Origin of the sequence: Actinoplanes sp. NPDC049668 (assembly GCF_044465445.1) — a bacterium.
Taxonomy (GTDB): domain Bacteria; phylum Actinomycetota; class Actinomycetes; order Mycobacteriales; family Micromonosporaceae; genus Actinoplanes.
In genome coordinates this window covers 276,834-332,952 of sequence record NZ_JBITLR010000006.1, presented here as the reverse complement: position 1 = coordinate 332,952, position 56,119 = coordinate 276,834, and the positions used below count along the sequence as shown (strand labels likewise).

Here is a 56,119-nt window from a genome sequence, read left to right as displayed (position 1 = left end):
AGCGTCTCGGCGATCTTCGGGTTGCGGGCCGCCTCGGCCATCAGGTCGGGGATGATCTGCGACGCGATGCGGTGCCCGAGCGCCTTGCTGACGATGAACATCAGCAGTTGCAGATCGCCCGCGAAGCTTCCGGTGTCGGGCATCGGTACGCTACGCTCCGCTACCGCGGAGACGATCTCGAGAACCATCTCGAGCTTGTTGCTCCATCGGCGGTAGATTGCCGTCTTGCCGACACCCGCGCGGCGGGCGACCGCCTCGATGGAGAGCCGCCCGTAGCCGACCTCGGCCAGCTCGTTCATGACGGCATTCCGAATGGCCGCGGTGATGTCCCCGCGGAGCACCGCCGCTCCGGCGGGTGCACGTTTCGCTGTTGCCACGGTCTCACTATACGCCAGGACGCAACGGTTGCGTTCCGGCGCTTGGTCGGATAGTTTCGGGCCAGCGTCGATACGTTCCCGTTCCATCGCGCACACTTGTACCTGTGTCCCCGGACGATTCAGCCAGGCCCTCGGCCCCCACCGGATCAACCAGATCGGAGCGCCACCCCATGCCCCCTACGGCGGTCGCCGATTCCGACACCGGCCTCACGCTCAAGGAGCTGGCCCACAGGCACGGCCTTGGCGCCGCCGGCAAGCTGCCAGGCCTGCCCGACTACTCACGGCAGCTCTGGTCATACCGGCACTTCATCGCGTCGTACGCGAACGCCAAGGTCTCCTCGACCCTGGGCCGCACCAAGCTCGGCGCCATCTGGCAGGTACTGACGCCGCTGATCAACGCGGCCGTCTACTACGTGATCTTCGGTGTGCTCCTGGACACCCAGCGAGGCGTCGACAACTTCGTCGCGTACCTCTGCATCGGTGTCTTCATGTTCGGGTTCACCCAGTCCGTGGTGCAGGCCGGCATCCAGTCGATCAGCTCCAACATGGGCCTGATCCGGGCGCTGCACTTCCCCCGGGCGAGCCTTCCGCTGGCCATCACCATGGTCGAGATTCGCAACATGGTGGCCTCGATGGCCGTGCTCCTGGTCATCGTGCTGGGCTTCGGCGAGCCGATCACCTGGGAGTGGCTGCTGATCGTCCCGGCCTTCCTGCTTCAGTCGATCTTCAACGCGGGCCTGGCCATGTTTACGGCCCGGCTGGGCTCCAAGGTCGCCGACTTCAAGCAGCTGGTGCCGTTCCTCATGCGGATCTGGCTGTACGGCTCGGCCGTGCTCTACCCGGTGCAGCAGTTCACCGATCACCTGAGCGGCTGGAAGCTGGCCCTGGTCCAGGCGAACCCGCTGCTGATCTTCATCGAGCTCATGCGGCACGCGCTGATGGAGGACGTCACGCTGGCGGCCCCGGCCCCGGTGCTCTGGCTCCAGGCGATCGGCTGGACCGTGCTGGTCGGACTCGGCGGCTACATCTACTTCTGGCGCGGAGAGAAGGGTTACGGCCGTGGCTGACGACTCCGGCACCGACCGGCGCGAACCGACGGTCATCGTCGACGACGCACACGTGGTCTACCGGGTGCACCAGGCCGCGACGGCCGGCACCGGCAGCCCGCTGGCGAGCTTCAAGCGGATCGTCACCGGCACCAAGCCGGCCACGCTGCGCGAGGTGCACGCGATCAAGGGCGTCAGCTTCGTCGCGTACAAGGGCGAGGCCATCGGCCTGATCGGCACCAACGGCTCCGGCAAGTCGACCCTGCTGCGCGCGATCGCCGGGCTGCTCCCGGTCGAGCGCGGCGCGATCTACGCGGCCGGGCAGCCGTCGCTGCTCGGCGTCAACGCGGCCCTGATGAACGACCTGCCCGGCGAGCGCAACGTCGTGCTCGGCTGCCTGGCGATGGGCATGTCACCGGCGGACGTGAAGTCCCAGGTGAAGGACATCATCGAGTTCTCCGGGATCAACGAGCGCGGCGACTTCAGCTCGCTGCCGATGCGCACCTACTCGTCTGGCATGTCGGCGCGGCTGCGGTTCTCGATCGCGGCGGCGAAGAAGCACGACGTGCTGCTGATCGACGAGGCGCTGGCCACCGGTGACGCGAAGTTCCGCCGGCGCAGCGAGCAGCGGGTCCGCGACCTGCGGGCCGAGGCCGGCACGGTCTTCCTGGTCAGCCACAGCGAGCAGTCGATCCGGGACACCTGCGAGCGCAGCATCTGGCTCGAGTCGGGGCTGATCCGGGCGGACGGCCCGACCGAGGACGTGCTGAAGGAGTACGAGGCCTACGTCAAGCGGTAGGCCCCGCACCCCTGCGGCCGGCTAGCGCATCGAGAGATGCACGTGGTTGGTGTGATCGCTCGAGGGGTCGCCGTTGCCCCTCGAGTACGCCTTCCAGCCGCTGCTGGGCAGCCAGATCCGCTTGAACCAGATCACGTAGAGCACGCCCAGCCCGCTGGCGTTGTCGATGAAGTAGTCCGCCAGCCGGTTGCCGTACGTCCTGCTGCTGCCCGTGGCGACGCCGCCGAAGCCGTTCTTGTCGGCGGCGTAGTCGCAGGCCCGGCCCTTCGGATGCTCGCCGCTGTTCTGCTGGCGGAAGCAGGCGACGAAGCGGGTGAAGCCGTCCTTCTTCGCCTCCTTCATCGCGTGCAGGGTGCGCGCCGTGATGCAGCCGGAGGTGGTCGGGTCGTTGACGCTGCAGGACTGGTTCGGCAGCGACCCGTCGGAGTTGCGCGGCGCGGCCGCGGCCCGCAGGTTGCTGCCGCCGCCGCTACTGCTCCCGCCGCTGCTGCTCCCGCCGCTGGATTCGGCGCCGCCGGACGACTCGTCGACGCCGTTCGCCGCGTTGGCCGCCTTGAGAGCGCCCTCCGCCTGCGCCTTGCGCTTGGCCATGATCTCGACCTGGCGCTGCTGATCGCGGATCTCGGCGTCGATCGCGGTCTTCGCCCGCTGCTGCCGGACCCTGGCGTCCTTGAGATCACGCACCGCGCGGTCCTGCTTGACGGCGACCGTCTCGAGGATCTCCGCGCGGTCCAGCATGCTGCCGGTGGAGTCGGCGCTGAGCAGGGCGGTCATCGGCCCGAGGCGCCCGACCCGGTACGACTGCTGGACTATGTCGTCCAGCGCCGCCTGCCGGGGGCCGAGCTCGGTGTCGATCTCCTTGAGCTTGGCGATCAACTGCTGCTGGCGCGCCTTGGAGCGGGCCAGGGCCTCCTTGGCCTCGACGAAGCCCTTGGACGCCGCCTCGAGCTGCTGGATCAGGGACTTGGAGCCACCCTCGCCGTCGTCGCCAGAGTCGCCCGGCGCGGCTAGCGGCCGGGGCACGGCGGAGGCGGGGGACGGGGCGGCCAGCGCCAGCCCCGAGGTGGCGACGAGCGCCGTCAGCACGGCCGCTAATCGTCGGCGGGCAGGTTTGAGCCTCAAGTGCTTTCCTTCCGTCGGCCGCCGACCGGGTTAGCTGACGGGTTCGGGACGGAAGCGATCCCTACCGGTCCGTGCCTGTGACGCGGACCCGATTCACCCCATTACTCGGTTGGTTCCCCGGCTCGTCTTGCGACGATTAGGCGGCGGTCTCCGCGGAGACCGTGACGAACACTACCCATCGATGCTAAGAATCGACAGGTGTCGCACTTAGGGCAACAATGCCGCCACTCGGGGTAATTTTTCCGCGAGAACAATGCAGTGACTCACACCGATGGCCGACCCGTCGTTAACGACCAGCGTCATTACATCGAAATGTAACGGAAAGTCGTTGCGGGGTAACGCTTTTATGGCCGTCGTGGACACTGGCAGACGGCCCGTTGTCGGGTAAGCTGGCCGCCGGTTACTGCCAAGGAAGGCACCGCCCCCAAGGTGCCGGCAGTCCACCGCCTAATCGCCGCGAGGCGAACCGGGGAACCACACGCAGTAGTGGGGTGAATCCACTTAACCGTGGTAGGGATTGCTTCCGTCCCGAACCCGTCAGCTAACCCGGTCGGCGGCCACGCGGAAGGATTCTGAATGACGGCAAGACCCCGCCGGTGGCTGGTACTCGCCCTGGCACCGCTCGTCGCGGTCACGATGCTTCTCGTGCCCGCCGCTCCGGCAAGCGCCGACCCGGACGACAAGAAGAAGACGACGACCGCCGACGACGGCGACGACGACCCACTCCTCAACGAAGTGCTCGACTCCACCGGACGCCGGTTCGTAGCGGCGAAGTCCGCGGTCAAGAAGTCGACCAAGACGCAGCTCGGCCTGGCGCTGCGGGTCAAGGAAGCCGAGGCCCGCCGGGACGCCATGCTTCCCGAGGTCGGCGCCGTCGCGGCACAGCAGTACCGCACCGGTGGCATCTCCACCATGGGCTTCCTGCTGAACACGGACGGCCCGGAGGGCTTCCTCAAGAAGGCGGTCTCCCTCGAGGAGATCAGCGCACTCAACGACGGCAAGCTGCACGCGCTCTACCAGGCCATCGACGCCGTCAACACGGCCAAGGCCCGCCTCGACCAGGAGGTCAAGGCCCAGCAGCAGAACCTCGCCGCGATGACCAAGCAGAAGCAGGCGGCGGAGAAGGCCCTGGCCAAGGTCGGCGGCAACACCGTGACCGGCGGTTTCGTGCTCGCCAATTCGCCGGTGGCCGCCGCGGCGCCGCGTAACTCCGACGGCGAGTTCAGCCCCGAGTCGTGCAGCGTGAACGACCCGACGACCAGCGGCTGCATCACCCCGCGGACCTTCCACATGTACAAGGAAGTAAAGAAGGCGAACTTCAAGCGGTTCGTCGGCTGCCACCGTAACGGCGGCCCGTTCGAGCACCCGAAGGGCCGGGCCTGCGACTGGTCGCTGCAGAAGAGCGGCTTCTCGCCCTGGCACAACCAGGACACCCGGGAGTACGGCAACAACCTGATGGCGTTCCTGGTGCGCAACGCCGACAAGCTAGGCATTCTGTACGTCATCTGGAACAGGCAGATCTGGTTCCCGGCGACGGGCTGGAAGTCATACTCCGGACCGAGCGATCACACGGACCACGTGCACGTGTCGATGCTCTGATCCCCGCGCGGAAGAAAGCCCCCGTCCTTTCGGACGGGGGCTTTCTCTTCTGCCGAGGCCGTCGGTCAGTTGCTGCCGCCGGTGGCCCGCCGGACCGGGGCACGACCGAACGGCTGGTTCGGCTGCGGGCCGGTCGGCGGCGCCGGCGGGATGGTCAGCACGACCGGCTTCACCTGGGTGATGGTGACCTCCTTGCCGTGGTGCAGGAGGTCCAGCCGGGCCGAGCCGCCGCCGTTGCGCAGCGAGTAGGTGACCTCATCGGCCGTCACCGCCACCCGCAGCCGCAGGCCGCGCCAGAGCAGCGAGAACTCCAGCGCGTTGATCCGGCTCGGCAGGCGCGGCGCGAACGACAGCTGCCCGCCCGAGTCCCGCATGCCGCCCAGTCCCGCCACCAGTGCGATCCAGGAGCCGGCGAGCGACGCCACGTGCACGCCGTCGCGGGCGTTCTGGTGCAGGTCGTGCAGGTCCATCAGGGCGGCCTCGCCCAGGTAGTCGTGTGCCAGCTCGAGGTGGCCCACCTCCGCGGCCATGACGGCCTGGATGCACGCCGACAGCGACGAGTCCCGCACGGTACGCGAGTCGTAGTAGGCGAAGTTGCGGGCCTTCTCCTCCGGCGTGAAGGCGTCACCCCGCACGTACATCGCCATGACCAGGTCGGCCTGCTTGACCACCTGCTTGCGGTACAGGTCGAAGTACGGGTAGTTCAGCAGCAGCGGGTACGCCTCCGGCGGGGTGTTCTCGAAGTCCCACTCCTGCAGCCGGGTGAAGCCCTCCGACTGCTGGTGCACCCCGAGCTCCCGGTCGTACGGGATGTGCACGGACGCCGCCGCGTCCCGCCAGGAGGCCGACTCCTCGCCGTCGACGCCCAGCCTGCGGGCCAGGTCGGGATGGCGCTTCACCGCGTCCGCCGCGGCGAACAGGTTCTGCTGCGCCATCAGGTTGGTGTAGATGTTGTCGTTGACCACGGCCGTGTACTCGTCCGGGCCGGTGACGCCGTCGATGTGGAAGCGACCGTGCCGGTCGTGGTGGCCCAGCGAACGCCACAGCCGGGCGGTCTCCACCAGCAGCTCGAGGCCGACCTCGCGCTCGAAGTCGAAGTCCCCGGTCGCCGAGACGTAGCGGCGCACGGCGTCGGCGATGTCCGCGCCGATGTGGAAGCCGGCCGTACCGGCCGGCCAGTACGCCGAGCACTCCTGCCCGCGGATGGTGCGCCACGGGAAGGCCGCGCCCTGCAGGCCGAGGGTCTGCGCGCGCTCCCGGGCGAGATCCAGCGTGGAGTGCCGCCAGCGCAGCACGTCCGCGGCCGCGGACGGCTGGGTGTAGGTCAGGGCCGGCAGCACGAACGTCTCGGCGTCCCAGAACGTGTGGCCGTCGTAGCCCGGGCCGGTGAGGCCCTTGGAGCCGATCGGCCGCTGCTCGGCGCGGGCGCCGGACTGCAGCATGTGGAAGAGGCCGAAGCGCACCGCCTGCTGCACCTCCGGGTCGCCCTCGACCTTGACGTCGGAGTGGTCCCAGAACGCGTCGAGGTAGTCGCGCTGCGCCTCGACCAGGCCCTCCCAGCCGTCCAGCCGGGCGCTGGCGAGGGCGGCGCCGACCTGGTCGCGCACCGCGGGCAGCGAGCGGTTGCTCGACCAGCCGTACGCGGCCAGCTTGACGACCCGCAGCTTCTGCCCCGGCTCGAGCTTGCAGGCCACCGTGGTGCGCAGCCAGTCCGGGTGCCCCTCGGTGGTGACGGCGTGCTTGCCCGGCGCCTCGACCAGGTGCTCCATCGCCGCGGCCATCCGCAGGTCGCTGGCCTTGGTCCGGTGCACGAGCAGGCCGCCGGTGCGCTGCTCCAGCAGCTCCTCGGCCTGCAGCGGGTGGTCCAGCACCGCGGCGACGCGGGGGTCCTTGCTGGTCGGCGGGAGCTGCTCGTTCGCCACCAGCTCGGACTGCAGGATCAGCCGGGCGGGCGAGTCGACCGCCTCGACCTCGTAGAGGAACGCGACGACGGCCCGCTGGGTGAACGACACCAGCCGCACCGTGCGCACCCGGATCGCCTGGCCGGAGGGGGATACCCACTCCACGATCCGCTCGAGCGTGCCCGCGCGCAGGTCAAGGGTGCGCTCGTGTGAGCGCAGCTCGCCGTACCGCACGTCGAACGGCTCGTCGTCGACGAGGAGCCGCATCAGCTTGGCGTTGGTGACGTTGACCATCGTCTGGCCCGACTCGGGGAACCCGTAGCCCGCCTCGGCGTACGGCAGCGGCCGCAGCTCGTAGAACGAGTTCAGATAGGTGCCGGGCAGGCCGTGCGGCTCGCCCTCATCCAGGTTCCCGCGGATGCCGATGTGGCCGTTGGACAGGGCGAAGACGGACTCGGACTGAGCCATCAGGTCCAGGTCCAGGCGGGTCTCCCGGATATGCCAGGGATCGACGGGGTAGGCCCGTTCACGGATCACGGTGGTGCCTTTCGCACTGAAAGGAGAACAGTCTGTGGGGGTTACTTCAGGAGTTCGGCGAGGTCCTGCACGACGATGTCGGCGCCGTGCTCGCGCAGCGCGTCGGCCTGGCCGACCCGGTCGACGCCGATCACGATGCCGAAACCGCCGGCCTTGCCCGCGGCCACGCCGGCCAGGGCGTCCTCGAACACCGCGCAGTTCGCCGGGTCAACGCCGAGCAGCTTGGCGCCGTACAGGAAGGTGTCCGGTGCCGGCTTGCCCGGCAGGTTCTCCGCGCGGGCGGTGACGCCGTCGACGCGAACCTCGAGCAGGTCCGCGATGCCGGCCGCCTTCAGCACGTCCGCGCAGTTGGCGCTGGCCGAGACGACGGCGCGGCGCAGGCCCGCGTCCCGGACGGCGTGCAGGTAGTCCACCGATCCGGCGTACACCTGTACCGCGCCTTCCGCGATCTTCTGCAGGACGAGCTCGTTCTTGCGGTTGCCGATGCCGTTGACGGTCTCCTCGTCGGGACCGTCGTCGGGCGTGCCTTCGGGCAGGGTGATGCCCCGCGAGGCTAGGAAGGTGCGAACCCCGTCGGCGCGCGGCCGGCCGTCGACGTACTTGTGGTAGTCGGCGCCGGAGTCGAACGGCACGAACGGCTGCTCATGCCGCTCCGACCACGCCTGGAGGAACGCGTCGAAGGTCTGTTTCCATGCCGCGTTGTGCACCAGCGCGGTCTGCGTGAGCACACCGTCGAGGTCGAAAAGGCAGGCCGTCACTTGGGGAGGTAGTCCGAGCACTGGACCAATGTAGTCGCACAGAGTGGCCAACACCGCTCCATGTGCGTGACGATATTTCCACGGCGTTTCATGCCGTGTTCAATCGCCGGCCTAGGCGCCGTTGACCAGGTCAGACAGGGTGATACGCCTGGGCAGGTCTATGCGCAGTCCGATAGTAGTCCCAATCGGACCGGTGGCCATCGTTACCTCGTCGCACAATTGGTGCGCCAGCCAGATGCCCCGGCCACCCACCTCGAATGCCTCCGGCGCCTCCGGCGGATGCCGGAGCCGCTCCGGTATCCCCGGCCCGGAGTCGGTCACCGTGCACCACAACGACCCCGCGGTGCCCCACAGCACGATCCGGCCGTGACCGCCGGCGTGCAGCACGGCATTGGTGATGATCTCGTTGATCGCCAGCACGAAGCCGTGCAGTCGATCGCCGAGCGCTCCCCGATCGAGCCGCGCCGTGACCTCGTGGCGCACCACGGTGATCTCGTCGCGGCCGAACGTGCGGTCCAGCAGGGTGAGACCCAGGCCGGATCGATCGGGATCTTTACGCACCGGCGCACCGTCCGGCGACTCCCTGCCCGGAGCCGGACGCAGCACATCGTGGTCGACAGTTTCCTCCACCGCCGAGCAGCCTACGCTCTGTACCGCCTCCGTGGCAGCCGAGAGATCCCGGGAACTTCAGAAGAGGTTGCCGGCGTCAGCGCCAGCCGACGTCGATGCGATCGCCGCGATCGTCGAAGAAGTGCAGGGCGTCCATCCGTACGCTGATCGCGAGCGGATGCCCCGGCGACACCGCCGGGTACGGCGCCAGCCGCACGGCCAGCTCGGCCGGGCGGCGCTGGTGCCGGCCGGGGTCGGTGAGCACCGAGGTCTTCTCCGGGTCGTCGCGCTCGAGGACCGCCTTGCCACCGCGGCCGGCGAGCCGCTGCAGCGCTCCCCCGATCCGCCGGAAGGCGCCGGAATCGGCGACGGAGTCGGCGGTCATCCCGGCGATCTCGTCGACCACGATGGCGGTCGCGCCGATGTCCAGGAAGGCGAGGGACTCGTGGCCGTGGTGCTCGAGGTGACGGATGCGCCCGTGCAGCACGTCGCCCGGGGTGTCCGGGGAGACCGGCGCCAGCGCCTCGGCCCGCATGCCGACCACGATGCGCTCGCCGTGGTAGTGCGCGATCACCCGCGACCGGATGTCGTTCCAGGGCAGGTAGAGCGCCTGCTCGCCGAGGTGGAGCGCGATGTATCGATCGAGGTGCACGTACACCGAGGCCTCGAGCAGGTTCATCCGGGGCGCGCCGAGGAACGCGGCGACGTAGAGGGTGGCCGGCCTGCCGTACACCTCGGTCGGGGTGCCGATGTCCTGGAGCACACCCTTGCGCATGATCGCCACCCGGTCGGCCATGGTCAGCGCCTCGGCCTGGTCGTGGGTGACGTACATGGTGGTGACGCCGAGTTCGCGGGTGAGCCCGGTGATCTCCGAACGCAGCTCGGCGCGCAGGCCGCTGTCGAGGTTCGACAGGGGCTCATCCATCAGGAACAGCCCCGGGCGGCGCACGATGGCCCGGCCCATCGCGACCCGCTGACGCTGACCGCCGGAGAGCTGCCCGGGCCGCCGGCCGAGCACGTCGCCGATGCCGAGCGCGCTCGCCACGTCGCCGATCCGCTCGCCGCGCGGCAGGGGCTCGACGCCGGAGAGCTTCAGCGGGAAGCCGATGTTCTCGCCGACCGTCATGTGCGGATAAAGGGCGAAGTCCTGGAAGACCATGGCGATCCGGCGATCGCGCGGCGCCAGGTCCATAACCGGTTCGCCGTTGAGCAGAATCGCGCCGGAGGTGGGGTCCTCCAGCCCGGCGATCATGCGCAAAATGGTCGACTTGCCGCACCCGGAGGGACCGAGCAGGACCAGGAACTCACCGTCCTGGACGTCGAGACTGACCCGGTCGACCGCGACGCTGCCGTGCGGCCACACCTTGGTGACGTCCTTGAGCGCGACGGTGGACACCGCCAACCTCCTGCGTTTGAGCTGCGACGATGGCTTAGCGTGACTACACGCATCAATGTCTGCCATCGGGTGAAAAGGCCATTTGCCCACAGTCACCGGCCGATTACCCATTTACCGACGTCACAAGATCAACTAACTGCACAGTCTATGCAGGTGGAGACCCGAACGGGCATTCGCGGGCCGCGAGCGGGCCCGGATTCGCAGTCGCGAAGAATTACGGCGCGGTCTCACCCAGCAGCACCCGGCGAACCACCCGCTCGGCGGCCCGGCCGTCGTCGAGGTAGCAGAACCGCTCCCGGAAGCGGGCCCGCCGGCCGGTTGCCTCGCCGCTCGCGTACCCGCCGTCGGCGAAGACGGCGACCAGCTCCGCGAAGGTCGTCGCGACGGCTCCCGGCGGCTGTTCCATCAGGTCGAAGTAGGTGCCGCGCAGCTCCCGGTACGCCTCCCAGTCGGGCGCGAAGATCACCAGCGGCCGGTCCAGCACGGCGAAGTCGAACATCGCCGACGAGTAGTCGGTGACCATCACGTCGGCGGCCAGATAGAGGTCCTCGACCACCGGGTACCCCGACACGTCCACGATCCGCCCCCGCCGCGACCGGGTCACCTCGTTTGGCGCGACGTGGAAGTAGTGCGCGCGGACCAGCAGCACGCTCCCCGGCCCCAGCGCCTCGGCGAACGCCTCCACGTCCAGCACCCGCTCGCCCAGGCGCAGCCACTCGCGGTGCGTCGGCGTGTAGAGGACCACCCTTTCGGACGGTGCGATGCCGAGCCTCGCCCGCACCTCCGCCGTGTCGGCCGGGGACGCGGTCGCCAGCCGGTCGTTGCGCGGATAGCCGACCTCGAGCGTCTCGTACCGGCAGGGGTAGGCCCGCTCCCAGGCGACCGTGGTGTGCGTGTTCGCCGAGATGCTGAAGTCCCAGCGGTCCGCGCGGCGCATCTGCGCGCGGAAGTCCGAGTCCTTGACCGCGGCCGGGTGGTCCACCTGGTCGAGGCCCATCATCTTCAGCGGCGTGCCGTGGTGGGTCATCAGATGCGTCGCGCCGGGCCGCTTGACCACCCAATTCGGCCAGTTCACGTTGTTGACCAGCCAGCGGGCGCGGGCCAGCGCCCGGTAGTACCGCAGCGAACCGGCGACCACGTAGTCGGTTCCCGGCGGGACGGAACCGGCGCGGGCCCGGCCGACGACCCAGACGTTGCGCACGTCCGGGGCCAGCTCGGCGGCCTTGCGCGAGATCGCCGCCGGGTTGCAGGTCACCCCGCGGTACCAGTACGCGGCGTACAGCGCGAGCCGGTCGTCCACCGGCAGGTGCAGGTGGAGCCGGTAGTAGCCGCGGTAGGCGGCCTGCCGCGCCCGCTTGGCGAACCCGCGCGCCTTCCGCAGCGGCACCCGCCGCCGCCGGTTCAGCGCCTTGACCGCGTTGACGACCCGGTTCAGCGCCCGGAACGGCAGGAAGGATCCCCGCTCGACGAGCCGCAGCCGCAGGCCCGCGGCCCCCGGTGGGAAGCGATAGCCCTGTGCCGGCCGGTACCGGTGGAAGTCCGCGGCGATCCGGTCGAAGAAGGCCCGGCGTGACTCCGGAGGTATCCGCTCGGGATTGCGCAGCACGATCACGTAGTGCCACATCATCCGCTGGAAGAGCGCCAGCCGCAGCTGCTCGGGCTGCTCCGCGTACTCCTCCACCAGCTCGAGCGCGCGCTCCCAGTGCGTGAAGATGTCGAAGTGCCGGTCACCGACCGTACGCGTGATCGCCCCGGTCCTGCGCTGCCGGTAGTGCACGCAGGTGCGGCCCAGCGCGCTGATCCGGCCGGCCGCCGCCAGGACCGGGAACGTGTAGGAGACGTCCTCGTACCAGCCCGACTCGAAGCGGAAGCCGAGTTTGATCAGCAGGTCCCGGCGCACGATCTTGTTCCAGGCCACGTGCAGCACGTCGAGCAGCGTCGGCCACTGCACGAGCGTGAACGTCCGCGGCGCGGTGGCGAGCAGCGCGCCGGCGCCGGCGACCCGAACCCGGCCGTCCCAGTACACCCGGTCGAAGCCGACGACCAGCACGTCCGCGTCGGTGTCGGCGAGCCGGCCGGCGACCGCGGAGAGCGCGCCCTGCGCCAGCCAGTCGTCGCTGTCGACGAACCAGACGTAGTCGCCGACCGCCTGATCGAGGCCGGCGTTGCGCGCCCCGCCCAGCCCCGCGTTCGTCTCCAGCGAGACGACCCGGACCCGTGGGTCACGCGCCGCGTACTCGGCGAGGATGGCGCCGCTGCCGTCCGGTGAGCAGTCGTCGACGGCGACCACCTCGAAGTCCGTGAAGGCCTGCTCGAGCAGTGAGTCCAGGCACTGGCGCAGGTAACCCCGCACGTTGTACACCGGCAGCACCACACTGAGCAGGGGCACTACGAACCTCCGGATCTCCAGTCTCCGACCGCCCCCGCCAGGAAGGAAGCGCCCACCACGACGGCGAGCAGCGACTCACCAATCGTGGCGCCCCCGCCCAGCGCGCACAACACAAGCAGTGCGACCCGGCCGTCCCAGCCGAGCCATGCCCTCGCCGCGGTGGCGCCGGGTGCACCCTTCTCCATCCGGGCGGTCAGGTCGTAGTGGCGAAGTGCCAGGACGAACAACAACAGGTAAACAACCGGTGGTGGCACCGAGCCGAACAACCCGACCGCGACCACGACCAGGTACTCGGCCGCCCGCAGGCCGGCGGGAATCAGCCAGTCGAGCGGCCCGTCGTGCCGGGCGCGAGCGGGCAGCCCGGCGCCGAGCACCAGCGCCGCGGCCGCCACGAGCCAGAGTGCGGCGGCCTCGGCGGCCCGGACGAACTCCACCTGGAGCCCGCCGTCCACCCACCGGCCGACCACGGCGCCGGTCGGCACCCAGCCCGCCAGCAGGCCCACCACCAGCACCAGCGCGGCGAGCGCGGCCACCACCGTCGCGGCCAGCGGCGCACCTGCCCGGGCCGCGCTCAGGACGTTGCGGACCAGCAGGCCGTCGTCGCGGTGCCGCGAGGTGTCGACGGTGTCGAGCACCCCGACGCGCATCGAGAGTGAGCGCAGCGAGCGCAGCCCCAACGTGTACGCGGCGGCGAGCAGCCCCCAGATCACCACCGCCGCCAGGGCGATCCGGCCGTTGCCGAACGCCGCGAGCACGGCGATGAGCGCCCACCGCTCGCCGATCGGGAAGACCACGATCCGCTTCAGCCAGTACGCCGCCGAGCCGGTGTCCGCCTGCACCCGGTTGGACGCCCGGCTGAGCCGTGCACCCACCCCGCCACCGGCGTCGGCGTTGCCCGCGGTGCCGACGGACTGCCGGGCGGCGGCCTCGTCGTGCAGCGCCCCGTACCAGGTGTCGGTCATGTGCCGGACGGTCTGCAGCAGGATCGCGGTGATCGCCAGCGGCCAGGCGTAGGGCAGGCCGGCCCGCTCGGCGCCGGCGGCCAGGCCGGCGTAGACCGCGTACTCCTTGGCCCGGTCGGCCATCGTGTCGAGCCAGCCGCCGAACGCGGAGAAGCTGCGGGTGTAGCGGGCCAGCTGACCGTCCACGCAGTCGAGCACGAAGCCCAGGTAGAGCAGGATCCCGCCGGCGATCATCGCGGGCCGCGAGGCCTGCCAGAAGGCGAGCGCGGCCGCCACCGCGAACAGGACGGACAGCGCGGTCACGCCGCTCGGGCTCAGGCCGAGCCGGGCACACCCCTTGGTGACCAGCGGCGACCAGGTGCTGACGGCGTAGGTGGTGAAGAAGTCGTCCTTCTCCTTGACCGCGAGCCGCAGCAGCGCGGAGTCCTCGTCGACGGCGGCGACCGCGGCGCGGGCGGCGGTCAGCTCGGCGGGGGCGTGCACCCGCTCGGCGTGCAGCAGCCGCACCCGGGTGGCGATGGGCACGAGGCCGCCCTCGATCAGCTCCGGCAGCAGCAGGTCGACCGCGTCCCGCCGGACGACGCCGACCTGGCCCGGCGCGGCCGGCACGTGATCGGCGGCGCGGGCCGCGGCCGCGGCCAGGATCGGCAGGTCGGCCGGGGCGATGCTGATCGCGCCGAGGAAGCGGGTGGTGCCGTCCGCGGCCGCGACCAGCCGGCCGCGCTCCTCGCGCAGGTCGCCGCCGTCCTCCGGGATCACCAGGGCGGTGCTGCGGCCGGCCGGCTCGGTGGCCAGGGTCCAGAGCAGGCTCGGGTGGGCGACGAGATTGTCGGCGCACAGCAGCAACGGTTCCGCCGCGTCCGCGGCGATCCTGGCGATCTCGCGCAGCTGCACCGCGACGTCGAGTCCCTCCACCGGCACGACCGCGGTGGCCCCGGCCGCGGCCAGGGCCGCGGTGAGCTCGTCGGCGAGCCGACGGGCCGCACCCGGGTCGAGGTCGTTGCCGGTGCTTCCGCACAGCACGGCGAGCGTCACCGAGACATCCCTCCCACACGCCGCCCATGGCGACGGCGTGTCCGGGGCGGGATCGCCCCGATGCTAACAGTGGTTTCACACGGGGTACGGGTAGCCCTTACGGGAACGCGAGGGCGCTTCTCCGCCTCGGGACCGAGGGCGGCCCGGCGCGGCGCCCATACCGTTGAACGTGGTTGCGACGCACGGTCGCAGCCGCCACAGAATGGAGTGGTTGACGTGACCCGCCGACTGTCCCGGCCCCGCGACGACCGATGGATCGCCGGCGTGTGTTCCGGCCTGGCACGCCGGTTCGGCCTGTCCTCCGGCGTCGTGCGACTGATCTTCGTCCTGTCCTGCCTGCTGCCCGGCCCGCAGTTCCTGATCTACCTGATCCTCTGGATCATGATGCCCAACGAGTGACACACGGCGCGGCGCCCCGGCCTGACGGGCCGGGGCGCCTTGTCGCTGCGGTCAGGGGCTGGCGAAGGTGACGGTCACCGAGGTGTAGCCCAGGCTCTTGAGCAGGCCCTCCAGCATCTTGGTGGTGTTGTCCCGGGCACGCTGGTCCAGCCCGCTGGCCCGGGCCGCCTCCGTGATGCGCTGCTGCGCCAGCTGATAGACCCGCTGCTGCTGGCCGGGATCGCTGCGGAACGCGTCCCCGATGCGGTTGAGCAGGCCGCGCTCCTCGGCGACGACGTAGCTGCGCTCCATGTCGAGGGCGGCCTGGCCCTGCTGCGGCGGGGGCAGCTCGATCGTGACCGACTTGTCGTTGTTGTCAACCTTGACCGCGCCATCGGCGAGCGCGCCGAAGTCGACATACTCCTCGACCGTGCCGGAGCCGACGAAGAGCGTGCGCTTGTTGAGCAGGAAGTCCGGGATGTTCTCCTTGTTCTCCTGCAGGTCGACGATGACCTGGAAGGTGCCGTCGGCCGCCACGTAGCGGCTCAGGTCGCGCATCGACTGCAGCAGCACCGGCTGGCTGCGGTCGGTGGTCTTGTCGGAGAACGGGTTGTCGAAGCCGGGCAGGACGTTGACCGCGCGCAGGCCGAGGCACATCGCCACGATCAGCGCGAAGACCACGCCGGTGAAGATCAGAACGCGGGCGAATCCGCCCATGCCGGTCCGGGGCTGTGGTTCCGGCGTGGGCTGGTCCTCGACCTCGGGATACTCCCGGGTGGGTTCGTCGATCTCGCTCGGTTTGGCCATCGGGGCTCACCCCCTCCTTCTACCGTCCACGGTACGGAAGGGGTGCGACAACCGCAGCGCGGTCAGCCGCCGAAGGCGTTGAGCCCGGTCAATCCCTGGCCAATCACCAGCTGATGAATCTCCGAGGTTCCCTCGTACGTGAGCACACTTTCGAGGTTGTTGGCGTGCCGGAGCACCGGGTACTCGCCGCTGATGCCGTTCGCGCCGAGGATCGTCCGGCACTCCCGGGCGATCTTGATGGCCTCGCGCACGTTGTTGAGCTTGCCGACGCTGACCTGCTCCGGGCGTAGCCCCGCCGAGTCCGCCCGGCGCCCGAGGTGCACCGCCAGCAGGTAGCCCTTCTGCAGCTCCAGCGCCATGTCCGCGAGCTTGGCCTGGGTCAGCTGGAAGCCGGCGATCGGGCGGCCGAACTGCTCGCGGCTGGTCGCGTACGCGATGGCGGTGTCCAGGCAGTCGCGGGCCGCGCCGAGCGCGCCCCAGACGATGCCGAACCGGGCCTCGGTCAGGCACGAGAGCGGCGCGCGCAGGCCGCGCGCCTCGGGCAGCCGGGCCGATTCGGGCACCCGGACGTCGTCGAGGGTGATCTCGCCGGTCGCCGAGGCGCGCAGCGAGAGCTTGAGCCGCACCTCGCGGGCGGTGAAGCCCGCGGTCGCGGTCGGCACGGCGAAGCCGACCACGCCCTCCTCGGCGCGGGCCCAGATCACGGCGACGTCGGCGACCGGGGCGTTCGTGATCCACATCTTGCCGCCGTTGAGGATCCAGTCGTCTCCGTCGCGGCGGGCCCGGGTCGCCATGTTCCCGGGGTCGGAGCCGTGGTCGGGCTCGGTCAGCCCGAAGCAGCCGATCAGCTCGCCCGCGGCCATGCCGGGCAGCCAGCGCTGCTTCTGCTCCTCGCTGCCGTACTTCCAGATGGCGTACATCGCCAGGGAGCCCTGCACGGAGACCAACGAGCGCACGCCGGAGTCGGCGGCCTCCAGCTCGAGGCAGGCCAGCCCGTACGCGACAGCGGACGCGCCGGCGCAGCCGTAGCCGGTCAGGTGCATGCCGAGCAGCCCGAGCTTGCCGAACTCGAGGGCCAGCTCGCGGACGGGTACCTCGCCGCGCTCGTACCACTCGGCGATGTAAGGGCGTACCCGGTCGTCGACGACGCGGCGGGCCAGCGCGCGGACCTCGCGCTCCTCCTCGCTCAGCAGGTCGTCGAGGTCCAGCAGGTCAAGGGCAGAGACGGCGGCCATGCCAACGACCCTAGCTCCTAGTCGATGACCAGGACCCGGGCGTGGATCTGGTTGCGCTGTTGCAGCGCGGCGCGCAGCGCGCGGTGCAGCCCGTCCTCCAGGTAGAGGCCACCGTGCCACTCCACCACATGCGGGAAGAGGTCGCCGTAGAACGTCGAGTCCTCGGCGAGCAGCTTGTCCAGCGCGAGCTCGCGTTTGGTGGTGATCAGATCGGCGAGCCGGATGGGGCGCGGAGGGATCTCCGCCCACTTCTTGAGCGTCGTGTGATGGTCGGGGTACGGTGCTCCGTCTCGTACCGCCTTGAAGATCACTACGGCACGCTCCCCTCGGTCCTCACGCACGTCATGCCCGCCGGGCAGGCCGACTCGCCTGCCAGCCTAGCGAGCCGCCGGCCGGCAGCCGCCGTCAGATGTCACTCGCGCGGGGCCGCTCGGTCGCGGCCCATCGGCCATGATGCACCACCTCGTCTACCGGGCGATGCCCGCGGCGCAGTGATGGTGACCTCTTATCTGCGGCGGGATAGCCGACCGTGAGGACCCCGACCGGAGTGAATTCCTCCGGAACGCCGAAAGCCTCCCGGAATGCACCGACCCGCGCGGCCGGTACCCCGAAGAACAGCGAGCCCAGCTCCTCGTTCACCGCGGTCAGGTGGATGAGCAGGGCGGCGAAGCCGGTGTCGATGTCCCAGTAGGGCACCGGCCAGCGCTTCTCGTCCCGGTCGGTCCAGCCCTTGTCCGCCTGGGCGTACCGGTCCAGGTATGCCGACTTGTTGGAGAGCGCCACGATGATCAGCGGCGCGGTGCGCATCCGGTCCAGCCACGAGCCGGCGGCCGAGTCGTCCTGCTCGGCCGTCACCGACCAGTAGAGGTCCCGGTCGGCCTGGTCCCGCAGCACCAGGAAGCCCCAGCCCTGCGAGAAGCCCGCCGAGGGCGCGCGCAGGGCGTGCTTGATCAGCTTGTCCACGATCTCGGGCGGCACCGGCCGGTCCGGGTCGTAGGTGCGGATCATCCGGCGCCGCCGCAGAACCTCGTCGAACTCCATGATCAGTCGACCGCCGGCCGGACGCCCCAGGAGGCGCGCCAGGTCTGCCCCGGCTCCAGCACGATCAGGTCCCGGCCCGAACGGTACGCGTCCGGCGGGCACGTCATCGGCTCGATCGCCACCGACCGGCGGAACCGCTCGCCGTGCAGGGTGTCGCCCGTGAAGATCTGCCACCAGCGGAAGTTCTCGTCGCCCCAGACCGTCACGGACGGCCCGCCCGCCGGCGCGGCGATCCGCACCGCGGAGCCGCCGTCGGCCGCGTAGGTCAGGTCGCCGAACGTCGTGTCGAGCACGGCCTCGCCGATGCGCCGCGGCTCGGTGTAGTCGTAGTCGCTGCCGGCGACCTTGACCGCGCCGATGGGCAGCAGCCGGGCGTCGGTCAGCACCCGGAGGCGGCCGGGCACCTGCAGCAGGATGTCCTCCACCGCGACACCCGGCAGCCGCAGGTACGGGTGCACGGAGAAGCCCCACGGCGCGTTGCCGTCGCTGGTGTTGACGGCCTCCTGATCGGAGCGCAGCCCGTCCGCGGAGACGCTCCACCGCGTACGCAGCGTCAGCGACCAGGGGTAGCCCATCTGCGGCGGCAGGTCGAGCTCCACCGTCACCGCGTCGTCGGCCTGGTCGACCAGCCGCCAGCGGGCCCAGTTCGCCAGCCCGTGGATCGCGTTGTTCCGAGCCGGCTCGGTCAGCGCCAGCTGGTGCGCCGTTCCCTCGAATGTGTAGTGCCCGTCGCGGATCCGGTTGGGCCACGGCGCCAGGATCTGGCCGGCCGAGGCGGGCGAGATCTCGTCCGGCCCGAAGCCGTCCACGACCTCCCGCTCGCCGGCGGAATAGCCGCGCAGCACGCCGCCGACCTCCGCGATCACCGCACGGTGCCCATCGGCCTCGATGGTCCACTGCAAACCGGACTTCGCCGCCACGACGTCTATCACGCCACCGCCTCGCTCTGCTTCCCGGCGCCGCGGCGCTCGGGAATACCGTCGGTCATCCCCCTGACATTATCGGGTGACCTCCGCGTCGACGGGAGGACGGTATCGAAGCAGGGCGGGGAACGCGGCGGCCAGCACGACCGCGACACCCGCGGCCGCGAACCCACCGCCCGCCCACGAGAAGGTCGGGCCGGCGATGTCGGCGGTCGCGCCGGCCCGCAGGTCGCCGAGGCGGGGGCCGCCGGCCACCACGACGGTGAAGACGCCCTGCAGCCGGCCGCGCATCCGGTCCGGCGCGAAGGTCTGCAGGATCGACTGCCGGTACACCGCGCTGACCAGGTCCGCGGCGCCGCCGACCGCGAGCAGCAGCACCATCAGCCACAGCGAGTGCGCGAGGCCGGCCAGGCCGACCGCGATGCCCCAGCCGACGACCGCGACCACCAGGGCGGCGCCCTGGCGCCGGACCCGGCCGATCCAGCCCGACGTCAGCCCGCCGACCAGCGAGCCGATCGCGATCGCGGAGAAGAGCCAGCCGACCGCCGAGCCGCCGCCGAAGCGGTCCTGCGCGATCTCCGGGAACAGCGCCCGGGGCATGGCCAGCACCATCGCCACGATGTCCACCGCGAACGACAGCAGCAGGACCGGCTGGGTGACCAGGAAGCGCAGCCCGTCGGCGATGCCGCGCAGGCCGGCCGTCGGCCGCGGCGCGGTGCCGTCGTCGTGCACGGGCGGGATCGGCGGCAGCCGGTAGGTCGCCCAGAACGAGACGGTGAAGAGCAGGACGTCCACCGCGTACGCGACCGTGACGCCGGCCCCTGTCGACCAGGCGCCGAAGATCAGGCCCGCGGCCAGCGGCCCGAGGACGCCGCCCGCCGTCGTCGTGGTGTACGCGAGCGTGTTCGCCGCCGGCACCAGGTCGCCCGGCACGATCCGCGGGATGATCGCCTGCCGGGCCGGCGAGCTCATCGCGAAGCCCGCCGACTGCACGGCGGTGAGCGCGAGCAGCACCGCCGGGCTGTTCAGCCCGAGGACGGCCTGCGCCAGCAGACCGACGGTCGACAGCCAGGCCAGCATCGAGCTGGCCAGCAGCAGCCGGCGCCGGTCGACGACGTCGGCCGCGGCGCCACCCCACAACCCGAAGATCAACAGGGGGACCAGGCTCGCGACGCCGAGCAGGCCGACCCAGGCCGACGAGTCCGTGATCGCGTACATCTCCACCGGCACGGCGACGGCGGTGAACTGGAAGCCGAAGAACCCGACGCCGTTGCCGATCCACATCCGCCGGTAGGCGGCGCCGCGCAGCGGCCGGACGTCGATGACCCAGCTCCGGCGCCGGCCGTCGGCCGCCTCCTCGGCGACCTTCGCGGCCGCCTCGACCGGCTCCTGACTCACGGCGCGAGCCGTTCCACCACGAAACCCTCGCCCGTACGCCGAAAGCGCAGCCGGTCGTGCAGCCGGCTGCCGCGGCCCTGCCAGAACTCGACCGTCTCCGGCACCACCCGCAGCCCGCCCCAGTGCGGCGGCGCGGGCACCTCGCCCTCGGTGCCGAAGCGCTCGATCGCCGCGGCCAGCCCGGCCTCGACCGCGGCCCGGTCCGGCAGCACCTGGCTCTGCGGGCTGGCCCACGCGCCGAGCTGCGAGCCGCGCGGCCGGGTGGCGAAGTACGCCTCGGTCTCGACCCGGTCCACCGGCACGACGGCGCCGGCGACCAGCACCTGCCGTTGCATCGCGAACCAGGGAAAGACCAGGCTGGCGACGGGGTTCGACAGCGCCTCGACGCCCTTGCGCGAGCGGTAGTTGGTGAAGAAGACGAAGCCGCGCTCGTCGTAACCCTTGAGCAGGACCGTGCGGGCGCTCGGCCGGGCGTCGGCGTCCGCGGTCGCGACGATCATCGCGTTGGGCTCGGGCAGGCCCGCGGCCTGCGCGTCGGCGAACCAGCGGGTGAACTGGCCGGTCCAGTCCGCGGCCAGGTCGCTCTCGAGCAGCGCGCCACGCTCGGTGTAGTCGCGCCGCATGCCGGCCGGCGAGGACGATTCGGGGGTCACACGCTCTCCTCCGCAAAGATTGACCCAGTGAACCTAAAGTCCCGGACGGCGGCGCGTCAGGTCAGCGAGGATGGGTGTCGCAGACAGCACATCTCCCCGGGTCGACCGCCGGTCACCCAACGGGCAAGATGAAACACCCACGGCTTTCGTCCGGCCGGGTCCTCTGGAGGCGTGACGTGTCCGATTTCAAGCCGGGCCTCGAGGGCGTCATCGCCTTCGAGACCGAGATCGCCGAGCCGGACAAGGCCGGCGGTTCGCTGCGCTACCGAGGCGTCGACATCGAGGACCTGATCGGCCACGTGTCCTTCGGCAACGTCTGGGCGCTGCTCGTCGACGGCCGGTTCGGGCCCGGGCTGCCGCCCGCCGAGCCGTTCCCGGTGCCGGTGCACTCCGGCGACATCCGCGTCGACGTGCAGTCGGCCGTCGCCATGCTGGCGCCGTACTGGGGGCTCAGCCAGCTGCTCGACATCGACGAGGAGCAGACCCGCGCCGACCTGGCCCGGGTCTCGGTGACCGCGCTGTCGTTCGTGGCGCAGGCGGCTCGCGGGCTGGGCCTGCCGGCCGTGCCGCAGCGGGACATCGACAAGGCGCAGACGATCGTCGAGCGGTTCATGAAGCGCTGGCGCGGCGAGCCCGACCCCCGGCACGTCAAGGCGGTCGACGCCTACTTCATCTCGGCGGCCGAGCACGGGCTGAACGCGTCCACGTTCACCGCCCGCATCGTCGCCTCCACCGGCGCGGACGCCGCGGCCTGCATCTCCTCCGGCATCGGCGCGCTCTCCGGCCCGCTGCACGGCGGCGCGCCGTCCCGGGTGCTGCACATGATCGAGGGCGTCGAGCGCAGCGGCGACGCGGAGGGCTACGTCAAGGGCGTGCTCGACCGCGGCGAGCGGCTGATGGGCTTCGGCCACCGCGTCTACCGCGCGGAAGACCCGCGCGCCCGCGTGCTGCGGCGCACGGCCAAGGAGCTCGGCGCGCCGCGCTTCGAGGTGGCCGAGGCGCTGGAGCGGGCCGCGCTCGCCGAGCTGCAGGCGCGCAAGCCCGACCGGGTGCTGATGACCAACGTCGAGTTCTGGTCCGCCGTCGTGCTCGACTTCGCCGAGGTGCCCGCGCACATGTTCACCTCGATGTTCACCTGCGCCAGGGTGGCGGGCTGGAGCGCGCACATCCTGGAGCAGAAGCGGCTCGGCCGCATCGTGCGCCCGAGCGCCCTCTACGTGGGACCGGAACCGCGCAAGCCGCAGGAAGTGGAGGGCTGGGACGCGGTCCCGCATAATCTGTAACGGCTGATCCACCCGTTGGAAGGACCCCCCGTGGCTGACCCGATCCGGATTCCCGACGACCTCAAGCCCGTCGACGGGAGGTTCGGCTCCGGCCCGAGCAAGGTCCGCCCTGAGGGCGTCGACGCGCTCGCCCGGGTGTCCCGGACCCTGCTGGGCACCTCGCACCGGCAGAAGACGGTCAAGGACCAGGTGGCCCGACTGCGCGCCGGCATCGCCGAGTTCTTCTCGGCGCCGGACGGCTACGAGGTGATCATCTCCAACGGTGGCACCAGCGCGTTCTGGGAGACGGCGGCCTTCGGGCTGATCCGCGACAAGGCGCAGTTCGCCGAGTTCGGCGAGTTCGGGGCCAAGTTCGTCAAGGCGGTCCGGGACGCGCCGTTCCTGGCCGAGCCGACCGTCCACCAGGCACCCGGCGGCGGCGCCGCCTACCTGACCGCCGAGCCGGGCGTCGACGCGTACGCGAGCGTGCACAACGAGACGTCGACCGGCGTCGCGGTGCCGGTGCGGCGGGTCGCGGGCGCCGACCCGGGCGCGCTGCTGCTGACCGACGCGACCTCGGGCGGCGGCAGCCTCGAGGTCGACCTGACCGAGACCGACGTCTACTACCTCGCCCCGCAGAAGGCGTTCGGCTCCGACGGCGGCCTGTGGATCGCGCTGATGTCGCCGGCCGCCATCGAGCGCGCGCACGAGATCAAGGGCTCGGGCCGATACATCCCGCAGTTCCTGGACCTCGTCACGGCGATCGAGCAGTCCCGCCTGGAGCAGACCTACAACACCCCGGCCCTGGCGACGGTCTTCCTCGCGGCCGAGCAGGTCGACTGGATGAACGCGCAGGGCGGCCTGGGCTGGGCGGCGAAGCGCAGCCGGGAGAGCGCCGAGGCGATCTACGGCTGGGCGGACCGCTCGGCGTTCGCCTCACCCTTCGTGACCGACCCGGCACTGCGTTCCAACGCGGTGGCGACGATCGACTTCGCCGAGAGCGTGGACGCGGCGGCGCTCGCCAAGGTGCTCCGCGCCAACGGCATCGTGGACACCGAGCCCTACCGCAAGCTGGGGCGCAACCAGCTGCGGATCGCGCTCTACCCGACCGTCGACCCGGCCGACGTCGAGGCGCTGACTCAGTGCATTGATTACGTCATCCATAAGTTCTGAACGATCCCGCGACGCCGCCCGTACAAGCGGGCGGCATTGTCGTAGGTCTCGGGAGGGCACGATGGCGCGGACGGGTATCGACACCTCGATCCTGCACAAGGGGGCACACAGTGCCTCTTACTTCGATCTCTCGCGAGCCTCGGCCGACGGCGCGGAGATCGTCGACTTCTGCATCCCGTGCAACCCGTACTTCCCCACCCCGGAGATGTTCGACGAGCTGTCGCGGGACCTCAAGAACATCCTGAAGTACTACCCGAGCGACTCGCACAGCATCACCAACAAGCTCGCCAGCGTGCTGGGCCTGCACCCGCAGACCGTGGCGATGGCGAACGGGTCGACCGAGCTGATCACCTGGATCGACCACCTCATGATCAAGGAGAGCCTGGCGATCCCGATCCCGACGTTCGGCCGCTGGACCGACCAGCCGCTGGAGACCGGCAAGCGGGTCGACATGTTCCCGCTGCAGGAGCGCGACGGCTTCCGGCTCAACCTGGACGACTACGTCCGGTTCATCCGCGACCGCGGCTCCCGGGTCGCCGTCGTCTGCAACGTCAACAACCCGGACGGCGGCTACCTGGCCCGCCGGGACGTCATCCGCTTCATGGACGCGCTGGGCGACCTCGACCTGGTGGTCATCGACGAGTCGTTCATCGACTTCTCCGACGCGGAGCAGTACCCGTCCGTCGGCCCCGACGCGGTGATCCGGCCGAACACGGTCGTCCTCAAGAGCCTGGGCAAGAACTTCGGCCTGCACGGGATCCGCTTCGGCTACCTGATGGCCAACCCGGCGATCGCCGGCAAGATCGCCAAGGCGCTGCCGAAGTGGAACCTCAACTCGCTCGCCGAGAAGGTCGTCTACATGATCCAGGAGCACGACGAGGAGTACGAGGACAGCCTGCGCCTGCTCAGCCGGGACCGCCGCACCATGGCCGGCGAGCTGGGTCGCATCCCCGGCCTGACCATCTTCCCGTCGCAGGGCAACTTCATCCTGGTCAAGCTGCCGACCGAGTGGTCCGGCGTGGCCCTGCGCGACTACCTGGTCGCCAACCACGGCGTCTACACCCGCGAGTGCGGCAACAAGCTCGGCATGACCAGTCAGTTCATGCGCCTCGTCGTGCGGCCCGCGCGCGACGTGGACCGGCTCATCGACGGCATGATGGACTACGGCCGCCAGTTCCGCTCGCGCTCGGCCTACGACGACGAGCCGGTGGAGGTCGGCCGGCGCTGGGCCAGCACGGTGGACGAGGAGCCGGACAACCTGATCCAGTACCCGTCCCACCGCACCACCGAGTACACCGCGCGCCGGGCCGTGAACGGCTAAGGGCCCAAAACCTCCCGGACCATGACTATCTCATCGTGATCCAGTTCGCCCGTCTCGACGAAGCCCGCGGACCGGTACAGGCCGCGGGCCGTCGAGTTCGACGGCACCACGCTGAGCCGGACCCGGCCGACCTGACGTTCCCGGACGATCCACTCGACGGCGGCCTCGAGCGCCCGGCGCCCGAGCCCTCGGCCCTGGAACCGGTGGCCGATCATCAGGCGCACGATGCAGTGGCCCTCGGCGGGCCGGTCCTTGTCCACCGGGTGGAAGAGCACGAAGCCGACCGGCTCGTCGTCGGCGTAGACGGCGCGCGGCTCGGCGTCGGGATAGATGTAGGTCTCGGCGATGCTCCGCACGTTGGGCGCGACGAACCCGCTCTGCTCGGGCAGCACCTCCAGCTTGATGACGGCCTGGAAGTTCTCGCCGGTGATCGGGCGCAGCTCGACGGTCATGCCGCCTTTCTAGGACGGCGGCACCCGGCGTGCAACGCGTTTACCGCGGTGACTTCCGACGCGAAGATCATCTTCGCAGGTCAATGACTTTGACGGCGTGGCTTACCACCATCGGGTGACCGAGGCGCGTACCGTGTTCCGAAACGCGCCCGGGTGGCTGACTCTCGGGAGCACAGGCCAGCGACGGGACGGAGGCAACGCATGCGGCCGGTACGCTTCGTGGCCCTCTCCGAGGACGGTCAGGCCCTGGTGCTCGCCGACGAGGTCGGCAGGCTCCTGGCGCTCCCGATCGACGACCGGATCAGCGGCGCGCTGCATACCGACGGCACGCCTCACACGATCGGCACGGCCGTCGCGGTGGCCAACGCCGAGGTGATGGCGTCGCTGTCCCCGCGCGACATCCAGGCGAGGATCCGCTCCGGCGAGTCCGCCGAGGACGTCGCCCGCGTCGCCGGCGTCCCGGTCGACCGCGTGCTGCGCTATGCGGGCCCGGTGCTGCAGGAGCGGGCCATGCTGGCCCAGCACGCGCGCCGCACCCGCCTCAAGACCTCCGACTCGGGCGCGCCGCTGTCCGAGGTCGTCGACAGCCGGCTCGCCCAGCACGGCATCGACACGGAAAAGATCTCCTGGGACGCGTTCCGCCGCGAGGACGGCACCTGGCGCATCGTCGCCACCTGGCCGTCGGGCAAGGCGACCGCCCAGGCGATGTGGGACCTCGACAAGGGCCGCCAGGTCGTGTCGCCGCACGACGACATGGCGCAGTACCTCTGCGCCGAGCGCCCGACGCAGATCCTCGGCCAGGAGCCGGTCCCCGAGCGCACCCCGCACGAGCGGGGCGGCCACGGCCTGCCGGGCCCGTCGCGCATCACCGAGGGCGGCCGGGGTGGCCGGTCCCTGCCCGCGGCGGACTCGCCGCGGCCGGGCCGCGACCCGATCCGGGCCGGTCGGGACGCGCTGCTGGCGTCGCTGGACCGCCCGCTCGGCCAGAGTTCGGGCCGGGGCCTTGAGCCGGCGGCGCACGAGCCCCGCCGGCCGGTGGGCGGCGGCGCGGCCGCGCTGCTCAGCGGCGGCCCGGGTTCCGCCTTCGACGACGACGCCGACCTGCCGAAGGAGGTTCCGGCGGTGCCGAGCCTCGCGGTGCTGCGGCCGCGGCGCACGGTCGGCCAGGCCACCGGCGGCGACGCCTCCGAGTCCGAGGAGACGGCGAAGCCGCGCAAGCGCCTCCCGAGCTGGGACGACGTCCTGTTCGGCGGCGGACCGGCGGCCCGCGAAAGCTCGTAACTACCAGGTCCTCAGCTGCGTGTAGCCCTCGTTCGGATCGCTGCGGACGAGGGCTATCTCGTGCAGCGTCCAGGACGGGCCGCGATAGCCGCCGAGTGCCCGGCGGACCGCGTCGTCCTGCGCGTAGGCGACCGTGAGATGCGGCGTGAAGTCACGGTCGTCGTGCGGCAGCCCGGCGGCCTCCAGCTTCGCGTGCACCTCGGCGTGCAGCGGGCCGAGGTCACCGTCGACGGCGGCCCACAGCACCGTCGACCTGTCCCGGCCGAACTGACCGCCGCCGCTCAGGCGCAGCTCGACGCCCCGCGGCACGGTGACCCCGTCGAGGGCGCGTTCGACGTCGGGAAGCCGCTCGGCGGGAACCTCGCCGAGGAAGGCCAGGGTCACGTGCCACTTGTCGATGGCGGTCAGCCGCACCCTGCCCTTGTGGCGGCGCGGCAGGCCGGACGAGTGCGACGGGTCGTCGTAGCCGTTCATCACATCGGGCGGACGACGACCACCGCCCGCCGGCGCGGTCAGTCTCCGGTGTAGATCTCTGCGCACATCGTCCGGCGGGAAGACCGCCACAAAGAGTCGCACGCGGGAACTTTAGAGGTGGACGCGAGATTTCGCATCCACCGTGGAGGGTCCTTCGCCGGGGCGTCGGCCGTCAGCCGGCGCGTAACCGCAGGCCGGCCGCGTGCAGCAGCCCCTCGACGCGGACTCGTTCGATGTCGCGATCCATCCCCTCGAGCTGGTCGAGGTACTCCGCCAGGCCAAGGCAACGGCTGGCCAGCGCGAGACGTTCGTCGTATGCGCGCATGACGGCGGCCAGCCAGGCCGAGGAGTCGGTGGTCGGTGCGCTGCACCGCTGCCGGTCCAGCCGGCGCAGCTCGGCGACCAGCTCGTCGATGCTCTGCTCGCGGTCGCGCGGCCGGTCCCGCGGGTCGACGGCGGCCAGCTCACGCTCGAGGCTGCGCAGGGCACGGACCTCCTGCCGGCCGTACCGGGTCCAGGTGCGGCGGGCGACCAGTTCGTCGGCACAGACGACGATCGCCACGGCGCAGGGCAGACACAGCAGCGCCAGCAGTGCCGCAACCAGCGCGACTATGTGGGTAATTGCCACCACTTGACGCTAAGGCCTCGCCCCGGTGATCGGAGAGGGCCGTTCGGAGGAGCTCGCCTGCCAGAGATTTTCGCAATTCGCCGTCAGCCGATCTGGCGGTCCCGCCCGGCGAGGAAGCCCGCGATCATCTGCGGCACCATCAGCAGCGCCATGAGGGCGAGCGGCAGCTCCCAGGTGCCGTTGTGCTCGTAGAGCACGCCGACCAGGATCGGCCCGGGTATGGCGAGCAGGTATCCGGTGCCCTGCGCGAAGGCCGAGAGCCGGACCACCGTCGCCGCGTTGCGGCCACGCAACGCGATCATGGTGAGCACCAACGGGAACGAGCAGTTGGCGACGCCGAGCAGCACCGCGAACAGCCAGGGCGCGGCGGCGGGATCGGCGAGGAGGCCGGCGTAGCCGGCGAAGCCGAAGAGTCCGATCACGACGGCGATCCAGCTCTGGCTGCGGATGCGCCCGGCCGCCGCGGAGAGCACGAAGGAGAGCGGGACGCCGAGCAGGGCGGTCACGGAGAAGAGCAGGCCCGCGGTCTCCGCCGGCAGCCCGGCGTCGCGGAAGACCTGCGGCAGCCAGCCCATGATCACGTACGCGGCGGTCGACTGGAGCCCGAAGTAGACGGCCAGCGCCCAGGCGATCGGGCTCCGGGTCAGCCGCGGACCGGGTTGCCCGGCGCCCGCGGACCACGCCCGGCCGGCCGCCGCCTCCGACGGGCCGCGGTCGCGGGCCAGCAGCGCCCAGGCGGGCAGGGCGGCGGCCGCGACCAGCGCCCACACGCCGATCCCGAGCCGCCAGTCGCCGCCGAGGGCGCCGGTCAGCGGCACCGTCACCGCCGCCGCCGTCGAGGCGCCGAGGTTGAGCGCCACCGAGTACAGCCCGGTCATCGCGCCGACCCGGTCCGGGAAGCGCTGCTTCACCACGACCGGGAGCAGGACGTTCGCCAGCGCGATCCCCGCGAGCGCCAGCGCGGTCAGCGCGATGAACGAGGCCGTTCCCCCGGCGAACGGCCGCACGGCGAGGCCCGCCACCAGCGCCGCGGTCCCGAGGGCGATCGCACCGCCGGTGCCCCAGCGCCGGGCGAGCCGCGGTGCCGCGAAGCCGACCAGCGCGAAGCACACCGCCGGCACCGACGTGAGCAGGCCGGCGACGGCGGCGCTCATGCCGAGCCCGGCACGGACCTCCTCCAGCACCGGCCCGAGGCTGGTGACGGCCGGCCGCAGGTTGAACGCGGCCAGCACCAGGCCGACCACGGCGAGAACCCGGATCCGTCCGCCGGTGCGCGAGTCGCTGCTGGTGATCGCCATGACCCCATCATAGAATCATGGGATGAATTTGGCCCGAGTCGCCCGTGGCGCCTCCCTCTCCGACCAGGTGATCGCCCGCCTGCGCCAGCAGATCACCTCGGGCGCGTGGCCGGTCGGCTCCCGGATCCCCACGGAGCCCGAGCTGGTCACCCAGCTCGGGGTCGCCCGCAACACGGTCCGGGAGGCGGTCCGGGCGCTCGCGCACAACGGCCTGCTGGACATCCGCCAGGGCTCGGGCACCTGGGTGGTCGCGACCAGCGAGCTGGCCGGGGTCATGCAGCGCCGCTTCGCCACGGCGGACCCCGGGCACGTCACCGAACTGCGCGGCACGCTGGAGGCCGCCGCGTCCGGCTACGCGGCCCGCCGCCGCACCGACGAGGACCTGCGGCTGCTCGACCGGCTGCTGGCGCGCCGCGAGCGGGCCTGGACGTCCGGCGATCGCGACGCGTTCGTCGACGCCGACTCGGCCTTCCACCTGGCGGTCGTCGCGGCCTCGCACAACGGGGTCCTGGTCGAGCTCTACGCGGACCTCGGCCAGGTCATCCGCGACTCGCTGCGCGAACACGTCGGCGCCGAGCTGCGCCCCGAGAACCACATGGACCACGCCCGGCTCCTGGAGGCCATCCGCGCCGGCGACCCGGCCGCGGCCACCGCCGAGGCGATGGCACACACCGCGAGCTGCGACGTCGCCCGCTGATCGGTGCGAGGCCAGGCGGTTACCCGACGGGTTCGCGAGATTCCGCCCGCGCCAGTCGGCTCTACCGCCCAGTGACCGGCTTCTTGACCAGGGAGCCGGTCAGGGTGCCCGCCGGGTCGGCGGCGATGCAGGTGACCGTCCGGCTGAGCGGCCAGGACAGCCGCGACGGCCCCAGATAGCGCAGCTCCATGTCCTCGGACGCCGCCTCCACGTAAGGCTCGAACGACCGGACGCAGCGCTTCTCAACCTCGGCCTCAACCTCGGCATCACCGGGGTACGGGCCGTCCGGGAGGGTGAAAACGGTGTACACCTCGCCGGCGTGCGGCTCGGTGCACGGCAGCACCTCGTCGAGGTCGGCGTCGAGGCAATCGCCCGGAGCCAGAACCTTGCTGTGCGCCCGGTCCACGTGAGGGTCCTGCTCCGGTTCGAAGCCCGACGGGACGAAGACGAATACGGCGACAACGACCAGCACCCAGAATCCCGAAAGGGCGAGCCCGGCGATAGCCAGCCCACGCCCCTTCTCATCGCGCTGGTCGATCTGGCGCAGCGCGATCAGGCCGAAGATCACGCTCAGCAGGACGCCACCCAGGCTGCCGAGGACCAGCGACGCTATGGCAAAACCGTTGGTCCGCACCGACGCCGGAGCGGCGAAGCCCTGCGCCGCGGCCCAATCCGGCTGCTCAACAGGCGGCGGCCCAACAGGCGGCTGCCCAACAGGCGGCGGCCCGACGGAGAGGCGCTGCGGAGCAGGCACCGCCGGTTGCTGGGCGTCGGCGGGCGGCTCGGTCCATTGCGGATCTTGATTTTGCACGGCGGGAGACTACCTCGACGATGATCGATACAGCATCCCCATATCGCGGTGACCGCCGGCACCGGCCGGGCCAGGTGCGGCAGGCGACGACGACCCAGTGGCCCGCGAGCCGCGGCCGGAGGTTCAGGCGGCGCGGGCCGGCTCGACCGGAGACGGCAGCGCCGGCTCGACGATGGGCTCGTCCTGCGCGGTCCGGACCAGGGTCAGGCCCGGCCGGGAGCCGCCCCGCAGCGACAGCCGGTCGCCGCTGGTGCGCAGCTGCCACACCACCGCCGCGGCCGCGGCGAAAAGGCAGAACACCCCGGCCGTCCAGATGCTCGACGGCACCCCGAAGTGCTCGCCCCACCAGCCCGCCAGCGACGCCCCGATCGGTGTCGTGCCGAGGAAGACCAGGACGTACAGGGCCATCACCCGGCCCCGGTACGCGGAGTGCAGGCCCATCTGGACCCGGTGGTTCGCCGCCTGCGCGAGGTAGATCGAGAAGAACCCCGTCGGCACCAGCAGGATCATCGCCACCACGAAGTTCGGCGCGAAGCCGACCGCCACCTCGAAGACGCCGAAGGCCAGCGCCGCGCCGAGGACCACGTACACGCTGGGCCGGCTCCTGCGGCCGCTGCCCGCCAGCGCGCCGCACAGCGCGCCCGCCGCCAGGGCCGTGGTGAGCAGGCCGAAGGACGATGGGCCGGCGTGGAAGTTGATCTTTGCCAGCGCGGCCAGGGTGACCGGGAAGTTGAAGCCGATCATGCCGATCGCGGCCATCAGCGTGAGTGGCAGCAGCAGGTCGTGCCGCTTCCAGACGTACCTCAGGCCGTCGACGATCCGGGTGTCGCCGGCGGATGGCCGGGCCAGGGAGCGGTGCAGGTCGAGCGGCCGCATGCTGAGGTAGCTGAAGATCGGCGCGATCGAGAGCACGGTGGCGATCAGGAACACCGGACCGGTCTGGAACAGCGCGAGCGCCACACCGGCCAGCGCCGGGCCGCCGATCCGCGCCGTGTTGAACGTCGCCGCGGAGAGGGCGAGCGCGTTCGGCAGCAGCGGCAGCTCGACAAGTTCCGAGACGAACGACTGCCGGACCGGCGTCTCGACAGCATTCGCCACGCCGAGCAGCGAGGCGAAGAGGAACACGTGCCAGAGCTCCACGACGCCGCTGGCCACCAGGATCGCGAAGATGATCGCGGTGACCGCGAAGGCGGAGTTCGCCATCACCAGCAGCTTGCGCTTGTCGAAGCGGTCGGCCAGCTTGCCGCTCCACAGCGTCAGCAGCAGGACGGGGATGAACTGCAGCGCCGTGACGACGCCCAGCGCGGCCGGTGAGTTGCCGGACAGGTCGAGCACGAGCCAGTCCTGGGCGGTGAACATCATCCAGACGCCGACGAGCTTCACCAGCTGACCGGTGGCGAACAGCCGGTAGTTACGGACCTGCAGGGACCGGAATGTCGTACTCAGCACTGCCCGCACTCGGGATGCGCCTCCTCCTGGTCGTACGCGTCATCGACGTGTGACGGAACGACCTGGGCGGGGACGCTCAGTTGCGGGCGACCTGCCGCAGGATCTGCGCGGCCCGCTCTAGGGTGTCGCGTTCGTCCGGGGTGAGCTCGGCCAGTTGCAGCGCGAGCCACTCGTTGCGCGCCTTCTCGAACTGGGCGTAGACGACCCGGCCCTGCTCGGTCGCGGCCAGGATGACCTGGCGACGATCGGTCGGGTGGGGCGTACGCGCGACCAGTCCGAGCTCCTCCAGCTTGCCGACGATCTTGGTCATCGTCGGCGGCTGGACCCGTTCGACATCGGCCAGCTCCCGCGGTGTCATCGCGCCGGCCAGTTGGAGGCTGGTCAGCGCCGAGAGTTGGCTGAACGTGAGATCACCGACCGCTCGGGCCTGCCGAAGCCGCCGATTGAGCCGGGTGATCGATTCGCGCAGCGAAATGGCCAGTTGCTCGGCTGTTACCCGCTCCGCCACCGACCGCTCCATCACATTACTTAGCCTAGCTAATGAGCTTGGCTAACGACATCGCCTACGCCTATGACCGTAGTCACCGGGCACGGTAACGCACCCGGCGACCAGGCCCGCACGACGTCAGATAAGGGACTCCAGGGGACCGCGGAGGAAGTACAGGACGAAGAGCGCGGCCACGCCGTACAGCAGCGGGTGCACCTCGCGCGCCTTGCCGAGGGCGATCTTGATCACCACGTACGAGATGACGCCCGCGCCGATGCCGTTGGAGATCGAGTAGGTGAACGGCATGATCGTGATCGCCAGGAACGCCGGGATGGCGATCTCGTAGTCGGTCCAGTCGATCTGCCGGACCGCGGTCATCATCAGGAAACCGACCACCACCAGCGCCACCGACGCCGCCTCGAACGGCACGATCACGACCAGCGGCGCCAGGAACATCGCGAGCAGGAAGAGCCCGCCGGTGACCAGGTTGGCCACGCCGGTGCGCGCGCCCTCGGCGACACCGGAGGCGCTCTCGATGTACGAGGTGTTGCTCGAGACGCTGGCCGCGCCGCCGGCGGCCGCGGCGACCGAGTCGACAAGCAGGATCTCCCGGGTGCGCGGCGGCATGCCCTCGCCGTCCAGCAGGCCGCCCTCCTGACCGACGGCGACCATCGTGCCCATCGTGTCGAAGAAGTCGGTGATCATCAGGGTGAAGATGAACATGATGACGACGAGCACGCCGGCCCGGCCCCACGAGTCGAACACGTTGAACTGGCCCAGCAGCGACAGGTCCGGCTTGTCCACGATCTTGTCCGGCAGCGCCGGCACGTTCAGCGACCAGCCCTTCGGGTTCGGCTTGCCGTCGACGAACGACGGGCCGACCTTCGCGATCGCCTCCACGATGATCGCCAGCACGGTGGTGGCCAGGATGCCGATCAGGATCGCGCCCTTGACCTTGCGCACGAACAGCACCAGCGTCACCAGCAGGCCGACGACGAAGACCAGCGCGGGCCAGCCGATCAGCTTGCCGCCGATGCCGAGCTCGACCGGCACGGTGGTGCCGGCGGCGTCGGGGATGCGCCGCACGAAGCCCGCGTCGACCAGGCCGATGATCATCAGGAACAGGCCGATGCCGACGCCGATCGCCGTCTTCAGCTGCGTCGGCACGGCCCGGAAGACCGCGGTGCGCAGCCCGGTCAGCACCAGGATGGCGATGATGACGCCCTCGATGACCACCAGGCCCATCGCATCGGCCCAGGTCATCTCGGGCGCGATCTCGTACGCCACCAGCGCGTTCACGCCCAGCCCCGCCGCCAGCGCCAGCGGGAACCGGGCGACGACACCCATCAGGATCGTCATCACGCCGGCCACCAGCGCCGTCCCGGCCGCCAGCGCCGCGATGGGCAGCCTGCCGCCGACCGCGTCGACGCCGGCACCCAGGATCAGCGGGTTGAGCACCACGATGTAGGCCATCGTGAAGAAGGTGGCGAGGCCACCCCGTACCTCCCGGCCGACGGACGAGCCGCGGGCCGAGATCTCGAAGAAGCGATCAAAAGCATTCTTGGGGGTACGCCCGGACGAGCCGGCGCTCGCCTCGGCAGCAGCAGTGGACATTCGCGCCCTTCCACAGGACCAACGGGGGTCGATGGGCGCATCAAAGCAGAACACTGACCTCGGCAAAAGATCGGAACTGTTACAACCGTCACGAGCTCACACTGACGATCTCCACGGACGTAGTCTGATGCTCGTGGCCGAGAAGTCCCCCGCACCGCACGAGTGGCACCAGCACGGCCTCGACGCGGTGACGGGCACGAAGCCGCGGCCCGAGCCGCTCGATCCGCCGATGGTGCCGTTCGCCCTCGCCGGCCTGGCCGCCTTCGCCGTCGCCGGGGTGGTCCTGCTGCTCCTGGACGCGCCGCAGAGCTGGCTCTGGACCTGCCTGGCCGGCGTGCTGTGCGGGATCCCGGGCCTGCTCACGATGCTGCGGCACGACGCCAACCGGCGCCGCCGCCGCGCGCTGACCCACCCCGATTTCAAGGTCAACGCTTAGGGCTCACGAGTGGCCGTACGGCTCCGCGGGCTCGCCGGCCTCGACCGAGCCGTGCGCGCGGCTGACCGCCACCGCCTCGACCTCGCTGTCGTCGTAGATCGTCGGAAGCTCCTCGACCGGCTGCTCCGTCGCGCCGACCAGCGCCTCGGAGTGCGCGCCGCAGCCGTGGTCGGCGCTGACGGCCTTGGCGTCGTCGGGGGCGTACAGGTTGCCGCAGACGCCGAACATGGTGCGCATCGCCCCGGCCAGCGGCATGTAGAAGCCGCAGGTGCCGCAGCGGGCGTTGCGCGGCGCGGCCGTCGAGATCGGCGCCTCGGGGCCCGGCTCGCCGTCGTACCAGCGCTGTGCGGTCTCGGCCCGGCCCTCGCGGGACAGCACCCGGGGCCGGCCGAGGCCGAGCTCCCAGGAGACGTCCTCCACGGCGGGGTCGTCGCTGAGCACGTAGCCGGGCGCCAGCCGTTCGTCGTCCGGTGCGGTCGCCATGAGGTCGCCCACGCCGAGGTCGCCGGGCTGCACGCGCTCGTTCCACGGCAGCCAGCCGGGCGCGAGCAGCGCGTCCGGCCCGGGCAGCAGCACGGTCTCGCAGATGGTGACGTGCCGCGAGCGCGGCACCCGGGTCACGGTGACCGCCCAGCGCCAGCCCTTGTAGCCGGCCAGGTGGCTCTCGAAGAAGTGGGTCACGACCCGGTCGCCCTCGGCCACCGCCTCGAGGTGCTCGCCGATGTCGCCCGGCTCCACTTCGGTGATGGCGCCTCGCGCGATCCCGACGGCATCGGCACAGACCTGGTCGAGTCGGGCGGCACGCGCTGCGGTCCTGGTCGTCACGCCGCCATTCTCCCCCACGCGTGCACGGGCGGCGCAGCGACTCCCCCAGATCTCCGTCCCGGGAGGGGACGGAAGTCGCCTCGATGAGACAGGATGGGGCGATGCCGCTGCTTCCCACCGTCGGACGCACCGTCGGCACCGGCGTCAAGGCGCTCCGGGTGCTGGTGCGAGGCTCGCTGCGCGGCAGCGCCTGGGCGACCCGCCGGGTCGGCGACGCCCGGGCCCGCGGCGCGGCCAACGAGATCGGCATGGTCCGGCTCTTCGACCTGCACGCGCTCTCCTGCGCGGGCGACACGCTCCTCGCGATCGGCCTGGCCGGCACGATCTTCTTCGACGTGCCGCTGGGCGAGGCGCGGAGCAAAGTTGCGCTCTACCTGTTGATCACCATGGTGCCGTTTGCCCTGTTAGCCCCGGTCGCTGGGCCGCTGCTCGACCACTTCCGGCACGGCCGCCGGTACGCCCTCGCGGCGACCATGCTGGGCCGGGCCTTCCTGGCATACGTGATCTCGGACAACCTGCTGGGCTGGGGCCTGTATCCGGCGGCGTTCGGCGTCCTGGCGCTCTCCCGGGCGTACGGCGTGGCCCGCTCGGCGGCGGTGCCCCGACTGCTGCCCGAGGGCGTGGGCCTGTCCCAGGTCGGCGCCCGCGCCAGCGTCTACGGCACGTTCGCGGGCGCGGTCGTCGCGCCGATCGGGCTGGCCGCGATCTGGTTCGGTTCGCAGTGGCCGCTGCGGGTCGCGTCGTTGATCTTCCTGGTCGGCATGGTGATCTCGCTACGGCTGCCGCCACGGGCCGACTCCGACCCGCCGGAGGCGGTGCCCCGGCCGTTCCGCACGATGCTGCGCCTGCGCCGCGGCAACGACCGCCCGCTCTCCGGCCGGCTGGTGATCGCCACGCTGATCGGCAGCGCCAGCTTCCGCTGCCTGTACGGCTTCCTGCTGCTCTTCTTCGCGTTCGCGATCAAGGCCGGCTCGCTCGACACCACGTTCTTCGGCCGCGACGTCGGCGGCCAGGGCGCGGTGGCGATGATCGGCGGCGCCCTGGCGGTCGGCACGTTCCTGGCTACCGCGATCGGCACCCGGCTGCGCATCCACCGCCCGCTGGCGCTGCAGTCCAGCGGGCTGACCATCACCGCGGGCGTCGCCGTCCTTGCCGCGATCTTCTTCACCCTGCCGATGGTCGCGCTGCTGTCGCTGGTGACCGCGATCTTCAGCGGCATCTCGAAGCTCGCGATCGACGCCAGCATCCAGGAGCGGGTGCCGGAACGCCTGCGGGCCAGCGCGTTCGCGCACTCCGAGACCGTGCTGATGCTCGCCTGGGTGGTCGGCGGCGCGGTCGGCATCATCCCGCTGGACGGCCGGGTGGGCGTCGCGATCGCCGCCGCCTTCGCGGTGGCCGCGGCGGCGCGCGGCACGATCGTCGCGGGCCGCCTGCACGGCGAGCGCCTGCACGGCCGTCCGGACGCGACGGTGGAAGAGCCGACACCGGACGAACGGGCCGAGGCGGCCGAGCGTGACGACGCGCTGGAGCCCGGCGCCGAGGCGGTACCGACGTCCCCGGCACCGGCCGGCGCGGCCAGGGCGCCGCGGCCGAGGTCCACCGCGCGTCCCGCCGAAGCCGAGGGCGAGGCGACGGCGCCGAAGCGCCGCCTCTTCTCCCGGTCCGGCGCGGGCAGGCGGGCGGCCACGCCGCCGGCCGAGCCGGCACCCGCCGAGCCGGTGCCCGCCGCGGAGCCCGTGTCCCCGGTGGACAACCCGGCCCCGCCGGGATTCCACATCTACCGCCCCTCGTCGGCGACCGGCGACTCCGGTCGCGACGAGGCCGGCTCGTGACGCCGGCGCCCGCCCGCCTGCTCATCGTCACCGCCGTCGCCGCCGAGGCGGACGCCGTGCGGGCCGGCGTCGACCCGGCCGCCGTCGAGGTCGCGGCCGTCGGCGTCGGCCCGGCCGCGGCGGCCGCCGGAACGGCGCGGCTCCTGGCGCTCGCCGAGGCCGCGGGCCGTCCGTACCGGGGTGTGGTCAGCGCCGGCATCGCCGGCGGCTTCCCGGGCCGCGCGGAGGTCGGCGCGACCGTCATCGCCGCCCGGGCGATCGCCGCCGACCTGGGCGCGGAATCACCGGACGGCTTCATCCCGGTGGCCGAGCTCGGCTTCGGCACCAGCGTCCTCGACGCCGACCCGGACCTGTTCGCGGCGCTGTCCCGGGCCCTGCCCGACGCGATCGCCGGCGACATCCTCACGCTCGCCACGGTCACCGGGACGGCCGGCACCGCGGCGGCGCTACGGGCCCGGCACCCGGCCGCCGTCGCCGAGGCGATGGAGGGCTACGGCGTGGCCAGCGCCGCGCGGACCGCCGCGGTCCCCTTCGCCGAGCTGCGCACGATCTCCAACCCGATCGGCCCGCGCGACCGGGCCGCCTGGCGCCTGGGCGAGGCGTTCTCCGCGCTCACCGCGGCGGCCCGGGCCGCCTGTGGATAACTCTGTGGACAACCGCTGAGGGCCGGGCGAGGTGTGGCGATGCAGACACGATTCGTTGCGGGTGTCGCGGCGCCCACGTCGTTACCGTGAGGGCGTGGCGCTTTCTCTGGCGGTTTCGCCCTGCCCCAACGACACGTTCGTCTTCCACGCCCTCGTGCACGGCCTCGTCCCGGGCGCCGAGCCGGTGCGGCTGACGTTCGCGGACGTCGACGTGACCAACACCGCGGCGCAGGGCGGCGAGTTCGACCTGGTCAAGGTCAGCTATGCCGCCCTGCCCTGGCTCCTCGACGACTACGACCTGCTGCCCTGCGGCGGCGCGCTGGGTCGCGGCTGCGGCCCGCTGGTGCTGGCCCGCGGCGACGGCCGCGTGGCGGGCGGCGACCTGACCGGCGCCACCGTCGCCGTTCCCGGCGACCGCACCACGGCCTACCTGCTGTTCCGCCTCTGGTCGGCGAAGAATCCGCCGGCTCGCATCGAGGTCGTGCCGTTCCACCAGATCATGCCGGGTGTCGCCGAGGGACGTTACGACGCCGGCCTGGTCATCCACGAGGCCCGCTTCACCTACCCGCGCTACGGCCTGACCGCGCTCGTCGACCTCGGCGAGTGGTGGGAGGGCGACACCGGCCTGCCGATCCCGCTGGGCGCGATCCTGGCGCGCAAGGGCGCGGTCGACCCGGCCGAGGCGGCGGAGTGGATCCGCAAGTCGGTGAGCATGGCGTGGGCCAATCCCGCCGCGAGCCGCGAGTTCGTGCTGGCCAACGCCCAGGAGATGGAGCCCGATGTGGTCGACCGGCACATCGGTCTCTACGTCAACGAGTTCACCCTCGAGCTGGGCGCAGAAGGATACGCCGCCGCCGACGCCCTGCTCGGACGTGCGGCGGCGGCGGGAATCACACCTGCGGTCAAGCCGCTCGCGGACTAGACCTCGAGCTCGCGGGCGACCGCGTGCACCAGCTGCGCGATCTTCTGTGCCGTGCGCTTATCGGGATAGCGACCGCGGCGCAGGTCCGGCTGGATCTTCGCCTCGATCACCTTGATCATGTCTTCCACCATGCCGTGCAGCTCATCGGCGGGGCGCCGGCGCAGCTCGACCATGGATGGCGGCGTGTCCAGGACCTTCACGCCCATCGCCTGCGCGCCCTTGCGGCTGTCCACCACACCGAACTCCAGCCGCTGACCGGCCTTCAGGTCGGCGGTCCCGGTGGGCAGCGCGCCCTTGGGCAGGAACACGTCCCCGCCCTCGTCACTGGTGACGAACCCGAAACCCTTCGCCGCGTCGTACCACTTCACTCGACCCGTGGGCACCGCTGACCTCAACTTCACTCATTGGACTCAATTGCTCACGGCAAGGTTATCCAGCGGCCGTGCCACACCCAACCGCAATCTTTCGCAACAGCGCCGGAAATACCGTCAAGTCGGACATCAAGTGCGAGGCGCCGGCGTCGCGCAGCTCGTCGGAGTCACACGGGCCGGTGGTCACCCCGATGCCCGGGACACCGGCCGTGCGCGCCGCGACCATGTCGGCGACGTGGTCGCCCACGTACCACCGGACGCCGTGCTCGGTCAGCGCCGCCGCCTTGCCCTCCGCGTAGAGGTCACCCACGAGCTCGTCGGCGGCCATGCCGAGGTGCTCGAGGTGCAGCGCGGCCAGCCGGCCCAGCTTGGAGGTCACCACCACCACCCGCATGCCCAGCTCGCGAACCGCCGCCAGCGCCTCGACCGCCCCGGGTGTCGGGACGGTCGGGGCGATCGCGTGGTCCGGATACAGCGCCCGGTACGTGTTGACCGCGTCCTCGACCTGGTCGGGCGGGAACCACTCGCTCAACTCCGCACGCAATGGCGGGCCCAGCCGGGTGACCGCCAGGTCGGCGTCGACCCACACGCCGGTCTTCTCCGTCAGCGCCCGGTAGGCCTGGCGGATGCCCGGGCGGGAGTCGATCAGGGTCATGTCCAGGTCGAAGCCGACCGCCGGGGTCACAGCGAGATCGTCGGCCGGTAAGTCAGGCGCTCCACCGGCAGCGGAAAGGTCTGGTCGTCGCCGAACGGCGACGGGGCGGCCGCGCGGTCGGCGATGAGTTCGGAGACGGCCAGGTGGCCCTCCTTCGCCGTGACCGCATCCTTGCGAGCCGCCTTACCCCGGGCCTTCTCGTGTGAACGCGCCACAGGTCATCTCCCCTTAAGATCTTTAATGGATCCGGCCACGCCCCGGACCCCGCACCATGGTCCCATGGCGGCCAGCCCCTGCTTCGGAAAGGGGGCCGGGCTGCGGCGGGCCCAGCTGCCGCCTGGCCGCACGCCCAGCCAACACCTGAACCTCGCCTCACCTCGACCCCCTTTCCGAAGCAGGGACTAGCGTTGGTAACGATGGCCACCGCATTCGCCGACCAGCTCCGGTCGCTCACCGATGACGCCCTCGGGGCGCTGATCCAGCTGCGTCCCGACCTCGTCGTGCCCGTGCCGTCCGACGTTTCCGCGCTGGCCGTACGCGCACAGGCCCGCGGCTCGGTCGCGCGCTGCCTCGATGCGCTGGACGAGTTCACGCTCGCCGTCCTCGATGCCGCCCGGCTGAGCCGCTCGGCCGAGACCGCGCTGACCTCGATCACCGCGATCCTCGAGCTGACGGCCGGCGCCGCGGACCCCGACGACGCCCGGACCGCGATCGGGCGCCTGCGCGCCCGGTTCCTGCTGCACGGCCCCGAGGACGCGCTCCAGGTCGTCGGCGCCGTCGACGAGGTCAGCTCGCCGTACCCCGCCGGCCTCGGCCGGCCCGCCGACTACCTCGACGCGCGGACGGCCGCCCTGTGCGCGGACCGGGCGAAGCTGCGCCGGACCGTGCTGGCCGCGCCGCCGGGCGCCCGGGCGGTGCTCGACCGCCTCGCCGCCGGCCCGCCGGTCGGGACGCTGAGCTCGGACGGCACGATCGCCGAGCCGGTGCAGTGGCTGATCGACAACCACATCCTGGTGCCGGTCTCCGAGGCCGGCCGGGCGCCGCGGCCCGACGGTGAGCTGGTGGAGCTGCCGCGCGAGATCGGGATGCTGCTGCGCCGCGACTCGGGTCCGCTCGGCCCGCTGCGGCCGGCGCCGCCGGTCCCCGGCGGCGCGGCGCGCGACCCGAAGGCCGTGGACTCGGCCGGGACGGGACAGGCGATGGAGGCCGTCCGGCACGTCGAGGCCCTGCTGGAGGCGCTGGCGGGCGAGCCGGCCGCGGTCCTCAAGACCGGCGGCCTCGGCGTACGCGACCTCAAGCGCCTGGCCCGCGCCGCGAACCTCGACGAGCCGGCCGCCGCCCTGCTGATCGAGGTGGCCTACGCGGCCTGCCTGCTCGGCGAGTCCGACGTCGCGGGCAGCGGCCGCGCCCGGGCCGCCGGCGCGGTCGACGAGATCTTCCTGCCCACCGGGGCCTACGACCTGTGGCGGGCCATGAGCATCGCCCGGCGCTGGGAGGCGCTGGCGAACTCGTGGCTCGCGATGACCCGCCAGACCGGCCTGATCGGGCAGCGCGACGACCGGGACCGGCCGATCAACACCCTCGCGCCGGAACCCGAGCGGGCCGGGTCACCGCAGGCCCGCCGCGAGGTTCTCGCCGTGCTCGCCGACCTCGCGCACGGCACCGCGCCGACCGCCGGCGAGGTCCTCGAGATGCTCGCCTGGCAGGCGCCGCGCCGGGCCCGGGGCCGCGAGGCCGTGCACCGCGACGCCCTGGCCGGCGCCGCCACGCTGGGCGTCACCGGGCTGGGCGCGATCACCTCGTACGGCCGGCTGCTGCTGGCCGAGGCCCGGCCCGACGACGACCCGCTGGGCGCCGGAGCCGGCGGCGAGCGGGTACCCGGCGTCTCCGAGGCGGTACGCGCCCTCGACGCGCTGCTGCCCGCCCCGGTCGACCACGTGCTGGTCCAGGCCGACCTCTCGGTGGTCGTGCCCGGCCCGCCCGAGCCGGAGCTGGCGGCGGAGCTGGACGTCGTCGCCGAGCACGAGTCCGCGGGCGGGGCCAGCGTGCACCGGGTGACCGCGGCCAGCGTGCGGCGGGCCCTCGACGTCGGCTACAGCGCCGCCGACCTGCACGCGCTCTTCCAGCGCCGGTCACGCACCCCGGTGCCGCAGGCGATGACCTACCTGATCGACGACTCGGCCCGCCGGCACGGCGGGCTGCGCGCCGGATCGGCCGGGTCGTACCTGCGCAGCGACGACGAGGCGCTGATCGCCGAGGTGCTGGCCGACAAGCGGCTGGTCAGCCTGGCGCTGCGCCGGCTCGCCCCGACCGTGCTGTGCAGCCCGCTGCAGCTGGTCCGGCTGCTCGGCGCGCTGCGGGACGCCGGCTTCGCCCCGGTGGCCGAGGACGCCGCCGGGTCGGCCGTGCTGGCCCGGCCCAAGGTCCGGCGCGCGCCGACGCGCACCTCCGCCTCGGCCCGGCTGGCCGAGCAGACCGTGCCCCTGCTGGCGGGGCCCCGGCTGGCCGGGGTGGTCGAGCAGATCCGGCGCGGCGACATCGCGACCCGCGCGGCCCGCCGCACCCCGGTCACGGTCCGCGCGGCGAACGGCCAGAGCGTGCCCGGGCTGACGTCGGTGCAGGCGCACACCCAGGCGATGGCGGTGCTGCAGCAGGCCGTGCGCGACAAGGTCCGGGTCTGGGTCGGCTACGTGGACACCCACGGCGCGACGCTGTCGCGGCTGGTCCGGCCGGTGTCGCTGAGCGCGGGCTATCTTCGCGCCGAGGACGAACGGACCGATACGCTGCATACCTTCGCACTGCACCGGATCACGGCCGCGGTCGTCGAGGAGTAATCGCTCCGCGAGGGATGGGACCGCGCGCCCCCGTTACCTACCGCGCGCGATCCATTCCCGTCCGCGTGGCACTGCTCTACAGACACCGAGCCTGAGCGAAGCGTTGCACATGGGATCAACCTTCTTCAGTACGACGAGCGCCGTGTCACACTGGAGGGTCTTCTCTCGCTCGTGGAAGGGCACCTGGTGACCGGCGGACCCCTGATCGTGCAGTCCGACAAGACCCTGCTGCTGGAAGTCGAACATCCGGACGCGAAGTCCTGCCGGATGGCGATCGCGCCGTTCGCGGAGCTGGAGCGCTCACCCGAGCACGTGCACACCTACCGCCTGACCCCGCTGGGCCTCTGGAACGCGCGCGCCGCCGGGCACGACGCCGAGAGCGTGGTCGACTCCCTGATCAAGTACTCGCGCTACCCGGTGCCGCACGCGCTGCTGGTCGACGTCGCCGAGACCATGGACCGCTACGGGCGGCTACAGCTGATCAACGACCCGTCGCACGGGCTGGTCCTGCGCGGTCTCGACAAGATCGTGCTGATCGAAGTCGCCAAGAGCAAGAAGCTGGCCGGCATGCTCGGCTCCCGCATCGACGACGAGACGATCGCGGTGCACGCCTCCGAGCGCGGCCGGCTCAAGCAGGCGCTGCTCAAGCTCGGCTGGCCGGCCGAGGACCTGGCCGGGTACGTGGACGGCGAGGCGCACGCGATCTCGCTGGCCGAGGACGGCTGGAAGCTGCGGTCCTACCAGCAGGAGGCCGTCGACTGCTTCTGGGCCGGCGGCTCGGGCGTCGTGGTGCTGCCCTGCGGCGCCGGCAAGACGCTGGTCGGCGCGGCGGCGATGGCGGTCGCCTCGGCCACCACCCTGATCCTGGTGACGAACACGGTCGCCGGCCGGCAGTGGAAGCGCGAGCTGGTCGCCCGCACCTCGCTGACCGAGGACGAGATCGGCGAGTACTCGGGCGAGCGCAAGGAGATCCGCCCGGTCACCATCGCGACGTACCAGGTGCTCACCGCGCGCCGCGGCGGCGCCTTCACCCACCTCGACCTGTTCGGCGCGCGCGACTGGGGCCTGGTCATCTACGACGAGGTGCACCTGCTGCCGGCCCCGATCTTCCGGTTCACCGCGGACCTGCAGGCCCGCCGCCGGCTCGGCCTGACCGCGACACTGGTACGCGAGGACGGCCGCGAGGGCGACGTGTTCTCGCTGATCGGGCCGAAGCGCTACGACGCGCCGTGGAAGGACATCGAGGCGCAGGGCTGGATCGCCCCGGCCGAGTGCACCGAGGTCCGGGTGACCCTCACCGACGCCGAGCGCATGACGTACGCCGTGACCGAGGCCGAGGAGCGCTACCGGGTGGCGGCCACCGCCCGCACCAAGCTGCCGGTGATCCGGGCCCTGGTGCACCGGCACCCGGGCGAGCAGGTGCTGGTGATCGGCGGCTACATCGACCAGCTGCACCAACTCGGCGAGTACCTGGACGCCCCGATCGTGCAGGGCTCGACGACGAACAAGGAGCGCGAGCGGCTCTTCGACGCGTTCCGCTCGGGCGAGCTGCGCACGCTGGTGATCTCGAAGGTCGGCAACTTCAGCATCGACCTGCCCGAGGCGGCGGTGGCGATCCAGGTGTCGGGCACGTTCGGCTCACGCCAGGAGGAGGCGCAGCGGCTGGGCCGGGTGCTACGCCCGAAGGCCGACGGCCGGCAGGCGCACTTCTACACCGTGGTCTCGCGCGACACCATCGACACCGAGTACGCCGCGCACCGCCAGCGCTTCCTGGCCGAGCAGGGGTACGCCTACACGATCGTCGACGCCGACGACGTGCTCGGCCCACCCCTGCCCAAGATCGACTGAACGGGTCAGTCGGGTAGGTCCACCTCGTCGTGGAGCGGCGCGGTGGCCGCCGGCTCCGGCGCGATGCCCGACATCGGTTCCGGCGCCTCCGAGCCCCGGGCCAGCGCGAGGAATCCGACCATGCAGCCCAGCGCGATGAAGACCGCGGCGATGATCGCGACCGCGATGGCGATCCGCGCGCCGTTCCCGGAACCCCGCTTCGTCGGCGCGTGACCGATGAACGGGGGCGGCGACACCGGCGGCCCGACGAAGGGCGGCGGCGCGGAGAACGGTGGCGGCGCCACGTACGGAGGCGGCGCGACCGGGTCGCGGAACACCGGCTCGTCCGGCGGCGGGGGCACCGGTGGCAGGCGCCGCCCGGCGGCGGCCCCGGCGGGCTGGAGCAGCCCGGCCTCCTCGTAAGCGGCCGCCGCGACGACCTCCGGGCTGCCCAGGCGCTCGAGGATCTCCAGCACCTCGCCCTCGGAGACGACCGCGCGCTCGATGCGCTCGCTGGTGATGTGCGCCTCGAGGTCGGCGAGCAGCTCCCGGCGCTGCAGCACGGGCAGGCCACTGAGCCGCAGCTCCAGCTCCTGCAGATACTCGGCGACGGCGTCGTCGGTCTTGTTGATACTCATGCCACACCGGTCCCTACGAGACGGTCGACGGTCTGTCGAAAGGAAACCCACTCCGTACGGAAGTGCTCAAGCGCGGACCGGCCAGTGTCGGTGAGCGCGTAATAGCGGCGCGGCGGCCCCGAGGGCGACTCGCTCCACTTGCTGTCCAGCCAACCAACCCGGCGCAACCGGGAGAGCAGCGGATAGATGGTGCCCTCGGAGGCGGTGAGGTTCCGCTCCTCGCCGAAGCGACGGACGATCTCCGTGCCGTAGCGATCCTCATGCTCGACCATTGCCAGCACACAGAACTCGAGTGTCCCGCGCCGCAGGCTGGTCGAGAGCTGCGCGACGTCTGCCATGCGCCACAGGGTACCTGGCGACGCAAGGTAGCTCAACAGCGGCGGCGTCAGGGCAGGCGCGGACCTCGGGTGAGCAGGTCCTCCAGCAGGTCACCGTGCTCGGCGACGCGCTCGAGCACCTCGGCCGCACCGAACTGCCGGGCCGGCTCCTCACCCGTCGCGAACGCCTCCACCTCGTCCCAGGTCAGCGGCGTCGACGCGGACGGCGACGGCAGCGCCCGCAGCGAGTAGGGCGTCACCGTCGTCTTCGCCGCGGCGTTCTGGCTCCAGTCGATGAAGACCTTGCCGGGCCGGATCGCCCGCGCCATCTTGGCGGTGATCGAGCCGGGAACCATGGCCGCCAGCTCCTCGGCGACCCGCTTGGCATACCCGGAGACGACCTCGGCGTCCTGCTCGCCGGAGATCGGACAGCACAGCTGCATCCCCTTCTTACCGGACGTCTTCGGGTACGCGGTGACGCCGTCCTCGGCCAGCCGATCGCGCACGAGCATCGCGACACCGCAGCACTCCTTGAGCCCGCTCGGCGCGCCCGGATCCAGGTCGACCACCATGAGATCGGGATCCGCCCCGATCCGCCACTGCGGAGTGTGCAGCTCGAGCGACGCGAGATTCGCCACCCAGACGAGCGTGGCCAGCTCGTCGACGACCACGAAGTCGATGGTCTCCCGGGCCTTGGTGGAGCCCGGCACCGGCAACGTCTCCAGCCGCACCCACGACGGCGTCCCGCCGGGCGCGTTCTTCTCGAAGAAGTGCGCGCCGTCGACGCCGTTCGGGTACCGGATCCGGGTCAGCGCCCGGCCCTTCAGGTGCGGCAGCAGCACCGGCGACACCCGGGTGTAGTAGTCGACGACCTCGCCCTTGGTGAAGCCGGCCGCCGGATACATCAGCTTGTCGAGATTGGACAGCTCGAGATCGCGCCCCTCGATCTGCACGGGCAGCCGCGCGCCCGCCTTGGCGCCGCGGCGCGGCTCACTCGCCATCGTCGTCCTCCTCCACGCACTCCGCCGGGGACTTGTCCGGGCGCAGCCGCAGGAAACGCGGGAACCGCAGCCGGCGGTCGGGTGTCCGGTTGCCGTAGCGGACCTCGACCACCAGGTCGGGGCTGACCCAGTGCGCGCCGCGGGCGTCCTCCCGGGGCACCGCACCGGGGGTGAACGGCGACTCCCGGATCTCCAGCGGCCCCAGCGCCGCCAGCAGCTCCCGCTCCGCGGCCGCCCCGATCCCGCCGCCGACCCGGCCGCGGAACCGCAGCCGCCCGTCCGGGCCGGGCAGGCCGACCAGCAGGCCGCCGAGCTTGCGTACGCCGGGCCGCCACCCGCCGATGACGTAGTCGCCGGTGCGGTCGAACTTGACCTTGATCCAGTCCGCCGACCGGGCGCCCGGCACGTACGGCGTGTCCAGCCGCTTCGCCATGACACCCTCGAGGCGGTTCTCCCGGGCGGCGGCCTCGGTCGCCGGCCCGTCGGTGAACGCCGGCGGCACCATCCAGTGCCCCGTCCCCAGCTCGAGCTCCTCGAGGCGGGCACGCCGTCCTGCGTACGGGATGGAGAGCAGCGATTCCCCGCCGTACCGGAGCAGATCGAAGATCATGTAGGTGACCGGGAGGGTCACCGCCAGCTTGGCCGCCCGGGCCGGGTCCCGGACGTGCATCCGCTCGGCGAGGGCGGTGAACGACGGCCGGCCGCCCGCGTCCAGGACGACCATCTCGCCGTCGAGCAGCGATCCGGACGGCAGGGACAGCCCGGCGACCTCGGGGTAGGCGGCCGTCACCGCCGCGCCGGAGCGCGCCCAGAGCCGCGGCGGGCCGCCGGAAAAGGACGAAAGGACACGTACACCGTCCCATTTGAACTCGTAACTCCACCCCGGGCCGCGCGGCAGCGGGCCCGGGGTGGCGAGCATCGGCGAGAGCGGCGCACCCGGCACCCGATCACCATAGGCAGGATCGAACACCTTACGCGGGCCTCTCACTAATGCAATCCTGGATCGAAGTACTGATCACGGGTGGGTTGGAGACGAAATGCGAGCGATCTGGAAGGGCGCGGTCTCGTTCGGCCTGGTGTCGATCGCCGTCAAGCTCTTCTCCGCGACCGAGGAGAAGGACATCCGCTTCCACCAGGTGCACCGCACCGACGGCGGCCGGATCAAGTACAAGCGGACCTGCTCGATCGACGGCGAGGAGGTGACCTACGACGACATCGCCAAGGGCTACGACCTCGGCGGCGGCGAGATGGTCATCCTGACCGACGAGGACTTCGCCGAGCTGCCGCTGACCACCTCGCGGGCGATCGACGTGCTGCAGTTCGTGCCGGCCGAGCAGATCGATCCGCTGCTCTTCGCCAAGGCCTACTACCTCGAGCCGGAGGGCCAGGCGGCCAAGCCGTACGTGCTGCTCCGGGACGCGCTGGCCGAGTCCGACCGGGTCGCCATCGTCAAGATCGCGATACGCCAGCGGGAGCAGCTGGCGACGCTGCGGGTGCACGACGACGTCCTGGTGCTCAACACGATGCTCTGGCCGGACGAGGTCCGCACCCCCGACTTCGGCTTCCTCGACGAGGAGATCGAGACCCGGCCGGCCGAGCTGGCGATGGCCGCCTCGCTCATCGACTCGATGGCCGGCAGCTTCAAGGCCGACGAGTTCACCGACAACTACCGGGCCGCGCTCCAGGAGGTCATCGACGCGAAGGTCGAGGGCCGCGAGATCGTCGCGCCCGAGGAGGCCGAGGAGGCGCCCGCCGCCGCGGTCGACCTCATGGCCGCGCTCAAGGCGAGCGTGGAACGCGCCAAGAAGGCCCGCGGCGAGACGGGCACTCCCCACAAGACCACCCCGGCCAAGAAGACCACCCCGGCAAAGAAGACCGCCGCGGCCAAGAAGACCACCCCGGCGAAGAAGACGACCGCGGCGAAGAAAGCGACCGCGGCGAAGAAGGCGGCGCCGGCCAAGAAGTCCGCGTGACTAGTCTTGTCGCGTGGCGTTGACGTGGGCTGAGTCTTATCTGGGTCGGGTTCGTACGAGCGTCGGCGATGCCGACACGATCCTGTTCGTGGGGGCCCGTGGCGTGCTCCTCGACGAACAGAACCGCCTCCTGCTGATCCAACGCTCGGACAATCGCCGCTGGGCGATCCCGGCGGGCGCGATGGAGTTGGGCGAGAGCATGCAGGACTGCGCGATCCGCGAGGTCTGGGAGGAGACCGGGCTGCGGGCGACCTCGCTGACCCCGTTCGCCTTCTACAGCTCCTACACGTTCACGAACGAGTACGGCCACACCTACCAGCAGATCCTGATGTCCTTCCGGATCCACACCTGGGAGGGCGAGCTGTGCAGGGTTACGGACGAGTCGGTGGACGCCGGCTTCTTCCCGCTGGACGCGTTGCCCGGGCCGAAGTCGAGAATCATCGACGAGACGCTGGCCGACCTGGCGACATTCGAGGCGACGGGGCAGATGGTCCTGAAGTAGCGCCGTGGCGCACGGCTCCGCGCCCCTCGACCATCTTCCCGCCGTACCAGGCGCCGAGCACCGCGCCGGCCAGTGCGAGCAGCTCCACCAGGAGCAGGCCGCCGCCGATCACCCGGTCGGGCGTGCGCATCCGCAGCATCAGGATGACCGCGAAGAGGATCAGCACCCCCATGTTGGCCAGGCCCTGCAGCACGCCGATGCGCTTCTGCGGGGTGCCGTTGGGCACGAAGATCAGGTCGACGGCCGAGGCCAGCGCGGCGAGCACCCCGCCGACCAGGCCGGCGACGATGTTCCAGTAGGCGAGCGCGCCGAGGATTTCGGGGCCGCCGAGAAGATCGCCGATATCGAAGAGCACGGCCATGGCGAACAGGCCGAGGGGAAACATCACCAGCACCGGCTGGACGGCCTGGTTCGCGATTCTGAGTCGACTGTCCATACCGGGCCGCGGCCTCCCCTGACTGCGCTTCTGTTCGGGTCAACGATTGGGCCTACCCGACCGCCGTGCCGACGAAACGCATCAAGTCGACAGTTACCCCCATCGCCCCGCTAACGGCGACCGACGTTCACCTCCACATTCTCGTCCCGGAGCCAACGCCACGACGGACAAACCGGGTGTCAGCGCAGGTCACCGGGGTGACGTCGAACATGGCTTGCACGCAATCTGCGATATGGCAACTTGATGTATAGCGGCCAGCCTCATAGCCATGTTCTAATTGGAGGGCAACAAGTGGAGGCGGAGTCGCAGGACATGCAACGACACCCGGCGGCAACCGGGTGCCGTTGTCGCCTCCAGGAACGTGCCTGTGGTGCCGAAAGCTCCGGGAACTACCAACAGCTCCGTAAGCACGAGCGAGGCGAGGAATTCTCTCTGCGCCAATGGTGGCTCGACCCTCCTCCCCTCGCAAGGAGTACGTGAGGGGAGTTCGCCATGCGCACCTACTACCGTGGGCCCGACGCCGTGGTGACCAGCGACATCTTCGCCGGCAACGGCACACCGAGGACGAAGTACGCGGTCCGCGAACTGAGGAACGTCCACATCGCGCACTCGGACGTGGAGCACCTTCGCCCCAGCGCCGCCCGGTCGATCGGCGGCCTGCTGATCATCGCCCTGGCGACCTGGCCGCTGTGGCGAGCCGCCCCGCTGCTGGCCCTCGCGGTGATCGCCCTGGGCCTGCCGGCGACGGCGGCGGCCGCGATGTTCTGGCGGCTGCGCCCGCAGCGGTGGGAACTGCGGGCGACCTACCGGGGCACCGAGGTGACCCTGTACACCTCGGCGGACGAGCGGGTGTTCAACCAGGTGAGCCGGGCTCTGCGCCGCTCGATGGAGAACTCCCGCCCGCCGGCGCTCTGGGAGGACCTCGCCGCCGCGTAGGCCGCTAGACCAGCTCCCGCTCCGGCCGGTCCGACGCCTCCGCCGGCAGCGGACGCAGGTTGTTGGCCAGCGCGGCGGCCACCGCCAGCAGCACGGCCACCGCGGTCAGCGCCCTCAGCACGGTCAGCTGGTCGCCCAGGAAGCCGACCAGCGGCGGCCCGCCGAGGAAGGCGCAGTACCCGATCGACGCGACCACGCTGACCCGCGCCGGGGCCTTGGCCGGGTCGTCCGCGGCGGCGCTCATGCCGACGGGGAAGCCGAGCGAGGCGCCGAGGCCCCAGAGCAGCGCTCCCGCGAAGGCCGTCGGCGTGTCCGGCCCGAAGACGAAGAGCATCAACCCGACCAGGCTGATCACCGCGAGCGCCCGGACCACGATCACCCGCCCGAACCTGTCGAGCAGCGCCGGCCCGAACCAGCGGCCGACCGTCATCGCGGTGAGGAACACGGCGAACGCCAGCGTGCCGACCGTGGCCGGCGCGCCGTACCCGTCGATCACCGCGATGCTGATCCAGTCGATGCCGGCGCCCTCGGCGAAGGCGAAGGCCAGCACGAAGGCGCCGATCAGCAGCGTCCTCGGCTCCCGCCAGGTCGCGAGCGTGCGCCGCAGCCCGCCACCGCCGCTCCCGGCCTCGTCGGCCTGCGGCTCTTGCTCGTCCGCCGTGAAGTTGCGGACCGCCAGCATGACGATCACCCCGACCAGGATCGCCGAGCCGACGAGGTGGGCCGTGACCGGCAGGTGCAGCGCCACGGCCGCGGCGCCGGCCAGGGCGCCCGCCACCGTACCGACGCTGTAGCCGGCGTGGAACCGCGGCATGATCGCCTTGCCGAGGCGCCGCTCGACCACCGCACCCTGCACGTTCATCGCGACATCCCACGCGCCGTTGGCGAAGCCGAAGAAGAACAGCCCCACGACCACCGGCGCCACGCCGTACGGGTATCCGATGCCGACCGCGCTCAGCGCGACCAGCAGGAGGCCGGCCATCGCGGTGACCGTGCCCCGCGACCCGAACCGGGACACGATCTGCCCGGCGAGCACCAGCGACACGATCGACCCGGCGGCGATCGCCAGCAGCACCAGGCCGAGCCGCGAGGGGTTCAGCCCCAGTTCGTCGCGGACCTGCGGGATGCGGGTGGCCCACGACGCCATGGTGAAGCCGGAGCCGATGAACGCGACGTAGACCGCCCGGGTCGCGCCGCGCACCTCGGCGGCGGGCTCCGTGATCACGGTGGTTGCGGCGCTCATTGTGCGGCTCCAAGCTGGCGGGCGACGATCTCGCGGGTCTCGGCCCGGGTGGGTCCGGCGGTGGTGGACAGGGTCTTGTGCATGACGAGGCCCTCGATGAGGGCGTCGACGCCCCGCGCGGTGGTGGCATCCATGAAGCGCTCGAGCACCGCCCGGCTCGTACGCATCCAGGACTCGGTGACGGAGCGCAGCGCCGGATCCCGCAGGGCGGCCAGGTACAGCTCGTAGGCGACGGTCCAGTCGCGCGAGTCGGCGTCGGCGTCGCCGTGAATCAGGTCGGTGACCGCGTCGATCAGCTGCTCGCGGTCCCCGACCTGGGTGAACGCGGCCTCGTAGGACCGCGACATGCGCTCCGCGTGCCGGCGGAAGGCCTGCGCCAGCAGATCGCCCAGGCCGTCGAAGTGATAGGTCAGCGACCCGAGTGGCACGTCCGCGGCGGCCGCGATCCTGCGGTGCGTGGTGCCGGTGACGCCGTACTCGGCGATGACGTCGATCGCCGCGTCGGCGATCCGGGCCTTGCGGTCGGGGTCGTACCGCCGGGGCGACCGGGCCGGCGCGGTCACGGCTCGACCTTGCGGATCACCCGGGCCGGATTGCCCACCGCGACGACGTTGGCCGGCAGGCCGCGGGTGACGACCGAGCCGGCGCCCACGACCGTGTTCTCGCCGATGGTCACGCCCGGCAGCACGATGACGCCGCCGCCCAGCCACACGTTGTCGCCGATGGTGATCGGCAGGGCGGCCTCCCACTTGTCCCGGCGGGGCCCCGCCGCCACCGGATGCGTCGGCGTCAGCAGCTGCACGTTCGGCCCGATGTTGACGTCGTCGCCGATGGTCACGGTGGCGACATCGAGGCAGACCAGCCCGAAGTTCGCGAACGTCCGCGCACCGATGAACGTCTGGTAGCCGTAGTCGCAGCGCAGCGGGGGCCGGATGTGGCTGCCCTCGCCGAACGCGCCGAGCAGGTCGGTCAGCAGGGCACGCCCGGCGGCGCCGTCGGTCGGGTCCATCGTGTTGAACCGATGGCTCAGCGCCTGCGCGCGGTCCGCGTCGCGGGCCAGCTCGGGATCATCGGCGATGTACAGCTCGCCGGCGAGCATCCGCTCGCGCATGGTCGGTTCAGCCATGCGTACAACCGTACACATGATGTGTACGGTTGTACATAGCGCGCCGATGTGATGTATAGACTCCCGTCGTGGTAGCGGATTGGGACGTCGCCGTGATCGGCGCCGGTCCGGCAGGCCTGTCGGCGGCCCACGCGGCGGCCTCGGCGGGCGCGCGGACGATCGTGCTGGAGCGCGCGGAGCACCCGCGCTACAAGACCTGCGGCGGCGGCCTCCTCGGCGCGTCCCTCGCGATCGCCGACCCCCTGATCACGGTGCCCGCCCGGGACGTCGTCTCGGCGGTCACCTTCACGGATCGCGGGCGCCGCGGCTTCACCCGGCGCTCGGCTCGGCGCCCGCTGCTGACGCTGGTGCGGCGCGACGACTTCGACTTCGCCTGGTACAAGGCGGCCGTCGCCGCCGGCGCGCACGTGCGGCAGAACGCCCAGGTCCGCGCGGTCGCCCAGGCACCCGACGCGGCCACCGTCACCCTCGCCGACGCCGGCACGATCACCGCGCGGACCGTCATCGGCGCCGACGGTTCGGCCGCGATCAGCTCGCGGCACGTCGGCGTCACGTTCGAACAGCAGGATCTCGGCCTCGAGGTCGAGCTGGCCGCCACCGGGGCCGACCGGGCCGCCTATCGCGGCCGGGTGCTGCTCGACTGGGGCCCGCTGCCCGGCTCGTACGGCTGGGTCTTCCCCAAGGACGACGAGCTCACGGTCGGCGTGATCGTGGCGAAGGGCCGGGGCGCCGAGACGCGGCGGTACCTGTCGGACTTCGTCGCCCGGCTGGGCCTCGCGGACCGCCGGGTGCTCCGCGACTCCGGGCACCTGACGCGCTGCCGCCGCGAGGACGCGCCGCTGCGCAAGGGCCGGGTGCTGGTCGTCGGCGACGCCGCCGGGCTGCTGGAGCCGTGGACCCGGGAGGGCATCAGCTACGCCCTGCGCTCGGGGACCCTGGCCGGCCGAATCGCGGCTCGCGCACAGACGCCGGCGGACCTGGCCGAATACGATCAGTCGATCAACCGGGAGTTGGTGCCCGAGATGGTCGCCGGACGGCGGCTGGTCCAGGTCTTCGCCCGGCGCCGGTCGCTCGTGCACGCCGCCATGGCGACGCCGATCGGGTGGCGCGCCTTCGAGTCCTTCTGCAGCGGCGAACTGTCGATGGCAGAGGTCCTACGGCGTCCCGCGGTACGCGCCGCGATCAGAGTGCTCGGCGGCCGCACCCGATAGCCGCGCCTCTCGCTCAGAGCGGGTGCGTCCTCGGCCCGCGGCGGGGCCAGGGCTCCCATCGAACCGGCGCGGCGAAGCCCTCCCGGCGGGCGGCCCGAGCCTCGGCGGAATCGATCGGGGCGCGCCGGCTGACCTTCAGGCCCGGCCCGATCAGCCTCGTCTCGAGCCACGACCTGGACAGGCCCCGGCGCACGCGCTCCCAGAGACCGCCCTCGACGTGCGCGGCCACCAGGCGGCGCAGGGCGGTCACCAGCTCTTCGGGATCCTCGTCGCAGTCGTCGCAGCCGCACTCCGGCAGCGGTTCGTAGAACCACCGCCCGAGCCGCAACACGACGCCGGGGAACTCGGTGAGGGCGATCGAGAGCGGCCCGGCGGCCGGACTGCGCGGGATCAGCCGAATCGTGCGCGCGATCTCGGCATCGGCCTCGGTGCCGACCGGCTCCTTGCCCTCCCGCCGACCGACGACATAACCCTCGGTCAACTCGTCCAGCAGGGCCTCGGCGGCCTCCTGCACTACGTGATAGCGCCCAGGGTCGGTGACCCGGGTGGTGTAGCGGTTCGGCCGCGGCCTCGCTTGGCCCACCAGCGAATTATGCCGCTCGGCCCGCGGCACCGCTCGCAAGAGCGAAGATCAGCGACCGAAACGGCTCACTCGAACCGAAACTCTCCAGCCCTGACTCCCGCCTCGAAGGCAAGCCATTCGTCCTCGGTGAACTGCAACGAATTCCCGTCGGGATTCTTGCTGTCGCGGATCAAGTAATGATCTCCCACCTTGGCGACCTCGACACAGGTGGTGTTGCCGCAGCGACTACTTTTGCGCCAACCCGCGTCTTCCGTCCGCTTTGTCATACCGACTCCTCCGTGACGGTTCCCGAACCAACGGTAAGGGATTTGCCGCGCCCGTCACAGGAGGAAACGTGAGTGAAACTCGGTTGACACTCGCTTATGCGGTGATTAATCACCATAAATCGGAATTCGCCTGGCCATGCAGAGGCCCGCGACCGGATACGCGAGGAACGGGCGGTGCTGACCTACATGCGGGACCGGGATCTCCCGCCCTACATGTAGGTCAGCGACGTCAGTTCCCGCTGAATTCGCCCGCCTGGACGCCGAGCACGAACGCTGCCCACTCCTCGTTGGAGAACACAAAAGGGGGCACGTCGGGGTTCTTCGAGTCCCGGACCATGATCTGTCCGGAAACCGTCGCGACCTCGACACAGGCGTTGGTGCCGCAGTAGCTGCTGCGACGCCAGGGAGACGAATTCTGCTCGGTGGTATCCACTGTCGTTTTGCGCCTTCCAATTGGATGAACTACATCGGATTGTATAACCCCTTCCCCCGGGAATTGGTTACTAGATCTTTTGTCCGGTGAGTTCGCGAATTCGCTTATTCACGAACTGCACGGTCTCAACCTCACTGCATGCCGCTTCCCAGAGCTTTTGATAGCGCCGGTAGTGACGCTCCGTGATCGCGTGATCCTCGACGATCTCATCGGAGACTCCTGACTCGCGATACATCACCGCGTTGGACAGGTCATTGTCAGCGCCAATGAAGAGGATGTCGAAGCCGGCGTTGTACGAGAGCGCGGCATCGGCGGAGAAGGGAAACATCCTGATCGAAACAAGCTTTCGTTCCTCCAGGCGGAGGATTTCCTGCAGTTGATCCGCGAAGATCTGTGGCCCACCGACGGCCCTCATGAACACCGACTCGTCCAACAATGCCGTCATTCGCAGGGAACCTATGCGGCCCAGGATCCCGTCATGCCGACGCTGGCGACCATCGAGACGGACCCTGCGCTGCTCCTCCGACATCTCGTCGCGCCACATGTTCATCAGCGCCTCGGAATACGAAGGAATCTGCAGCGGCCCGGGAATGTGGAATACCGAATAACTGTGGATCGAGGAGGCCTCGGCCTCGTATTCGATCAGCCGGCGAGTATCGGGGGTGAGGTGCTCGCGGAATTCGGGCGTTTGATACCAGACATGGCGCTGGGTCTGCCGGGTCCGGGCAATCTTCGCGGTGGCCAGCATGTCGGCGACGATCGTGCGGTCCTTGACGCCCAGAAAACTCAACAGCGGCCGAAGATCGTTCGGGGCGATGGTGACATCGCCGTTCTCGATCCGGATGACCTTGCTGAGGCTCCACTCCATCTGCTCGGCGACCTCGAGCTGAGTCAGCCCCGCCGACTCCCGGGCGTCGCGAAGCACCATCCGCACACGTCTACGCGCAACGGTAGGCGAGTCACCCTCAGCCATGAGTCCTTCATCGTCGAAGCCGGTAGAGATGAGTGGTCAACCCGCTACCTCGCTGGCTGCCACAAGGCACAGAGCGAGATCGCGCGTTAGCTTACCCACTGTCCTATCAGAACGAGAATCACCGCGTGGAAGTTCACCGAAAAGAAACGTGTAATCCGGCCGAGACTTCCGGTGATCTTCGGCCGGCCGCGAGCGGTACGGCGATTAGGCCACCTCGACCCCG

The 56,119-nt window shown here is 71.2% G+C and carries 58 protein-coding genes and 2 riboswitches (1 of these 60 running past the window's edge); of the genes, 19 read left to right on the top strand and 39 right to left on the bottom strand.

From position 1 onward, the window contains the following. Positions 1-377 carry the 5' portion of a TetR/AcrR family transcriptional regulator gene (locus ACIBSW_RS26170; protein ID WP_354718034.1) on the bottom strand. Its footprint begins 217 nt before the window's first position, so only the first 377 of its 594 coding nucleotides appear in the window; it begins with the start codon at positions 375-377; its stop codon lies beyond the left edge, outside the window. Between the two features lie 170 nt (positions 378-547). Here ACIBSW_RS26170 and ACIBSW_RS26165 point away from each other — a divergent pair, with 170 nt between their 5' ends. After that, the gene (locus ACIBSW_RS26165) at positions 548-1,444 is read left to right on the top strand and encodes an ABC transporter permease (RefSeq protein ID WP_354718035.1); all 897 of its coding nucleotides are present in this window, start codon (positions 548-550) and stop codon (positions 1,442-1,444) included. Then, complete coding sequence (locus ACIBSW_RS26160) at positions 1,437-2,222, top strand: ABC transporter ATP-binding protein (RefSeq protein WP_354718037.1); 786 nt, start codon at positions 1,437-1,439, stop codon at positions 2,220-2,222. Before ACIBSW_RS26165 ends, ACIBSW_RS26160 begins: the two co-directional genes overlap by 8 nt. Positions 2,223-2,243: 21 nt before the next feature. On the opposite strand, the gene ACIBSW_RS26155 is transcribed toward ACIBSW_RS26160, so the two are convergent. Then, a complete protein-coding gene (locus ACIBSW_RS26155) occupies positions 2,244-3,308 on the bottom strand; it encodes a hypothetical protein (protein WP_354718039.1) in 1,065 nt (354 codons plus the stop codon). A 39-nt stretch (positions 3,309-3,347) separates the two neighbouring features. Further along, positions 3,348-3,497: riboswitch (cyclic di-AMP (ydaO/yuaA leader) on the bottom strand. 281 nt (positions 3,498-3,778) lie between these two features. Beyond that, positions 3,779-3,917: riboswitch (cyclic di-AMP (ydaO/yuaA leader) on the top strand. Positions 3,918-3,920: 3 nt separating this feature from the next. On the opposite strand from ACIBSW_RS26155, the gene ACIBSW_RS26150 reads away from it, so the two are divergent. Continuing rightward, positions 3,921-4,943, top strand: coding sequence for a hypothetical protein (locus ACIBSW_RS26150; RefSeq protein ID WP_354718040.1), 1,023 nt, complete (start codon positions 3,921-3,923; stop codon positions 4,941-4,943). A 65-nt stretch (positions 4,944-5,008) separates the two neighbouring features. Here ACIBSW_RS26150 and ACIBSW_RS26145 read toward each other — a convergent pair whose 3' ends face one another. The 6 genes from ACIBSW_RS26145 to ACIBSW_RS26120 all read right to left on the bottom strand — a co-directional run bounded on the left by ACIBSW_RS26145 (position 5,009) and on the right by ACIBSW_RS26120 (position 14,530). Further along, entirely contained in the window at positions 5,009-7,381 is a 2,373-nt protein-coding gene (locus tag ACIBSW_RS26145; protein ID WP_354718042.1) for a glycoside hydrolase family 65 protein, read from the bottom strand. A gap of 41 nt (positions 7,382-7,422) precedes the next feature. Further along, positions 7,423-8,160 (bottom strand): beta-phosphoglucomutase family hydrolase, encoded by a 738-nt coding sequence (locus tag ACIBSW_RS26140; RefSeq protein WP_354718043.1) that lies wholly within the window; start codon positions 8,158-8,160, stop codon positions 7,423-7,425. Positions 8,161-8,250: 90 nt separating this feature from the next. After that, positions 8,251-8,700, bottom strand: coding sequence for an ATP-binding protein (locus ACIBSW_RS26135; protein WP_354718045.1), 450 nt, complete (start codon positions 8,698-8,700; stop codon positions 8,251-8,253). Between the two features lie 145 nt (positions 8,701-8,845). Continuing rightward, positions 8,846-10,144: an ATP-binding cassette domain-containing protein gene (locus tag ACIBSW_RS26130; protein ID WP_354718047.1), complete on the bottom strand. Its 1,299-nt coding sequence runs from the start codon at positions 10,142-10,144 to the stop codon at positions 8,846-8,848. A gap of 214 nt (positions 10,145-10,358) precedes the next feature. Then, entirely contained in the window at positions 10,359-12,533 is a 2,175-nt protein-coding gene (locus ACIBSW_RS26125; RefSeq protein WP_354718049.1) for a bifunctional glycosyltransferase family 2 protein/CDP-glycerol:glycerophosphate glycerophosphotransferase, read from the bottom strand. Next, positions 12,533-14,530, bottom strand: a complete 1,998-nt coding sequence (locus ACIBSW_RS26120; RefSeq protein WP_354718051.1) for a CDP-alcohol phosphatidyltransferase family protein — start codon at positions 14,528-14,530, stop codon at positions 12,533-12,535. Before ACIBSW_RS26120 ends, ACIBSW_RS26125 begins: the two co-directional genes overlap by 1 nt. Before the next feature lie 216 nt (positions 14,531-14,746). On the opposite strand from ACIBSW_RS26120, the gene ACIBSW_RS26115 reads away from it, so the two are divergent. After that, complete coding sequence (locus tag ACIBSW_RS26115) at positions 14,747-14,929, top strand: PspC domain-containing protein (RefSeq protein ID WP_203709662.1); 183 nt, start codon at positions 14,747-14,749, stop codon at positions 14,927-14,929. A 51-nt stretch (positions 14,930-14,980) separates the two neighbouring features. On the opposite strand, the gene ACIBSW_RS26110 is transcribed toward ACIBSW_RS26115, so the two are convergent. From ACIBSW_RS26110 to pdxH, 7 genes are all read right to left on the bottom strand, one after another. After that, complete coding sequence (locus ACIBSW_RS26110) at positions 14,981-15,715, bottom strand: DUF4230 domain-containing protein (RefSeq protein WP_354718053.1); 735 nt, start codon at positions 15,713-15,715, stop codon at positions 14,981-14,983. A 62-nt stretch (positions 15,716-15,777) separates the two neighbouring features. Beyond that, a complete protein-coding gene (locus ACIBSW_RS26105) occupies positions 15,778-16,950 on the bottom strand; it encodes an acyl-CoA dehydrogenase family protein (RefSeq protein ID WP_354718055.1) in 1,173 nt (390 codons plus the stop codon). Positions 16,951-16,967: 17 nt separating this feature from the next. Beyond that, on the bottom strand, positions 16,968-17,261 hold the full coding sequence (locus tag ACIBSW_RS26100) for a type II toxin-antitoxin system VapB family antitoxin (RefSeq protein ID WP_184997962.1): 294 nt from the start codon (positions 17,259-17,261) through the stop codon (positions 16,968-16,970). 94 nt (positions 17,262-17,355) lie between these two features. Beyond that, entirely contained in the window at positions 17,356-17,991 is a 636-nt protein-coding gene (locus tag ACIBSW_RS26095; RefSeq protein ID WP_354718057.1) for a nitroreductase family protein, read from the bottom strand. 2 nt (positions 17,992-17,993) lie between these two features. Further along, positions 17,994-18,923 carry an aldose 1-epimerase family protein gene (locus ACIBSW_RS26090; RefSeq protein WP_354718059.1) on the bottom strand — a complete coding sequence of 310 codons (930 nt, stop codon included), beginning with the start codon at positions 18,921-18,923 and terminating at the stop codon, positions 17,994-17,996. 66 nt (positions 18,924-18,989) lie between these two features. Next, positions 18,990-20,312 (bottom strand): MFS transporter, encoded by a 1,323-nt coding sequence (locus tag ACIBSW_RS26085; protein ID WP_354718060.1) that lies wholly within the window; start codon positions 20,310-20,312, stop codon positions 18,990-18,992. Next, positions 20,309-20,935: a pyridoxamine 5'-phosphate oxidase gene (pdxH, locus tag ACIBSW_RS26080; protein ID WP_404799480.1), complete on the bottom strand. Its 627-nt coding sequence runs from the start codon at positions 20,933-20,935 to the stop codon at positions 20,309-20,311. Before pdxH ends, ACIBSW_RS26085 begins: the two co-directional genes overlap by 4 nt. A gap of 206 nt (positions 20,936-21,141) precedes the next feature. Between pdxH and ACIBSW_RS26075 the strand changes: the two genes are divergently transcribed. The 3 genes from ACIBSW_RS26075 to ACIBSW_RS26065 all read left to right on the top strand — a co-directional run bounded on the left by ACIBSW_RS26075 (position 21,142) and on the right by ACIBSW_RS26065 (position 24,721). Beyond that, the gene (locus tag ACIBSW_RS26075) at positions 21,142-22,248 is read left to right on the top strand and encodes a citrate synthase 2 (RefSeq protein ID WP_354718064.1); all 1,107 of its coding nucleotides are present in this window, start codon (positions 21,142-21,144) and stop codon (positions 22,246-22,248) included. A gap of 30 nt (positions 22,249-22,278) precedes the next feature. Then, positions 22,279-23,400 (top strand): phosphoserine transaminase, encoded by a 1,122-nt coding sequence (gene serC, locus ACIBSW_RS26070; RefSeq protein WP_354718066.1) that lies wholly within the window; start codon positions 22,279-22,281, stop codon positions 23,398-23,400. Positions 23,401-23,461: 61 nt separating this feature from the next. Then, the gene (locus ACIBSW_RS26065; protein WP_354718068.1) at positions 23,462-24,721 is read left to right on the top strand and encodes a histidinol-phosphate transaminase; all 1,260 of its coding nucleotides are present in this window, start codon (positions 23,462-23,464) and stop codon (positions 24,719-24,721) included. On the opposite strand, the gene ACIBSW_RS26060 is transcribed toward ACIBSW_RS26065, so the two are convergent. Further along, complete coding sequence (locus ACIBSW_RS26060) at positions 24,718-25,173, bottom strand: GNAT family N-acetyltransferase (RefSeq protein WP_354718070.1); 456 nt, start codon at positions 25,171-25,173, stop codon at positions 24,718-24,720. The two genes, ACIBSW_RS26065 and ACIBSW_RS26060, sit on opposite strands and share 4 nt — an antisense overlap. Positions 25,174-25,374: 201 nt before the next feature. Between ACIBSW_RS26060 and sepH the strand changes: the two genes are divergently transcribed. Then, complete coding sequence (sepH, locus tag ACIBSW_RS26055) at positions 25,375-26,454, top strand: septation protein SepH (RefSeq protein WP_354718072.1); 1,080 nt, start codon at positions 25,375-25,377, stop codon at positions 26,452-26,454. On the opposite strand, the gene thpR is transcribed toward sepH, so the two are convergent. The 3 genes from thpR to ACIBSW_RS26040 all read right to left on the bottom strand — a co-directional run bounded on the left by thpR (position 26,455) and on the right by ACIBSW_RS26040 (position 28,854). Beyond that, entirely contained in the window at positions 26,455-27,030 is a 576-nt protein-coding gene (gene thpR, locus ACIBSW_RS26050) for an RNA 2',3'-cyclic phosphodiesterase (RefSeq protein WP_354718073.1), read from the bottom strand. 70 nt (positions 27,031-27,100) lie between these two features. Further along, positions 27,101-27,556, bottom strand: a complete 456-nt coding sequence (locus ACIBSW_RS26045) for a hypothetical protein (protein ID WP_354718074.1) — start codon at positions 27,554-27,556, stop codon at positions 27,101-27,103. 83 nt (positions 27,557-27,639) lie between these two features. Further along, a complete protein-coding gene (locus ACIBSW_RS26040) occupies positions 27,640-28,854 on the bottom strand; it encodes an MFS transporter (RefSeq protein WP_354718076.1) in 1,215 nt (404 codons plus the stop codon). A gap of 22 nt (positions 28,855-28,876) precedes the next feature. On the opposite strand from ACIBSW_RS26040, the gene ACIBSW_RS26035 reads away from it, so the two are divergent. Continuing rightward, entirely contained in the window at positions 28,877-29,551 is a 675-nt protein-coding gene (locus ACIBSW_RS26035) for a FadR/GntR family transcriptional regulator (protein WP_354718078.1), read from the top strand. A 61-nt stretch (positions 29,552-29,612) separates the two neighbouring features. Here ACIBSW_RS26035 and ACIBSW_RS26030 read toward each other — a convergent pair whose 3' ends face one another. The 4 genes from ACIBSW_RS26030 to ACIBSW_RS26015 form a co-directional block, all read right to left on the bottom strand. Beyond that, positions 29,613-30,362: a DUF4190 domain-containing protein gene (locus ACIBSW_RS26030; RefSeq protein WP_354718080.1), complete on the bottom strand. Its 750-nt coding sequence runs from the start codon at positions 30,360-30,362 to the stop codon at positions 29,613-29,615. A 123-nt stretch (positions 30,363-30,485) separates the two neighbouring features. Beyond that, positions 30,486-31,820 carry an MFS transporter gene (locus ACIBSW_RS26025; protein WP_354718082.1) on the bottom strand — a complete coding sequence of 445 codons (1,335 nt, stop codon included), beginning with the start codon at positions 31,818-31,820 and terminating at the stop codon, positions 30,486-30,488. Positions 31,821-31,887: 67 nt separating this feature from the next. Beyond that, positions 31,888-32,331 (bottom strand): MarR family winged helix-turn-helix transcriptional regulator, encoded by a 444-nt coding sequence (locus ACIBSW_RS26020; RefSeq protein WP_404799479.1) that lies wholly within the window; start codon positions 32,329-32,331, stop codon positions 31,888-31,890. A gap of 105 nt (positions 32,332-32,436) precedes the next feature. Then, positions 32,437-33,912, bottom strand: coding sequence for an NCS2 family permease (locus tag ACIBSW_RS26015; RefSeq protein WP_354718086.1), 1,476 nt, complete (start codon positions 33,910-33,912; stop codon positions 32,437-32,439). 229 nt (positions 33,913-34,141) lie between these two features. Here ACIBSW_RS26015 and ACIBSW_RS26010 point away from each other — a divergent pair, with 229 nt between their 5' ends. Next, positions 34,142-34,348, top strand: a complete 207-nt coding sequence (locus ACIBSW_RS26010) for a DUF2530 domain-containing protein (RefSeq protein WP_354718186.1) — start codon at positions 34,142-34,144, stop codon at positions 34,346-34,348. Between the two features lie 3 nt (positions 34,349-34,351). Here the strand turns inward: ACIBSW_RS26010 and ACIBSW_RS26005 are convergent, their stop codons facing one another. After that, positions 34,352-35,173 (bottom strand): DUF3027 domain-containing protein, encoded by an 822-nt coding sequence (locus tag ACIBSW_RS26005; protein WP_354718088.1) that lies wholly within the window; start codon positions 35,171-35,173, stop codon positions 34,352-34,354. Positions 35,174-35,274: 101 nt separating this feature from the next. Between ACIBSW_RS26005 and ACIBSW_RS26000 the strand changes: the two genes are divergently transcribed. The 3 genes from ACIBSW_RS26000 (at position 35,275) to ACIBSW_RS25990 (ending at position 38,571) form a co-directional block, all read left to right on the top strand. Continuing rightward, the gene (locus tag ACIBSW_RS26000) at positions 35,275-37,005 is read left to right on the top strand and encodes an MFS transporter (protein WP_354718090.1); all 1,731 of its coding nucleotides are present in this window, start codon (positions 35,275-35,277) and stop codon (positions 37,003-37,005) included. Beyond that, positions 37,002-37,649 carry a futalosine hydrolase gene (locus ACIBSW_RS25995; RefSeq protein ID WP_354718092.1) on the top strand — a complete coding sequence of 216 codons (648 nt, stop codon included), beginning with the start codon at positions 37,002-37,004 and terminating at the stop codon, positions 37,647-37,649. The genes ACIBSW_RS26000 and ACIBSW_RS25995 overlap by 4 nt, the downstream gene beginning before the upstream one ends. A 94-nt stretch (positions 37,650-37,743) precedes the next feature. Then, positions 37,744-38,571, top strand: coding sequence for a 1,4-dihydroxy-6-naphthoate synthase (locus tag ACIBSW_RS25990; RefSeq protein WP_354718094.1), 828 nt, complete (start codon positions 37,744-37,746; stop codon positions 38,569-38,571). Here the strand turns inward: ACIBSW_RS25990 and ACIBSW_RS25985 are convergent. Genes ACIBSW_RS25985 through ACIBSW_RS25975 form a run of 3 tightly spaced genes read right to left on the bottom strand, consistent with a single transcriptional unit; the run spans position 38,568 to position 39,812 of the window. After that, the gene (locus ACIBSW_RS25985; RefSeq protein WP_354718096.1) at positions 38,568-38,954 is read right to left on the bottom strand and encodes a cold shock domain-containing protein; all 387 of its coding nucleotides are present in this window, start codon (positions 38,952-38,954) and stop codon (positions 38,568-38,570) included. The two genes, ACIBSW_RS25990 and ACIBSW_RS25985, sit on opposite strands and share 4 nt — an antisense overlap. Positions 38,955-39,000: 46 nt before the next feature. Beyond that, on the bottom strand, positions 39,001-39,627 hold the full coding sequence (locus ACIBSW_RS25980) for an HAD hydrolase-like protein (RefSeq protein ID WP_354718098.1): 627 nt from the start codon (positions 39,625-39,627) through the stop codon (positions 39,001-39,003). Continuing rightward, the gene (locus ACIBSW_RS25975) at positions 39,624-39,812 is read right to left on the bottom strand and encodes a hypothetical protein (RefSeq protein WP_354718196.1); all 189 of its coding nucleotides are present in this window, start codon (positions 39,810-39,812) and stop codon (positions 39,624-39,626) included. Before ACIBSW_RS25975 ends, ACIBSW_RS25980 begins: the two co-directional genes overlap by 4 nt. 201 nt (positions 39,813-40,013) lie before the next feature. Between ACIBSW_RS25975 and ACIBSW_RS25970 the strand changes: the two genes are divergently transcribed. Both ACIBSW_RS25970 and ACIBSW_RS25965 read left to right on the top strand, forming a co-directional pair. Beyond that, positions 40,014-42,431 (top strand): helicase-associated domain-containing protein, encoded by a 2,418-nt coding sequence (locus tag ACIBSW_RS25970; RefSeq protein WP_354718100.1) that lies wholly within the window; start codon positions 40,014-40,016, stop codon positions 42,429-42,431. A 186-nt stretch (positions 42,432-42,617) separates the two neighbouring features. Then, positions 42,618-44,279: a DNA repair helicase XPB gene (locus tag ACIBSW_RS25965; protein WP_354718102.1), complete on the top strand. Its 1,662-nt coding sequence runs from the start codon at positions 42,618-42,620 to the stop codon at positions 44,277-44,279. Positions 44,280-44,284: 5 nt separating this feature from the next. On the opposite strand, the gene ACIBSW_RS25960 is transcribed toward ACIBSW_RS25965, so the two are convergent. From ACIBSW_RS25960 to ACIBSW_RS25945, 4 genes are read right to left on the bottom strand one after another with little or no spacing between them, the layout of a single operon-like run. Beyond that, a complete protein-coding gene (locus ACIBSW_RS25960) occupies positions 44,285-44,896 on the bottom strand; it encodes an HAAS signaling domain-containing protein (protein WP_354718103.1) in 612 nt (203 codons plus the stop codon). After that, positions 44,893-45,234: a PadR family transcriptional regulator gene (locus ACIBSW_RS25955; protein WP_354718105.1), complete on the bottom strand. Its 342-nt coding sequence runs from the start codon at positions 45,232-45,234 to the stop codon at positions 44,893-44,895. Before ACIBSW_RS25955 ends, ACIBSW_RS25960 begins: the two co-directional genes overlap by 4 nt. Positions 45,235-45,281: 47 nt before the next feature. Beyond that, complete coding sequence (gene ligD / locus ACIBSW_RS25950; RefSeq protein WP_354718107.1) at positions 45,282-46,214, bottom strand: non-homologous end-joining DNA ligase; 933 nt, start codon at positions 46,212-46,214, stop codon at positions 45,282-45,284. Next, positions 46,204-47,157, bottom strand: coding sequence for a DNA ligase (locus ACIBSW_RS25945; RefSeq protein WP_354718109.1), 954 nt, complete (start codon positions 47,155-47,157; stop codon positions 46,204-46,206). Before ACIBSW_RS25945 ends, ligD begins: the two co-directional genes overlap by 11 nt. Positions 47,158-47,251: 94 nt before the next feature. Here ACIBSW_RS25945 and ACIBSW_RS25940 point away from each other — a divergent pair, with 94 nt between their 5' ends. Together ACIBSW_RS25940 and ACIBSW_RS25935 are read left to right on the top strand one after the other, a co-directional pair. Next, positions 47,252-48,187, top strand: coding sequence for a Ku protein (locus ACIBSW_RS25940; protein ID WP_354718111.1), 936 nt, complete (start codon positions 47,252-47,254; stop codon positions 48,185-48,187). Positions 48,188-48,200: 13 nt separating this feature from the next. Next, positions 48,201-48,689: an NUDIX domain-containing protein gene (locus tag ACIBSW_RS25935; RefSeq protein ID WP_354718113.1), complete on the top strand. Its 489-nt coding sequence runs from the start codon at positions 48,201-48,203 to the stop codon at positions 48,687-48,689. Here the strand turns inward: ACIBSW_RS25935 and ACIBSW_RS25930 are convergent. After that, on the bottom strand, positions 48,625-49,125 hold the full coding sequence (locus ACIBSW_RS25930; RefSeq protein ID WP_354718115.1) for a DUF2231 domain-containing protein: 501 nt from the start codon (positions 49,123-49,125) through the stop codon (positions 48,625-48,627). The genes ACIBSW_RS25935 and ACIBSW_RS25930 overlap by 65 nt on opposite strands. Positions 49,126-49,617: 492 nt before the next feature. Here ACIBSW_RS25930 and ACIBSW_RS25925 point away from each other — a divergent pair, with 492 nt between their 5' ends. Beyond that, complete coding sequence (locus ACIBSW_RS25925; protein WP_354718117.1) at positions 49,618-50,061, top strand: DUF6232 family protein; 444 nt, start codon at positions 49,618-49,620, stop codon at positions 50,059-50,061. Positions 50,062-50,065: 4 nt separating this feature from the next. Here ACIBSW_RS25925 and ACIBSW_RS25920 read toward each other — a convergent pair whose 3' ends face one another. From ACIBSW_RS25920 to ACIBSW_RS25910, 3 genes are read right to left on the bottom strand one after another with little or no spacing between them, the layout of a single operon-like run. After that, a complete protein-coding gene (locus tag ACIBSW_RS25920) occupies positions 50,066-51,304 on the bottom strand; it encodes an MFS transporter (protein ID WP_354718119.1) in 1,239 nt (412 codons plus the stop codon). Continuing rightward, positions 51,301-51,867, bottom strand: coding sequence for a TetR family transcriptional regulator (locus tag ACIBSW_RS25915; RefSeq protein ID WP_354718121.1), 567 nt, complete (start codon positions 51,865-51,867; stop codon positions 51,301-51,303). The genes ACIBSW_RS25920 and ACIBSW_RS25915 overlap by 4 nt, the downstream gene beginning before the upstream one ends. Next, on the bottom strand, positions 51,864-52,430 hold the full coding sequence (locus ACIBSW_RS25910) for a sugar O-acetyltransferase (protein ID WP_354718122.1): 567 nt from the start codon (positions 52,428-52,430) through the stop codon (positions 51,864-51,866). The genes ACIBSW_RS25915 and ACIBSW_RS25910 overlap by 4 nt, the downstream gene beginning before the upstream one ends. Positions 52,431-52,498: 68 nt before the next feature. On the opposite strand from ACIBSW_RS25910, the gene ACIBSW_RS25905 reads away from it, so the two are divergent. Then, entirely contained in the window at positions 52,499-53,641 is a 1,143-nt protein-coding gene (locus ACIBSW_RS25905) for a geranylgeranyl reductase family protein (RefSeq protein ID WP_354718123.1), read from the top strand. 13 nt (positions 53,642-53,654) lie between these two features. Here ACIBSW_RS25905 and ACIBSW_RS25900 read toward each other — a convergent pair whose 3' ends face one another. The 4 genes from ACIBSW_RS25900 to ACIBSW_RS25885 form a co-directional block, all read right to left on the bottom strand. After that, complete coding sequence (locus tag ACIBSW_RS25900; protein ID WP_354718125.1) at positions 53,655-54,224, bottom strand: DUF6226 family protein; 570 nt, start codon at positions 54,222-54,224, stop codon at positions 53,655-53,657. Between the two features lie 65 nt (positions 54,225-54,289). Beyond that, a complete protein-coding gene (locus ACIBSW_RS25895) occupies positions 54,290-54,490 on the bottom strand; it encodes a DUF397 domain-containing protein (protein WP_354718127.1) in 201 nt (66 codons plus the stop codon). Positions 54,491-54,719: 229 nt separating this feature from the next. Next, positions 54,720-54,923 carry a DUF397 domain-containing protein gene (locus ACIBSW_RS25890; RefSeq protein WP_354718129.1) on the bottom strand — a complete coding sequence of 68 codons (204 nt, stop codon included), beginning with the start codon at positions 54,921-54,923 and terminating at the stop codon, positions 54,720-54,722. A gap of 70 nt (positions 54,924-54,993) precedes the next feature. Further along, positions 54,994-55,851, bottom strand: coding sequence for a helix-turn-helix transcriptional regulator (locus ACIBSW_RS25885; protein WP_354718131.1), 858 nt, complete (start codon positions 55,849-55,851; stop codon positions 54,994-54,996). Positions 55,852-56,119 lie beyond the last annotated feature (268 nt).

Coding starts and splice junctions, on each gene's coding strand:
- ACIBSW_RS26165 (WP_354718035.1), top strand. CDS start 548: ATGCCCCCTACGGCGGTCGCCGATTCCGACACCGGCCTCACGCTCAAG.
- ACIBSW_RS26150 (WP_354718040.1), top strand. CDS start 3,921: ATGACGGCAAGACCCCGCCGGTGGCTGGTACTCGCCCTGGCACCGCTC.
- ACIBSW_RS26110 (WP_354718053.1), bottom strand. CDS start 15,715: ATGGCCAAACCGAGCGAGATCGACGAACCCACCCGGGAGTATCCCGAG.
- ACIBSW_RS26105 (WP_354718055.1), bottom strand. CDS start 16,950: ATGGCCGCCGTCTCTGCCCTTGACCTGCTGGACCTCGACGACCTGCTG.
- ACIBSW_RS26095 (WP_354718057.1), bottom strand. CDS start 17,991: ATGGAGTTCGACGAGGTTCTGCGGCGGCGCCGGATGATCCGCACCTAC.
- pdxH (WP_404799480.1), bottom strand. CDS start 20,935: ATGCGGCGCGACTACACCGAGCGTGGCGCGCTGCTCGAGAGCGACCTG.
- ACIBSW_RS26065 (WP_354718068.1), top strand. CDS start 23,462: ATGGCGCGGACGGGTATCGACACCTCGATCCTGCACAAGGGGGCACAC.
- ACIBSW_RS26060 (WP_354718070.1), bottom strand. CDS start 25,173: ATGACCGTCGAGCTGCGCCCGATCACCGGCGAGAACTTCCAGGCCGTC.
- sepH (WP_354718072.1), top strand. CDS start 25,375: ATGCGGCCGGTACGCTTCGTGGCCCTCTCCGAGGACGGTCAGGCCCTG.
- ACIBSW_RS26040 (WP_354718076.1), bottom strand. CDS start 28,854: ATGGCGATCACCAGCAGCGACTCGCGCACCGGCGGACGGATCCGGGTT.
- ACIBSW_RS26035 (WP_354718078.1), top strand. CDS start 28,877: ATGAATTTGGCCCGAGTCGCCCGTGGCGCCTCCCTCTCCGACCAGGTG.
- ACIBSW_RS26020 (WP_404799479.1), bottom strand. CDS start 32,331: ATGGAGCGGTCGGTGGCGGAGCGGGTAACAGCCGAGCAACTGGCCATT.
- ACIBSW_RS26015 (WP_354718086.1), bottom strand. CDS start 33,912: ATGTCCACTGCTGCTGCCGAGGCGAGCGCCGGCTCGTCCGGGCGTACC.
- ACIBSW_RS26010 (WP_354718186.1), top strand. CDS start 34,142: ATGGTGCCGTTCGCCCTCGCCGGCCTGGCCGCCTTCGCCGTCGCCGGG.
- ACIBSW_RS26000 (WP_354718090.1), top strand. CDS start 35,275: ATGCCGCTGCTTCCCACCGTCGGACGCACCGTCGGCACCGGCGTCAAG.
- ACIBSW_RS25970 (WP_354718100.1), top strand. CDS start 40,014: ATGGCCACCGCATTCGCCGACCAGCTCCGGTCGCTCACCGATGACGCC.
- ACIBSW_RS25960 (WP_354718103.1), bottom strand. CDS start 44,896: ATGAGTATCAACAAGACCGACGACGCCGTCGCCGAGTATCTGCAGGAG.
- ACIBSW_RS25955 (WP_354718105.1), bottom strand. CDS start 45,234: ATGGCAGACGTCGCGCAGCTCTCGACCAGCCTGCGGCGCGGGACACTC.
- ligD (WP_354718107.1), bottom strand. CDS start 46,214: ATGGCGAGTGAGCCGCGCCGCGGCGCCAAGGCGGGCGCGCGGCTGCCC.
- ACIBSW_RS25940 (WP_354718111.1), top strand. CDS start 47,252: ATGCGAGCGATCTGGAAGGGCGCGGTCTCGTTCGGCCTGGTGTCGATC.
- ACIBSW_RS25930 (WP_354718115.1), bottom strand. CDS start 49,125: ATGGACAGTCGACTCAGAATCGCGAACCAGGCCGTCCAGCCGGTGCTG.
- ACIBSW_RS25925 (WP_354718117.1), top strand. CDS start 49,618: ATGCGCACCTACTACCGTGGGCCCGACGCCGTGGTGACCAGCGACATC.
- ACIBSW_RS25920 (WP_354718119.1), bottom strand. CDS start 51,304: ATGAGCGCCGCAACCACCGTGATCACGGAGCCCGCCGCCGAGGTGCGC.
- ACIBSW_RS25910 (WP_354718122.1), bottom strand. CDS start 52,430: ATGGCTGAACCGACCATGCGCGAGCGGATGCTCGCCGGCGAGCTGTAC.
- ACIBSW_RS25895 (WP_354718127.1), bottom strand. CDS start 54,490: ATGACAAAGCGGACGGAAGACGCGGGTTGGCGCAAAAGTAGTCGCTGC.
- ACIBSW_RS25885 (WP_354718131.1), bottom strand. CDS start 55,851: ATGGTGCTTCGCGACGCCCGGGAGTCGGCGGGGCTGACTCAGCTCGAG.